A 44,042-nucleotide genomic window follows, 5' to 3' on the forward strand; every position below is an offset into this window, starting at 1 on the left:
GCGTCACCGGACGCGGAACGAACCGGCCGGCGACCGACGGCGGGGGCTGGAGGGCGGGCGGTGGAAGGGAGGACGGTTCGGCGATAGAAGCGATCCGCGTTCGCGGGAGCGCCGCCGGCGGGGACGCGTGAGCGCGTCCGGTTCGGGGACCGACTCAGGCGGGCTCGACGCGCCAGGTCGTCGCGCCCGTGTACGACCACTTCTCGACGGTGAGTTCGGTGGCCGACTCGCTGAGCTTCACCATCAGCGCGCCGATCTCCTTCGGCGAGAGGTCGACGTCGTCCGAGATGAACTTCCCTTTGAAGTACATCTCGCCGTCTTCGGCGCGTTCGAGCAGGTACCGCTTCAGCCGCTCCTCCTTGGAGAGGTCGTCGGTCGTGCTCGCGTTCGTGGAGGGGTTCGCAGTCGCGCTCATGGTACGTCCACTCCATGGCGACGGGGGATGTTATAAAGCGGAGACCGTTGGTCGGCATTCAGGGGGTTTCAGCTCCTTTCAGGCGTCAACCGAGCGGTAAAACGTCCTCGAAGTCGTTTCAGAACCGTTCGAAAGGCGCTTAGAAAGTTTACAAGCTTTTTAGATCCGCTCGATCCGATCGCGGTTGGATCGGCACCGAGGAGGGGCACGCGAACGCCGACCCCGACTTTTGGCGGACGCGTTTACCTAAATCACGACGAGCAGGCCGTCCGATCGCGGTCGAGCGCGGACCGCGTGCGGGGTCGCTCGGGGGCGGATCGATCCCGGATCGGTCCCGGATCGCCTCCGATCGCCCCGGTCGGCTCCGGACCGCGAGTCACGGCGACCCGCTCGGGAGCGCTCGACCGGGTGGTTCACGGCCGCTGGTGGAGCCAGAACTCCTCGGACTCGGTGGTCTCCTTCTTGAAGATCGGCACCTCGTCTTTGAGCCGGTCGATCCCGTCCTCGACCGCCCGGAACGCCTCCGCGCGGTGGCCCGCGAGGACGACCACGAAGACGATGTCCTCGCCGGCCTCGATCACGCCAGTCCGGTGGTGGAAGGCCACCTCGAAGACGCCCTCCCGGTCGGTCAGCTCCGCGGCTATCGCGTCCATGCGCTCGCGGGCGACGCCCGCGTACTTCTCGAAGGCGAGGTGGGTCGTCCGGTCGTCGTCGGGGGCGTCCCGCGCGCGGACCCGCCCGGTGAACGTCGCGATCGCGCCCGACCGCTCCGCGTCGGCCGACCGCTCGACGCGCTCGACGAGCAGCTCGCGGGTGATCCACGGCTCCGCCCGATCGAGCGCCGCGAGGAGGTCGTCGACGTCGACGTCCTCGGGGCGGTCGCCGCTCGCGATCACGTCTCCGGGCGTGCCGTCCGGGTCGGCGTCGGGGCCGAGAAGCACGGTCGCGACCCGGAGACGGTCGTAGCCGACCGCGACGAGGTAGTCGTGGTCGGGCGCGAGGTCGTCGAGGAGCGCGTCGAAGCCGTCGACGCTCCCCCGGCCGGTCCAGCTCCCGTCGGGAGCGAGCGCGAGGGTCGTGTCGCCGGCGGGGGTGCCGTCGACGGGTCCGGACGCCTCCGACCCGTCCGGGTCGCCGGCGTGCTCCTCCCGCCGAACGACCGCGACCCGGCCCGCCAGCCGCTCCGCGAGCGTCCCGGCGAGGTCCTCCGCGCCGGGACCGAGTATCGAGATCGGGTGCATGCCCGAACGCGGGCGGCGAGCGGCTTAGGCGTTTCCCGCTCGGCTCACTCGTAGACGTGGAACCCCTCTCCGGTCTTCTTGCCGAGGTCGCCGGCGGCGACCTTGCGCTTGAGGAGGTACGCTGGCTTGTATCGGTCGCCGAGCTCCTCGTGGAGGGTCTCGCTGGCGTCGAGGACCACGTCGAGCCCGATGTGGTCGGCGAGCTCGAGCGGACCCATGGGGACGTTCGTGCCGAGCCGCATGCCCCGGTCGACGTCCTCCCGCGTGGCCACGCCCTCGTCGTACGCCCGGATCCCCTCGTTTATCCACGGCATCAGGATCCGGTTGGTGACGAACCCCGGCTTGTCGTCGGACTCCCACGTCTCCTTGCCCACCTCCTCGGCGAACCCGTGGGCGAACTCGACGACCGCGGCGTCGGTGCGCTCGCCCACGACGACCTCGACGCCGTCCATCACCGGAACCGGGTTCATGAAGTGGAGGCCGACGACCCGCTCCGGCCGGCCGGTCGCGCTCGCGATCTCCGTGATCGACAGCGTCGACGTGTTGGTCGCGAGGACGGCGTCGCCGTCGACGATCCCGTCGAGGTCGGCGAAGACGTCCCGTTTCACCGCCAGGTCCTCGATCACCGCCTCGACGACGAGGTCGGCGTCAGCGAGGTCGGCGAGGTCGGTGGTGCCCGCGATCCGCGAGCGGATCGTCGCCGGCTCCTCGTCGAGCGCGCCCTTCGCCGCGAGCCGCTCGAGGCTCGAATCGATCCCCTCGAGGCCGCGGTCGACGTACTCGCGCTCGACGTCGCGCATGGTCACGTCGTAGCCGGCGGTCGCGGCGACCTGTGCGATGCCGTGGCCCATCGTTCCCGCCCCGACCACGCCCACCCTCTCCACGTCGGCTGGCTCGTCCATGGGATCGCTGCCGCGGGCGCGGGGCTAAGTATTGTGGTGGGAAAGCCCGCTCCGGCGGACGGGAACCGTCGTCGTGACGACCGTCCCCGTGGGGTCGTTCGACTCGAAGGTCACGGAGCCGTCGATCACCTCCGTCCCCCACTTCACGAGCCAGAGCCCGAGGCCGCTCGCGTGGCGGAGCGGGGTCTCGGTGCCCGAGTTCAGGACGTCGAGCTCGTAGTCGTCGATCCCCGGCCCGTTGTCGATGACCCGGATCCGGGCCTGCTCGTCGTCGACCGCGGCGGTCACGGTGACGCGTCTCTCCTCCCCGTCGTTGTGTATCGCGGCGTTCTCGATCAGGTTGTTCACCACGACGGAGAGCCCCTCGGAGACGGCGGCGTCCGCGGCGGGACGCTCGAGCACGAACTCGACCTCCGGATACGCGTCGCGGGCGGCATCCAGGCTCCGCTCGAGCAGGCCGACGAGCGACGTCCCCTCCCGGTCGTTCACCGTGTCCTCGAAGAGGTCGATCGCGTCGCGCCCCTTCTCGCTGATCTCGACGATGCGCGCCGTGCGGTTCGTGATCGTCTCGGCCGTCTCTCCGGAGGTGCGTTCGGCGTACCCCTGGATGATGTTGGTCTCGGTGCGGATGTTGTGTCGCAACACGCGGTTGAGCACCTTCAGTCGCTGCTGCTGTTGGAGGTATCGCGTGACGTCGTGGAGCGTGACCACGTATCCGAGCGTCTCGTCGTGTCGATCGGTGAGCTCGCTGACGGCCACGTCGTACGACCGTGACGTCGACCCGGTACCGACCGTCAGGAGCTCGCGCCCGCCGTCGGCTCGGAACGGCTCGTTCAGCGGGAGGACGTCGGTTCCCTGCGCCCCGAGCGCCCGACTCATGTCGATGTCGAGGGTCTCGGCGGCCGCCCGGTTCATCTCGACGATCGTGTCGTGTCCGTCGACGACGACGACGCCCTCGTGGATGTGGTCGAACAGGAACTGCTTCGCGCGCCACGCGGGGGCCGGATTGGCCCCGAACATCCGGAACCGGTCGATGGCACCCAGGTACGCGACGCCGGAGATCGCGAACGCGATCGGCGTCGGGTCGATGCCCACGTTCGGGAACGCCCCCAGGTTGTAGAGGACGTTCGTCGCCCACGGCGTGGCGACCCCGACGATCAGCGCCGCGCTCTGGCCCCGGAACGCGGTCGCCCCGCTCGAGAGGAGCCCCAGTATCGGGACGATCCCGAGCACGGCGAGCAGGTAGGTGTAGCCGGCGGTGACCACGTACCAGATCCCCCCCTGTTCGACGAGCACGGACCCCTGGGCGGTGACGCCGACCTCCCGCACGTACAGGAGGCCGTGGTAGCTCTCCGTCAACGCGAGAAGGACCGTGAGCGCCGGAACGACCGCCAACAGCGCGACGTTTCGACGGGTGAGGTACTCGTCGCGTCCCGTGTACTCCAGGGAGAACAGGATCCACGCGACGGGGACCGTCATGACGCCGACCCAGCCGACTTTCGTCCAGAACGTCGCCTCCGCCGCGGTTCCCGCGGAGAGACTGAAGACGATACACGTCGACCACCACGACTGCCCGACCAGCAGCCACACGAGCGGTTTCGCCCCCGGATTCGGGCGCGCCCGCCACGCGAGGATCGCCGCGCTGGCCCCGATGGCGACCGAGCCGAACAGGACGGGGACCGCGAGCGAGGTCGGAGAGAACACGTGAGGGCGTAACGACGCCCCGGCATATGAATTATCCGGGAGGTATCGGGAAAACAAGGGTGGCGGACGGCGGCCGGACGACGCGGACGGGGAACGAAAAAAACGGACGGGCCGCGGTCGCTCCGACCGCGATCAGAGCCCCGTCGTGAACACGAGGAGGAGCGCGAACACCACGAGGTGTTTCGCCTCGCCGGCGATGGCGAGACGGCCCGGCGCCGCGCTCCGGCCCACGAACCACGCGAGGACCAACGCGTAGCCGAGGCCGACGAGTATCGCCGCCGCGGCCGCGGTCGGCAGTATCCCGAGGGAGAGCGCGACCGCGACGAAGGCGACGAGCGCCAGGTCGAGCCCGTACAGGATATGTCTCGTTCGCCGGACCCCGAAGACGACCGGGAGCGTCGAGACGCCGACGGCCTCGTCGGCCTCGACATCCCGGACGTTCGGGATCTCCGTGTTGACGAACGTGTCGACGAGGAAGTAGACGAACACCACCGCCGCGAGCGGCGTCACGGACGCCTCGGCGAACGCGAGCGGGAGGCCGACGACCGCGATCGCCCACGCCGAGGCGACGATCGTCGAGTTCACGATCAGGATCCGCTTCAGCCGCTTGAAGTAGGAGCCGAGCGACGGCAGCCAGTCGGAGGCGTAGAGGATCCAGAAGCCGCCGGGGAGCAGCGTGATCGCGAGCGCGATCGGCCCGCCGGTCAACGCGAGGGCGATCGCGAGCCCGTACGTGACCGCCGTGAGGACCGACAGCAGGGTGCGGTGGCGCGTCACGAACGCGCTCCGCTCCGGACTCGACACCTCGTCGTCGGCCGCGTCCGCGATCCGGTCGCCGGCGTACACCGCGAAGGTGACCAACCCGACGACGATCGGGGCGGGATTGGGCGGTATCGACAACACGAGATGGACCGTCAGGACCTCGATCATCGCGATGAAGACGAGGTACGTCGAACTGTACGTCAGGACGTCTCTGATCCGGCATCCGACGTCGACGACCGACTCGGGCACGTCGACGTGCCACGGGACGGTCGTGTCCGTGGATACCGGTTCGTTCGTTTTGCTAGCCATGGGTTCGGCGGCGACCGGCCGACGGTCCGTCCGCCGGCGATCGCCCGGTCGATCCTCGGTCCGCCCGATCCTCAAAGCAGGGGTCGTGACGGCCGGAGAACTCGGCCATCGGTCCGGAGAGCGGCCCGATCTCTCCCGGCGGATCTCGTTTACTATATCGATAGTTAGTTATTCTCAACCTGTCGGCGTAGAGAGGACATACTCCGAGAACACGGCGGTTCCGGCGGAGCGCGGCCGCCGAACGACCATAGCCCTTTTTGGTAGCGTAACCGGAATTACGCACCGATGCTCCCACACGCCGCCGACGAGATCTCCAGGGACGGAAAGTCGCTCATTCTCGCGTACGACCACGGGCTCGAACACGGGCCGGTCGACTTCGAGCCGAACCCGTCGACGGCCGACCCCGAGCGGCTGTTCGATCTGGCGACCCACAGCGCGGTGACCGCGCTGGCCGTCCAGAAGGGGGTCGCCGAGGCGTACTATCCCGACTACGCCGACGAGGTGAACCTGCTGTTGAAGCTGAACGGGACCTCGAACCTGTGGCGGGGCGAGCCGGACAGCGCGGTCAACTGCTCGGCCGAGTACGCCGCCGAGCTGGGTGCCGACGCGATCGGCTTCACCGTCTACGGCGGCTCGAACCACGAGGTCGAGATGGCCGAGGAGTTCCGCGAGGCTCAGGAGGGGGCCCGCGAACACGACATGGGCGTCGTCATGTGGTCGTACCCGCGCGGACAGGGGCTGCGCAACGACGGGAGCCCCGAGGTGATCGCCTACGGGGCGCGGCTCGGGCTCGAGCTCGGCGCGGACCTGGTGAAGGTGAAGTATCCGGGCTCCGCCGAGGCGATGGGCGACGCCGTGGAGATGGCCGGCCCGACGCAGGTGGTGATGTCCGGCGGGACGATGCGCGACGACAAGGCGTTCCTCCGGAACGTCGCGGACGCCATCGACGCCGGCGCGACCGGGCTCGCCGTCGGCCGAAACGTCTTCCAGCGCGACGACCCCGAGCGCATCCTCGACGCGCTCGAGGCCGTGGTCTTCCAGGAGGTCGACCCGGCCGAGGCGCTGGCCATCGCCGAGAGCGACGACTGATGGCCGACCCCGACCCGGTCGTCGAGGCCGTCTTCGACGCGGTCGCGGCGACGGCCCCGACGATCCGCGACGCCCTCCCCGGCCGGCGCGTCGAGAGCGGGGCGGAGAACCCCTCCGGCGAGACGGTACTGGCGGGCGACGTGTACGCCGACGAGCTGCTCTTGGAGGCGCTCTCCGCGGTCGAGGGCGTCGGCTCCTTCGTCAGCGAGGAGCGCCCCGAGGCGATCGACGTGGGCGGCGCGGTCGGCGAGGACGGCGAGGGGGCGTACGCGGTCGCGATCGACCCCCTCGACGGCTCCTCGAACCTGCGGTCGAACAACGCGATGGGGACCGTCGTCGGGATATACGACGCGCCGCTTCCGGCCACCGGTCGGGATCTCGTCGCCGCCGGCTACGTCCTCTACGGGCCGATCACGACGATGGTCGTCGCCGACGGGTCGGGCGTTCGGGAAGAGGTCGTCGAGCGTGAGGACGGAAGTGAGGGCCTCGGCGACGGCGACGACGCCGGCGTCACCCGCTCCGTCGTCGCCGACGACCTCGCGCTGCCCGACGAGCCGACCGTCTACGGCTTCGGCGGCCGGGTGCCGGACTGGCCCGACGCGTTCCGCGAGTACGCCCGCGAGGTCGAGGACGAGCTCAAACTGCGGTACGGCGGCGCGATGGTCGGCGACGTGAACCAGGTGGTGACCTACGGCGGGGTGTTCGCGTACCCCGCGCTGGTCGACGCGCCCGACGGGAAGCTCCGGCTCTCCTTCGAGGCGAACCCGATCGCGCACGTCATCGAGTCGATGGGCGGAGCCTCCTCGAACGGCTCGGGATCGATCCTCGACGTCGAGCCCGAGGGGATCCACGACCGCGTCCCGCTGTACGTCGGCAACGAGGAACTGGTCGACCGGCTGGAAGCGGCACTCGACGAGGAGTAGGGAGAGGCCGTCCGTTTTCGTGTCCTAAGCGGTGGCGCGCCGGTGAGCGCCCGGAGGCCGCGAGGAGCCCGCGAGGGACGCTGCGAACGCAGTGAGCAGCGAGGCTGGGGAGGCGTGAGGTGCGGTGCGGCGCAGTCGGGTGGGGCTCAAAGGGGCAGTCGCGAGGACGAAGCTCGGCGACGCAAGCACCGCAGAAACGAGCGCAGCGAGTGACGAGGAGCGTGGTTCGAAACGGCAGAGCCGTTTCGTCATCACGAAAGGCGCTTTGCGCCTTTCGAACGACAGCGAGCCGCGCGAGTCCTCGCGACTGGGGCTTTGGCGGTGTTCACCACGGTTGTCGCTTCGTATCGAATCGAATCAGACCCTCATCACTACCACGGCGGCGACCGCGAGGACGCCGACGTGTGTCGCGTTGACCAGCCCGCTCGTTTCGGTCCGACCCGCGATCACCGGCAATACGTCCAGATACGGTGCCCACGACGGCGCTCCCGCGTGCGGCGCGAGGAAGTTCCACGCCGCCAGCAGCACCACTCCAACCGCGGCGTACCGGATGCCGTTTCGGACATGCCGAGCGGGTCCGACGCCGGTGCTCATGTGACCGCCGTCACGTTCGCCGGTGAAAAAAGTAATCCAGCCGAGACGTTCTCGGAGCTCACCCGTCCTGACGCGGACGCGTTCGTAACGGAACGGCAGTTTCACACGAGCGTCACCGAGAGAGTCGAAAATCGGCGTACGAACGCCCCTCTACACCGACCTACATCCACCTACTCCGGCGGTTCGGACATTCCATTCCCGGAATCCATCGGCTCGTATCCCACCCGCTCACGGGCGTGTTCGATGTCGAACCACGAGTTCGGGTTGTCGCTGATCCCGTAGAACACCTCGAAGGCCCCGCCGGCGAGGGTGTTCGGGTTCAGGTCGTCCACGCCCCGGCCGCCGTCCGCGCCGCTCCCGCCATCGCCGTCCGCATCGAGCCCGTCCCGCAGACACGCGTCCACCAGCCCCGCGCAGTCCCGTCGCGAGAGCCAGGTACACCGCATCCGCGCGACGGTCTCCCGATACTCGTCGTCGCCGCGCTCGCAGTCGCCGCGGGCGACCGCCCGCTCCGCGTCGCCGAACGGGTGGTCGTGGATCGGGTCGCGCACGGAGCCGATCCGGAGCGCGTAGCAGTCGATCCCCTCCCGTTCGGCGTACAGTCGGCACCACGCCTCGCCGGCCGCCTTCGACGCGCCGTAGTCCGAGTCGGGCCGCAGCGGGCTCTCGTGATCGACCGTCAGCTCGTAGTCGGGGTCGTACAGCGCCGGCGCGTGCTGCTCCTCGTACATGCCGACGGCGTGGTTCGAGGAGGCGAAGACGACCGTCCCGACGCCCGCCCGCGAGGCGGCCTCGAGGACGTTCCGCGTCCCCCGGACGTTGTTGCGCTCGACGCCCTCGTACGGGGTCGAGACCGCCGGCTCGCCCGCGAGGTGGACGACGGCGTCGATCCCGCGATCGTCCATGACCGCCGCGAGCGACGCGGGCGCGTCCGCCCCGCCGACGTCGAGGACGACCGTCTCGCGGTCGCGGTGCGGGTGCGGCGTGCCGTCGCCGAGCTCCGCCGGCGGCTCCGCCCGGTCGTGGAGGACGTAGCCGGCCGCCGAGTGCGCCGTCACCGCGGTGCCGACGGTGCCGTGTGCCCCCGTGAGAAGCACCGTGACGGTTTCGAGGGGATCGTCGCTCACGGGAGAGGCGTCGCCCGCGGACGAGCCGTCGCTCACGAGGAGGCCCCCTCGTCGTCGCCCGCCGTCCACCGGCGCGCGCCGGGGAGGATCCCGACCAGCTTCGTCACGTAGCCGAACCTGAACAGCCCGAGCTGCGAGAGCCCGCCGAGGACGAACACCGCGAGGAACGGGATCGCGGTGGGGTCGAAGAGCAGCGGCGCGACGGTCAGCTCCTCGGCGGCGGTCGCGAACGACGCCGGCGTCAGCGAGCGCGACGCGAGCGCCGCGCCGATGAACGCCGTCGAGACCACGAGCGTCGTGCGCGTGAGGACGAAGCCGAACAGCGCGCCGACGGCGACGCCCGCGAGCGTCGCGCCGACGAGCAGCGCGGTCCCCTCGATCCCGGCCGCGTCCGCCGCGTAGAACGGCCCGACCGCGAACCGTCCCGCGAAGCCGCCGACGACCCCGCCGATCGCGAGGACGGCGAACGAGAGCCCGGCGTACGCGAGGAAGCCGCCGATCGCGCCGCCGAGCAGGACGCCGGCGGCCGAGAGCACCAGCCCGTCGACGGCGATCAGTCCGGCGAGGTTCGGGACGGCGAGGTACCCCGCGCCCGCCCCGATCAGGAAGCCGGTCAGCGACACGGCGTAGACGGAGACCGCCGCGCCGACGAACGCGAGCAGGAGGCCCGCGACGACGACTCCCGCGTTGAGTGGCGTGAACATGGACGCACGTGTGCCGCCGTTCGTCTTAAAGGGTCGGCGTGTCGGGAGACCGCGGCCGGGTGCGCGGGTCGTCGTCCCCTCGATGTCGTCCCCCCCGATGCTCACCGCGCCCGACGCGTCGCCCGCCGGTCGAGGTGGCGCGTGTAGCCGCCGACGGCGAGGCCGAACCCGACGACGAGCAGCAGGAAGCCGACGAGCCGGGTGGTTCCGATCGTCATCAGCGCGAGGATCGCGCCGAAGACGAACGCGAAGACCCCGGCGACGACGATCCCGGCGTCGACGAGCGGCGAGGGTTGGACCGCCTCGCAGTGCGGACAGATCCGGGCGTCGCCGGGGACGGGCTCGCGACACTCGACGCAGCGGACGCGATCGCGGGACACGTCGGGCGTTCGGGCGGCGGCGGCATATATCTGGCCGGGGTCAGTCGTCCGCGGCCGTCCCGCTCGCGGCGTCGGCCGTCTCGAGCGTCTCCTCGACCTGCGTCACCACCAGCGCGAGCGCGACGAGCGCGAGGATCCCGCCGACGGCGAAGGGGACGACGAAGCCGAAGCCGACGAGCCAGCCGGACGCCAGCGGGCCGAGCGCGACGCCGAAGCCGAACCCCATGGTGAGCACCGACAGCGTCGTCCCCGACTCGCCCTCGCGCGCGAGGTCGCCGGCGAGCGCGAGCGACGGCGCGAAGACGAACGCGACGGCGACGCCCTGACCCAGCCGGACGAGCGTCATCACGACGGGCGAGAGGACGATCCCCTGTAACAGCGTCGTGGGCGCGAGCAGGAGGAACCCCGCCACGAGGAACGGTCGGCGGCCGACCCGGTCGCTCGCGCGTCCGACGGGGACCTGGAGGGCCACGTTCGCGATGGTGACCGCCGCGAACTGGACGCCGAACCAGACGGGCGGCTGGTCCAGCCGGAGGTTCACCTGGTTCTGGAGCGTCGCGTACAACGCGATACACAGCCCCATCGCGACCGTCGCGATCCCGAGCACGAAGACGGGGTCGAGCAGGCGGTCCTCGCCGCGGACCCGGATCGAGACGTCGTCGCCCGCGGCGGCCGCGTCGGCCGCGTCGTGAACGAGGAGGTAGACCAACGCGAAGCTGACGTACGCGCCGAGACAGGCGGCCGCGAACGCCGCGTCGAAGCCGTTCACGACCGGCAGCCCGACCGCGGTCAGGTCGTAGGGGCCGTTGTCGACGACGATCCCCGCGAGGACGGGGCCGAAGCCGAACCCGATCAGCCGGAAGGTGTTGAAGACCCCGAAGTTCCCGCCGCGCTGGTTCGCGCTGCCCGCGTACTCGTTGACGAGCGCGACCGTCGCCGGGATCGTCAGCGCCGCCCCGAACCCCTGGATCGCCCGGAGGACGACGAGGATCCAGTAGGCGTCCGCGAGCGTGTAGAGCGCGCTCGCGGTCCCCAGAAGCAGGATCCCGGCGAGCACGAACGGCCGTCGGGTGGCCAGTCGGTCGGAGAGCCGCCCGGTGAACGGCTGCGAGAAGCTGTTGAGGAAACCGAAAAGCGAGAGGACGAACCCGATGAGCAGCGGCTCGGTGAGCGTCACGCTCGCGGCGCCGACCCCGACGCTCGCGCCGACGAGCGCGTCGATGTCGATCAGGTCGCTCGCGACGTACAGCGGGAGGACGACGATGAGAAACGAGTTGCCGACCGCGCCGACCATCCGTGCGAGCGCGAGGACGATCACGCGGCGATCGGTCTCGAGTATCTCCGAGAGCGACCCCATTCGGTTCGGCTTGAATCCCGGTCGTCAAGGCCCTTGCGGACGGCGGGAGGCGATCCGGTTTCTCGCCGTTCGCGGCCACGGCCGTTCGCCGACCGTCTACCCGACGAGCGGCCGTACTCGGCGACCGCCTACTCGACGAGCGGTCGCACGGGTCGGTCGGTACCGCGGATCTCGAAGCGAGCGCCGTCCGACTCGGGCTCGACCGCCGCGATCTCCCACCCGTGTGCGGTGACGATCTCCTTGACGATGGCCAATCCGAACCCGGTGTTGCCCTCGGATCCGCTCTGGCCGGGCTCGAACAGGTCGTCGCGGATCCCCTCGGGGATTCCGGGGCCGTCGTCGGCGACGTAGAAGCCGTCCTCGAGGTCGCCGACGCGGATCGTGACGTCGTCGTCGACCGACCCGTGTTCGATCGAGTTCCTGAAGAGGTTCTCGAACAGGTTCCTGAGCCGGTCCGGGTCGGCGAGGACGCGCCCGTCGAGGTCGATCTCGAGGTCGGCTCCCTCGGTGTCGACGGTTCCCCAGCTGTCGTCGACCAGCTCCGCGAGGTCGACCGGCTCCGGGTCGCCGACGGTCTCGCCCTCGCGGGCCAGCGTCAGCGTGTGGTCGACGATCGACTCGATCCGGTCGAGCGCGTCGGCCGCGGCGGCGAGGTGTTCGTTCCCGGTCTCCTCGCGGGCCATCTCCACGCGGCCGAGCGCGACGTTGAGCGGGTTCCGGAGGTCGTGGCTGACGATCCCGGCGAACTCGTCGAGCCGCTCGTTCTGCCGGCGGAGCGCCGTCTCGCGGTCCTTGAACGCCGTGATGTCCTCCTGGAAGCCGACCCACCCCGTGACGCGGTCCTCGTCGTGTTCGCGGATCGGCGCGACGCTGACGCGGTTCCAGAACGGGGTGCCGTCCTTCCGGTAGTTCAACAGCTCGACGCTCGCGGGCTCCTCGGCGTCAATCGCGTCCCGGAGTTCGGCGACCGCCGCCTCGTCCGTGTCCGGGCCCTGGAGGAACCGACAGTTGATCCCGACCGCGTCCTCGCGGTCGTAGCCGGTCATCTCGACGAACTCGTCGTTGACGTACACCATCGGGTTGTCCGACAGGCTCGGGTCGGTGATGGTGATCCCGACTGGCGCCTCGTCGAGCGCCCGCCGTTTCGTCTCCAGCTCCTCCCGTCGGGCCGCCTCCACCGAGACGTCCCGGAGGATGCCGACGCTGCCGTCGAACCGCTCGCCCTCGTAGGGGAGGACGGCCATGTGGTCGCGACACGGGATCGGGTCGCCCTCCTTGGGGTCGATGTCGACGCGGAACCGCTGGACGTCCGGGCCGTCGCGCGAGAGGATCGTCCCGAGCCGGTCCTCGGCCTCCGCGACCGCCTCCGCGTCCTTGATCAGGTCGGGCGTGTTGCCGACGATCTCCTCGCGGTCGTACCCGGTCAGCTCGGCGAACGGCTCGTTGACGAAGGTGAACGTCCCCGTCTCGTCGACGACGTACACGGGGTAGCCGAGCGCGTCGATGACCGTCGAGTACCGGTCCGCGATCTCCCTCGTGCGGTGTTCCTCGACCGCCTGCTCGACCCGGTTCGCGAGCCGCTGGAGCTGTTCGGGGCCGCCCTTCTGGAAGTAGCCCGTGACGCCCGCGTTGAGCGCGCGGCTCGCGATCTCCTCGGATCCCTTCCCCGTGTACAACACGAACGGGACGTGCGGGTGGTCCACCCGCAGCGCCTCGAAGAACGCCAGCCCGTCCATCTCGGGCATGTCGTAGTCGCTGATCACGCAGTCGAACGACGCGGCCTCGAGCCGCTCGAGCCCGGTCTCCGGATCCGTCACGCTCGTCACCGACACCGCCGCCAGCTCGCGGTCGAGATACGCCTCGGCGAGGTCGAGCACCGAGGGGTCGTCGTCGACGTGTAACACGTCGATCCGTTCCGTCATGGACGATCAAACGGAGCCGGAGATAAACGCGTATCGCCTCGCGTCTCACGACCGGACCCGAACGGGGCGGACGCGGTCGCGAACGAGACGAACGCGGTCACGAACGGGATGAACCCGGTGGCCGTCCGGATCGGCGCGGTTCAGTTCCGCCGCGCGTGGCGGGCGCTTAAGTCGACGCGGAGCCGACCCAGGGACGATGGAGGGTGTCGACTCGCGGAGCGTCGCCTCGGGAGCGGTCGACGACGGTCCAGGGGAGGCCGACGCCGCCCGGCCGGCGACGGACGGCGGGACGCTCCCCGGATCCGACGTGGGTGACGACGCCGACGAGCCCGACCGCGTCGTCTGCCACGTCGACATGGACTGTTTCTACGCCTCCTGTGAGCGCCTGCGCGACCCCGACCTCCGCGGCGAGCCCGTCGTGGTGGGGATGGGGTACGAGCCGGGCGAGACGGTCGGGGCGGTCGCGACCGCGAGCTACGAGGCGCGCGCGTTCGGCGTCGAGAGCGCGACGCCGATCTCCGAGGCCCTCGACCGGCTGCCCCGGCGCGCCGACGCCGATCCCGCGGACCCGGACGCGCCCGACCCCGACGAGACCGGGCGGTACCTCCCCGTCGACATGGCGTTCTACGAGGAGGTCGCGGAGGAGGTGAAGGCGGTCCTTCGGGACTGCGCCGACGTGCTCCGGGAGGTGAGCGTCGACGAGGCCTACCTCGACGTCACCGACCGCACCGCCTGGGACGCCGTCGGCGGCGACGACCCGGAACCGAGCGCCGCCGCGGGGCCGAGCGAGGTCCGGACGCTCGCGGAGGGGTACGCGAGACACGTCAAGCAGCGCATCGAGCGGGAGGCGGGCGTGCCCGCGAGCGTCGGCGTCGCGCCGAACATGTCGGCGGCGAAGGTCGCGAGCGACGCGGACAAGCCGGACGGGCTCGTCGTCGTGCCGCCCGGCTCCGTCGCGACGTTCCTCGCGCCGCTGCCGACGGCCGCGCTCCACGGCGTCGGCCCCGTGACCGAGCGCGCCCTCGCGGAACGCGGGATCGAGACCGCGGGCGACGTGGCCGACGCCGACCCGGAGACGCTGGCCGAGGCGTTCGGCGACCGCGGCCGGGCGCTGGTCCGGCGCGCCCGCGGGAAGGACGACCGCGAGGTGACTCCGCGGGGGCTGCCGAAGAGCCTCTCGCGGGAGTCGTCGCTGCCGCGGACGACCGACGAGGAGCGCAAACGCGAGACCGTCGCCGCGCTCGCGGCCGACGTGGCCCGGCGCGCCCGCGAACGGGGCTGTCTGTACCGCACGATCGGGATCAAGGCGGTCCTGCCGCCGTTCGACGTCAACACCCGCGCCCGGAGCCTCCCAGGTCCCGTCGACGACCCCGACCTGGTCGAGGAGGTGGCGCTGGAGCTGCTCTCCGAGTTCGCCGACGACGAGGTCCGCAAGCTCGGCGTGCGCGTGTCGAACCTTGACTTCTCGGAGGGCGACCAGGCGACGCTCGGCGGGTTCGAGGGGACCGGCCGCGACCGCGGGGACGACCTCGACCGCGGGGGACCCGCCGGCCGAGACGGTCGCGAAGGAACCGGCGCGACGATCACCGACTGGATCGGCGGGGGATCGGCCGACGACGGCGAGACCGGCCACGGGGACTCCGACGAGTCCGACACGGTCTCGGAGGGCGAGGCGGTCTCCGGGACCGACGACGCGCCCGAGCGGCGGACCGACGACGGGCAGGCGTCGCTCGGGGACTGGTCGTGAGGCGGGACGGGCAGGGGCGGTGGAGTAGATTTAGGGGCACGGCCGCGAGGGAACACGGGTATGGCCTCGCTCCTCGACGTGGCCCCGTCCCTCCGCGCGGTCCTCCTCGGCTCGGATCGGGGGGATCGGGGCCGATCGGTCCGACTCGCCGCTCCGCTGCTCTGCTTCCTCGGCGTCCTCGCCGGCTACGCGGTCGGGGTCTTCGAGGTCGGCGGCGTCGTGTTCCTCCCGCGGGACGCGGCGGTCGCGGGCGTCCTCGTCGCGGGCGTCCTCGCGTGTCGCGGCGAGGGGCTGGCGGTCGCGTGGGTCACCGTGTACGCGGCCCTGTTCGGCTACGGCGCCGACCACTACCTGCTCGGACTCCCCGGACGGCCGGTCCTCGACCGGATGGCCGCCCTGCTCGGCGTCGACGGGCTCGTCTTCCTCGGCGTCCAGGCGTTCGTGTTGGGGACGCTCGCGTGGATCGGCGGGACGGTCGCCGCGCGCGTGGTCGCGGCGGTCCGGGACCGGCGATCGACGGCGGACAGCGAGTGAGGGCGGCGCCCGCCCGCGTGAGCCGCCGCCCCGATGCCGAGGCTTTACCTCGCGGAGCGCCGAGTCGGTGGTATGAGCGACCTCGCGTGGGAGACGACCGACACCGAGATCGACTACCGCTGTCCGGGGTTCGACGTGCGCCGGGACGAGGTGCGGTTCCCCGACGACGGCGAGGGGGAGTACCACTACGTCGACGAGCCGCCGGCGGTGGTCGTGTTGCCGCTGACGTCCGACGGCGACGTCGTCGTCATCGATGAGTGGCGGCAGGCCGTCGGCCGGACCAACCGGGGGATCCCGGCCGGCACGGTCGAGCCCGAGGACCGCGACGACCTGGAGCGGGCGGCCGCCCGCGAGCTCGCCGAGGAGACCGGCCACGAGGCCGCGGCCTTCGAGCACCTCACGACCGTCGAGCCGGCGAACGGCGTGACGAACGCGGTCCACCACCACTTCCTCGCGACCGGCTGTGAGCCGACCGCCGACCGCGACCTCGACCGCGACGAGTCGATCACGGTGGAGACGGTGCCGTACGACGACCTGCTCGCGAGCGTCGTCGACGACGACCTCCGCGACGGCCGGGCCGTGACCGCCGTGACGTGGTACGAGCTGTTGTACCGGTGACGGCGGTCCGTTCGCCGCCCGGTCGGGGACGGCTCGCGACCGACGGACAAGTCCTTTGCCCGGCGGGCACCAACGGGAGACGATGACGGATCCCTCCGACGACCCGGTCGATCCCGCGACGACCGCGGACCCGGCCGGCGGCGACGACCCCGTGACGGCCGACGATCCCGCGGCGGCTACCGACTCCGCGTCGATCGACGATCCCGCGACGGCCGACGATCCCGTGACGGCCGACGACCCCGCCCCGAGGGACGGATCCCGCCGCGACTCGATCCCGACGGCGATCGCGGCCGCGGTCGGGCTCGGGGTGCTCGGCCCGGTGTTGGCCGTCCTCGGCGGGCAGGGGATCTTCCTCGTCGACGCCGCGGTCGGCGGGCTGCCGCTCGCGGTCTCCGTAATACTCACGCTGATCGTCGGCCAGTACGTCGCGTTCGGCGGGCTCGCGGTCGGCTACCTCGCGTGGCGGGGGTTCGACCGGACGGGGATCGTCTCGTACCTCGGGGTACGGCGGCCGAGTCTGACGGAGGTCGGGCTCGTCGTCGGCGGCTGGGTCGTGATCGTGATCACGCTGCTCGTCGTCTCCTCGGTCGTCCAGCTGCTCGGCGCGGAGACGGCGTCGAACCAGAGCGCCGAGGTCGCGATGGCGAACCCGACGATCATCCCGCTGTTCGTCGTCGCCATGTTCCTCGTCGTCGGTCCCTGCGAGGAGATCCTCTACCGCGGGGTCGTCCAGGGACGGCTCCGGGAGTCGCTGCCGGCCGCGCCCGCCATCGCGATCGCCTCCGGGATCTTCGCGTTCATCCACGTGATGGCGCTGACCGGCGGGGTGTCGGGCCGGCTCACCACCGTCGCGATCCTCTTCTTCCCGAGCCTGGTCTTCGGCGCGGTGTACGAGTACACGGGGAACCTGGTCGTTCCGGCGCTGCTCCACTCCCTCCACAACGCGGTGATCTTCACCCTGTTGTACGTCACCGTCACGTACGGCGACGAGCTCGAGGGAATGGCGGAGGGCGGATCGACCCTCGCCGAGACGGGGGCGGCCCTGCTCCCGCTGCTTCCGGCGTGATCGCGGACCCGCCCGGCGGATCGGACCCGCCTCAGTCGGCCGCGTCGCCGGCCCGACCCGCCGGGGTCGCGGCGTCCGGCGCGATCTCCTCCTCGCGGAGGTAACACTGCGGATCGGGCGCGAAGAGGTCGCCCGTCGTTCGCAGCGCCCGGAGCCGCGAGCCGCCGCGACAGATCGAACGGTACCGGCACTCCGCACATCGCCCGCCGAGCCGCCCGTCGCGGTCGCGCAGGGCCGACAACAGGGGATCCGCCTCGTCCTCCCAGATCGCGGCGAAGGGGCGGTCGCGGACGTTGCCGAGCGCGTGGCCCTGCCAGAACTGCGTGAGGTGGACGTTGCCGACGGGGTCGACGTCGGCGACGCGCTCGCCGGCCGGGTCGCCGCCGTTGCGCTCGAGGTACGCCCGGATGCGCTCGGCGTGATCCGCCCCCAGCTCCCGGCGGGCGTACTCGACGAGGTAGCCGGCGTCGGCGTAGTTGCCCACGAGCAGCGTCTCGATCTCCTCGCCGCGGGCGTGGTACTCGCGGGTCAGGTCACAGAGCGTCCGGACCGCCTCGCGTTTCCGCTCCGGCGGGAGGTCGGCGTCGGCGATGTCGGCCCCGCGGCCCCCGTAATCCAGGTGGTAGAAGCAGAACCGGTCGACGCCGACGTCGGCCAGCAGGTCGACCACGCCCTCCAGGTCGGGCGCGTTCGCCTCGGTGATCGTGTACCGGAGCCCGGTCTTCAACCCGACGTCGAGACACGCCTCGATGCCGCGGACCGCCGCGTCGAACGCGCCCTCCCGGCCCCGAAAGGCGTCGTTGCGCTCGGCGAGCCCGTCGACCGAGACGCCGGCGTACTTCAGGCCGGCCGCCTTCAGCTCGGCGGCGGCCTCCCGCGTCAGGAGCGTCCCGTTCGTCGAGAGCACCGGGCGGATCCCGCGATCCGCCGCGTACGCGACGAGCTCCGGAAGGTCCTCACGGAGCAGCGGCTCGCCGCCCGAGAAGAGCACGACCGGGACGCCGTAGTCGGCGAGCCCGTCGAGGAGCCCCTTCGCCTCCGCGGTGGTGAGCTCGCCGGGCGCGCAGTCGGCGTCCGAGCCGGCGTAGCAGTGGTCACAGTGGAGGTTACACCGCTTCGTCGCGTTCCAGACGACGACCGGCCGGCGCTGCTTCCGCTCCGTGATCTGCGGCTCGGCCGAGCGGTCCGCGGCGTCGTACCGGAGCCCGTCGCTCTCGGCGTCGAGCCCGCAGAGCAGCTTGCTTATCGAGATCATCGATCCCCTCCGTCCCGGCCGTTCGGGACGTCTCTCCCGGCGTCCGCGGACGCCGCCCCGTCGGCCGACTCCGCGAGCGAGTACGTCGAGAACCGCCGCGTCTCGTCGGCCGGACAGAGCCAGACGTCGCGGGCGGCCCGCGCGAACAGCCGGCTCGCCTCCTCGTGGGCGATCTCGGCGGAGGGGGCGGCGACGGTCCCGACCCGCCGCATCGGATCCGATTCGGACTCGCGAACGAACACCTCCCACCGTCGCTCCTGGGTACGACGGGGCGTCTCGTCGAGGTTGCGCTGCGCGTTCTCGACCATACGGGCCATACCGGCGTGAGTGACATATCGGTCCGAGCGCGCTCCCGGACCCTGGGAACGCCCGCGAACACGTTCGCTGGATCGCTGAACGGGGCGGAACCCGTACCTCCGGAGGAGACATGTTCGACGACTTCGACGCCGATCGACGCCCGCTCGTGCTCGTCTGGGAGGTCACGCAGGCGTGCGAGCTCGCCTGTCGGCACTGTCGAGCGGACGCGAAGCCGGCCCGTCACCCGGACGAACTCACCACGGAGGAGGGGAAGCGACTGCTCCGGGAGGCCGCCGAGTTCGGCGACGGCCAGCTGGTCGTGCTCTCCGGCGGCGACCCGCTCGCCCGCGAGGACCTCCCGGAGCTGGTCCGGTACGGGACCGACCTCGGCAACCGGATGACGGTCACGCCGAGCGGCACCCGGTCGCTCGCGCCCGACCGGGTCCGCGAGCTGGCGGACGCCGGGATGTGCCGGATGGCGCTCAGCCTCGACGGCGCGAGCGCCGAGAGCCACGACGCGTTCCGCGGCGAGGCGAGCTTCGCGGACACCCTCGCGGCCGCGGAGGCGGCCCGCGAGGCCGGCGTCCCCCTCCAGATCAACACGACGGTCTGTGCCGAGACGGTGGAGGAGCTCCCGGCGATCCGCGACCGCGTCCGCGAGCTGGAGGCCGTACTCTGGTCCGTCTTCTTCCTCGTTCCCGTCGGGCGCGGGCGGGTCCTCGACCCCGTCTCCCCGGCGCGCGCGGAGGCCGTGATGGAGTGGCTCCACGACGTCGACGCGGCGGAGCCGTTCGGCGTGAAGACCACCGAGGCACCGTTCTACCGGCGGGTCGGGATCCAGCGCGACCGGGCGGACCCGGCGCGCCGCGGCGGGATCACGGCCGGCCGGGGGTTCGCGTTCGTGAGCCACGTCGGCGAGGTGTACCCCTCCGGCTTTCTCCCGGAGTCGGCGGGGAACGTCCGCGAGTCGTCCGTGGTCGACGTCTACCGGAACGCCGACCTCTTCGAGCGGCTCCGCGAGCCGGAGGACCTGACGGGGAAGTGCGGGGCCTGCGGGTTCAAACGCGTCTGCGGCGGGAGCCGGTCGCGGGCGTACGCGCACACCGGCGACCCGCTCGCGAGCGACCCGCTCTGTCCGCACGTCCCCGAGGGGTACGACGGGCCGCTCCCGGAGGGCGTCGACCGCTCGGGCCGGGCGTGATCGGAGCGAGCGCCGTCCCGACCGAACCGCTTATTCCTCGCGCCGGGGTACCTCCGGTCGGACAGAGGGAGCCCGACTCCCGTGCCTCCGGCATGAGGAAAGTCCCCCCACCGGCCGGACGGGCGACCGGGCACACGCCCGGAGTCGGAGACGGCTGGCTCTGGAACAGCAACGACACCCCCCGCCCCGACCCGTGATTCGCGCGAACCGACCCGTAAGGGAAGGGAGTTAACCCGAGGAGGGCCGACGGGCGGGAACGGATGGAACGGCGAATCCTCGCCGGTGCAAGTCCGTGCCACCAGGTAGTCCGGCCACGGCACGGACGCTCAGCCGAATGTCGGGACGAACCGAAGGGGGCTTACTCCCCTCAGTCCGCTCGCACGCCGAGCGGCGCGACCGGCAGTAAAGAAATCACGCTTCGCGAGACGGCGAACCGGATTCTTCGGCGTTTTCGGGGCTCTATACGGCCGATCTCGGTCGATCACGAACGTTCACCATCAAGGGAAGCGTTCAAGTCGTCAGCACCGCTACCACTGTGTATGTCCGAGGCACAGACCGTTCGGCTGTCGTACGACGACGGGGCACGAGCGGTCGAACTCGCACGCGAGGCGGTCGAGTCGTTCGTCCGACACGGACAACGCGAACAGCCCGGAAGCATGCGCGAGGCGTTCTACGCGCGGACCGGGGCGTTCGTTCGACTGGAGTCGACCCGCGGGCGCGGCCGGCTGCGTGGGTGTGCCGGCGCGTGGGACGGGTCGGACCAGCTCGGCCACGCCATCGTCGAGGCCGCGATCAAGGCCGCCTCCGGCGACTCCTGCGGCTCGGAGGTCGAGCCGAAGGAGCTCGAGAACATCACCGTCTCGGTCTGTGTCGTCTCGAACACCGTCCTCACGAACGACCCGCTCGAGGACCTGGAGATCGGCACCCACGGCGTCGCCGTCGACGGCGGCAACGCCCACGGCTGGCTCTACCCGACCGTCCCCGTCGAGAACGGCTGGTCCGGCGCCGAGTTCCTCTCGCGGGCCTGCCGCAAGGCGAAGCTCTCGCCGACCGCTTGGCAGGACGACGACACCATGGTGACGCTCATCGAGGGCCAGGTGTTCCGCGAGCGCCCCGACGGCGGCGCGGTCGAGGAGCTGTAACCCCGAGCACCCGACGAACGTACCACCCCCACCGGAGCCGACCGCCGCGTTCCCCTTACTCCGACCCGTAGCCGACGCGCTCCGCGTCGGCGAGCGCCCGCTCCGTCGCCGCCTCGAGGTCGACCGCGTCGCCGGCGACGACCTCCCCGTCGCGGATCACGGGCTCCATGAGCGACTCCGCGTCCGCCGGTCCCTCCCGCCCTGCGAGCCCGACCGCGTGGTCGCCCGCCGCGGTGCGGTAGACGGCCTTCGCGCCCGAGAGCTTCCCGCGTTTGGCGGCGGGCTCGCCCGCCACCGCGACGAGGTCGAGCGCGAAGTCGACGGGGTCGGCGTTGGAGACGTAGCCGCCGACACCGAAGCCGTCGACGACGTCGCGGAGCCGCCGGAGGTCCGCCGGCCCGAGCCCGCCCGAGACGTAGACGTCGACGTCGCTGTGGCCGCGGGCGTCGAGCTCCCAGTTCACCTCCCGTACGATGTGTCTGAAGTCGCCCCGACGGGAGCCGGTGGTGTCGAGGCGGACCCCGTCGAGGCGGTCGCCGAGCGCGTCGACCGCTCGCAGGACCTCGTCGACCTCGTCGGAGTAGGTGTCACAGAGCGCGATCCGCGGGACCGACTCGTCGACCGCGTCGTCGAAGGCGCGCCAGGCCGCCTCCTGCTCGCCGCGGCCGAAACAGATCGACAGCGCGTGCGGCATCGTCCCCGACGCCTCCCGGCCGATCAGGTCACCGGCGGCGACGTGCGAGAAGCCGTCGAGCCCCCCGACCAGCGCCGAGCGCTCGACCGCGGCCGTCATCGCGGGGTGGACGTGGCGCGCGCCGAAGGAGAGCACCGACGCGTCCGGCGCGGCGACGCGGCAGTCGAGCGCGGCGGTCGCGATCGCGGAGGCGTGCGAGAGGAAGCCTAAAAGCGACGTCTCCAGCCGCGCGAACGTCAGGTACTCGCCCTCGATCCGCATCACCGGGCCGCCGTCGAACAGCCGCCCCTCCGGGATCGCGTGGACGTCGACGTCGCGACCGGACAGCAGCGCGACCGCGTCCTTCAGCCCGGCGAACAGCTCGAACTCGCCCGTCGGGAACTGGTCCGCGGTCACCTCGGCGACGACGCGGGGGTTCCGCCCCGCGCCCTCAAGGGCGGTCGCCGTGCGGTCGAAGTAGGCGTCGGTGGCCCGGCCGCTCCGAACCGCCTCGGCGTCGACGATGTCGAACTCCGTCATGGTCGGACGTTCGACCGGCGGGGACGAAAAGTCATCCGTGTCGCCGCCGCGGGCGTTCCGGCGTCGCGGGCGACCGCTCCCCGCGGCCACGGACCGGCCGGCTACCGCCGCGACCGACGTCGGAGGGCCACGACCGCCGACGACAGGGCGACGAGCGCGGCGACGACGCCGAGACCGGGCACCCGCTCCTCCGTGGTCCCGTCGTCGCCGGAGGCGGAGCCGTCGGTCGGGCCGCCGTCCCGTGTGTCGTCGTCGGTCGAGCCGTCCGCCGGCTCCGCTCCGTCGTTTCGCGTGCCGTCGTCGGTCGCGCCGCCGTCCGTCGTCCCGTCGCCCGGCGGGTCGCCGTCCGCGTCGGCCGCGCCGTCCGCCGGATCCGATCCGCCGTCGATCGCCCCATCGTCGGTCGATCCCGGCCGGGAATCGGCGAGGTCGATGCCGGGGCGGAGTTCGAGGACGTCCGCCGGCTCGGGCCCGTGGACGATCGTCACCCTCGTGCCGTCGCGCTCGACCCCGTAGGCTCCGCGGAAGTCGCCGGACGGGATCTCGCGGACGCCGTCGTCGAGGCGCTCCGCGCCGTGTTCCGCCAGCATCGTGCGGTAGGCGGCGTGGAACTCCGCGGCGTCCGTCGGCGTCCGCCACTCCGTCACCCAGACGTAGCCGTCGCGCTCGGCGTCGCCGGCGTCGTTCCGGTAGGGGTACAGCTCGTCGTCGACCCACCCCGTCGTCGCGGGGTCCGCGTAGTTGTACGCCGACCGCGTGTCGAGTCGCTCGTCCGTGACGGTGTGGATCCGGACGTTGGCCGACACGTCCCGCGTCGGCTCGAGGACGGGGTGGTCGTACTCCCAGCTCTGGTACCAGAACATCACGAACATCGACGCCTCGCCGGCGGTCTCGGAGCCGTTGGCGCCCTGGTCGGCGTACGTCTCCCAGCCGCCCTCCGCGGCGTCCTCGAACTCGATCTCGCGGGTCTCGTAGCCCGACTCGCGGTGGATGACCGCCGCCGTCGCGTTCGGCGGGTCGTTCATCGTCTCGTTGACGGCGCTCCAGCCGCCCTCGTCGATCAGCGCCTCGACGTAGAACGGCCCGTCCGAGTACGGCTGGAGGACCGTCTGGAGGATCCCGACGTTGTAGTCGGCCGTCGACCCGCCGCCGGACCCGCTCGAGTCGGGGGCCGCGAGACAGCTCCAGTTCGCCTCACAGCGGTCGGCGTACCGCTCCTCGACGTAGACCGCCTCGCCCTCGACGATCCCGTCGACGGCGAGGTCGGCGTCCTGGGTCGCGCCGACGAACCGCGGCGCGGCGAGGTCGTGGTACTGGTCCTGCATCGCGTGGGTGAGCTCGTGGACGAGCGTCGACTCGCTGACCTGGAGCGCCTCGCCCTCCGCGACCACGAGGACGATCCGGTCGTCGGCCGGCGAGTAGAACCCCGAGACGGAGCCGCCGAACACCGTGTCGATCGCCGCCGCGCTCGACTCGTCCGTGCCGACGACGAACAGCGCCTCCCACACCTGGTCGTTCCAGCGGTCGAACTCGGTTTCGCCCGCCGCGTCCGTCCCGTTGCCGTCCGTCCCGTTCGCCCGGAACTCCTCGCGGGTGACCGTCTCGACGGGGACGCTCGTCTCGAACGGGCGCTCCCGGAGGTACTCGACGCGGGCCATGCTCCGGTGGGTCAGGGTCTCCAGCTGGGCGGTCGTCAGCCCGTCCTCCTGGTCGAAGTCGAGCTCCGCCGCGTGGTACGTCCCGTTCCAGCAGCCGACCAGATCGTTGTCGGCGGCGCTCTGACAGTCGGCGGCGGTCTCCGCGACCGCCGCGTCCGCCGCGGCGACGCCGCCGGTGCCCGCGACGAGGAGGACGAGAACGGCGACCGCCGCGAGGGGGAGAACCCGTCGCATACGGTCGATTACGGGGGACCGGGTAAGTAGTTTGTCCGTTCGATCCCGATTCCGGGACCGCTTCACGCGACCGCGGCCCGCGAGTCCGATCTTTTGTATCCGGACGCGCAAGGGAGGACCATGCCGTACGATCCGGCCGACACCGCGGTGGTCGTCGTCGACATGCAAAACGGGTTCTGTCACCCCGACGGGAGCCTCTACGCCGAGCCGAGCGAGGCGGCGATCGAGCCCGTGACCGACCTCGTCGCGCGCGCCAGGGCGGCCGGCGCGCGCGTCGTCTACACCCGCGACGTCCATCCCCCGGAGCAGTTCGACGAGACTCACTACTACGACGAGTTCGACCGGTGGGGCGAGCACGTCGTCGAGGGGTCGTGGGACGCCGAACTCGTCGCCGACCTCGACGTCCGCGAGGCCGACCACGTCGTCGAGAAGCACACCTACGACGCCTTCTACCGCACGGACCTCGAGGGATACCTCGACGCCCGCGGCGTCGACGACCTGCTGATCTGCGGGACGCTCGCGAACGTCTGCGTCCTCCACACCGCCGGCAGCGCCGGGCTCCGGGACTACCGCCCCGTCGTCGTCGAGGACGCCCTCGGCTACATCACCGCCGACCACCGCGAGTACGCCGTCGACCACGCCGACTGGCTGTTCGGCGAGACGACGACCTCGGAGGCGGTCGCGTTCGCGTCGGACTGAGGGCGCGCCGCGCCGCCGAGCGCGGCGATTATCAGCCGCGTCAATCGGCGTGTAACCCTTTTGACCCCCGACGCGGACGGTCGCGTATGGAACTCTCTCGACGCGGCGTGCTGGGCGGACTCGGAGCCGCGTGTGCGGTCGGGGCGGTCGGCTTCGCCGGCGCCGCTTCGGTGGGCGACGACGGGGCCGGCGGCTCGGGCGGGGACGGCCCGGAGACCGACGGCGGCTCGGACGGGGGCGGCTCCGCAACCGGCGGATCCGACGGTGACTCGACGCGGTCGGCCGCGACCTCGGTCGCCGTCGACCCGGAGGCGCCGTTCGAGGCCCGCCTCCGCCGGGAGGACGGACCGAACGACGGCGGCCCCGGCGACCGCCTCTTCGACGCCGCGGATCTCGACTACGTCCAGGGCGTCACCGAGAACGAGGGCGAACACCTCGTCGGGCTCTCGCTCTCGGCGGACGGCGAGACGTCGTTCCGCGAGCGGCTCGAGGCGTCCGGCGCGGTCGACGATCCGGAGCCGTTCGTGGTGTCGATGACGCTCGACGGCGCGGAGGTCCGCCGCGTCGACCTCGACGGGCCGACCGTGACGGCGCTGACCGACGCGGAGTGGAACGGCGTGTTGACGCTCCCGTTCGAGTCGGCGGAGACCGCGGAGTCGGTGTACGCATCGCTGGCCGCGGCGTGACCGGCGGAGGGCTCGGTCGGGGCGCGACCGGCGGAAGGAGGGACGGAGCCGGCGTGGGGAGGGGCGTTTATGCCCCCGCGACCCGTCGGTGCGGGCGTGAGCGAACCGACCGAACGGGCCGACGCCGATCGCGACGGCGACACGGACCGCGGGGACGTCCCCGGAAGCGACCCCGGCGGACGCGGAGGCGACCACGGCGGGCGACCGTGTCCCCGCTGTGGGGAGCCGCTGGTCCACCGGCACTGTAAGTACGTCTGTCCCGTCCACGGGGTCGTCTACGACTGTAGCGACACGTTCTACTAGGACGGCGACACGTTCCGGCGGGCTCGTCGCCGATCCGCGGCCCGGCGACCGGGGCGGCCGCGGGGGTGAAATACTCGCGAGACTTCGGGAGAAAATAACCGGGGCGCGAGGGGCGATATTCGTGGGAACTGTTATGGTTCTGCGGGCCGACCCGTTGTACATGATGGGCGACCCGCTCCCGATCCTCCCCGTGGCGTCTCAGGGGTCACCATGGTAGAGCAACGCCAGGTTGCCAGGGGAAAGCGGATCCAGCGCCGCACCGGGAAGACGTTCCACGTCGCCACCCGCCTGCTGCCCGAGGAGATCCGCCATCCCACGTACGTGTTGTACGGGTTCTTCCGCGTCGCCGACGAGATCGTCGACGCCGAGGAGACCGCGCCGCCGGCCGAACAGCGGGCCGAACTCGAGCGGCTTCGACGGGCCGCCCTCGGCGAGGAGCCGACCGACGACCCGGTGCTCGACGCGTTCTCGTCGGTGCGCGAGGAGCGGGACATCGCGGACGCGGACGTGAACGCCTTCATCGACGCGATGGAGAGCGACATCGACACCGACCGGTACGAGACGTACGCGGACCTCGAGGCGTACATGGACGGGTCGGCGTCCGCGGTCGGGCGGATGATGACCGCGATCATGGACCTCGATCCGGCGGCCGAGGAGACGGCGCTGCCGCACGCGACCCGCCTCGGCGAGGCGTTCCAGATGACGAACTTCCTCCGGGACGTCCGCGAGGACGTCGTCGAGCGCGACCGGATCTACCTCCCGCTCGAGACGCTTCGGCGACACGGGGTGAGCGAGGAGCGGATCCTGAACCTGGAGTTCGACGACGACGTGGCCGCCGCGATCCGCGAGGAGCTCGTCCGGACCGAGCGGCTCTACGAGGAGGGCGTCGCCGGGATCAAGTACCTCCCCGAGGACTGCCAGCTCGCGGTGTTGCTGGCGGCGGTGCTGTACGCCGACCACCACCGGCTGATCAGGAACCTCGGCTACGACACCGTCTCGACGACGCCGGAGCTCTCGCTCGTCCGGAAGCTCTCGCTTCTCGTCCGGACCCGCTGGAAGTGGCAGTGGAACCCCGACCCGGAGGCCGTCTTCTACGAGATGAGCCACGGGTTCGACCGCGACCACGGCCGTCACGGCCACGGGCGACACGACCACACGGCCGTCCGGACCGACTGAGCCGATGAACCGGGCGCGGTTCGTGCGGCTGGCGCTGTTCGCGTTCGGGCTCGGGATCGCGGCCTTCGTCGTCCGCGGGACGACCCGGCTTCTCGCCCCCTACGGGGTCGCCGTCGCGCTCTCCGCGCCCCTGCTTTTCGCCGCCGCCGCGCTCCTCGCGGGACTGGTGGTGGTGGCGACCCTGGACGTGACGGGGATCCGGCCGCTGGAGTGAGGACGCGGCGGCGATCCGTCCCGATGAGCGCCCGTCGGAGAGAGTCCCCTGAGATCCTCGAAACGCCGGGGAACCCTGACGGGTCGTTACGCGACCTCGATCATCCGCCGATCACCGAACGGAGCTTCCCGTTCGGGGCCTCTCTGTTCCTGATCGGGGCGCTCGGCGAGCCGGCCGTCCGCGCGACGGGAGCGCGGGTTTCCGGCTGAGAGGAGACCCTCCTGCTCGCGCTCCTCGGGACCGCGATCGCGCTCCTCTCGCCGTCGGTCTTCGGGCTCCTCCTCCCGCTCACCGAGTAGGTCGAGCCCGCCGGCTCGTCCTCGGCCGTCGCGAGCCGGAACGCCCTTCTCCCGTCGTCCCGGATCGCGGGTATGAACGTACGAGCCGTCGCCGACCTCTCGCCCGCGGAGCGGCACGCCCTCTTCGAGCGCGACGCGGGGATCGAGGCGGTCCGCGGGGACGTCGAGGGGATCGTCGACCGGGTGCGCGAGGAGGGGGACGTGGCGGTCCGCGAGTTCGCCGAGGAGTTCGACGGGGTGGCGGTCGGCAACCTCGACATCACCGACGAGGCCGCTCGCGCGCACGCCGAACTCGAGGACGCGAACGATCCCGTCCTCGACGCGGTCCGCGAGGCCGCCGACAACGTCCGGGCGTTCCACGAGCGACAGCGCCCCGAGGACTGGCGCGAGGAGTTCGAGGGACGCGAGCTGGGCCGGCGCTTCCGACCGATCGACCGGGCGGGCGTCTACGTCCCAGGCGGCGCGGCGGCGTACCCCTCCAGCGCGCTGATGGGCGTGGTTCCGGCGGTCGTGGCGGGCGTCGACCACGTCGCCGTCGCGACCCCGCCCGCGGACGACCCGAACCCCGTCACGCTCGCGGCGATCCACGAGGCGGGCGCGGACGCGGTGTACCAGGTCGGCGGCGCACAGGCGATCGCCGCGCTCGCGTACGGGACGGAGACGGTGACGACCGTCGGGAAGATCGTCGGCCCCGGCAACAAGTGGGTGACCGCCGCCAAGTCGGTCGTCCAGGGCGACGTCGGGATCGACTTCCTCGCGGGGCCGAGCGAGGTGCTGGTCCTCGCGGACGCCACGGCCGATCCCGAGTTCGTCGGCGCCGAACTGCTCGCACAGGCCGAACACGACCCGAACGCCTCCGTCGTCGCGGTGACCGACGACGCCGACCTCGCGGCCGCGGTCGCGGAGGCGGTCGAGGCGGGCGTCGACGAGCGCGAGCGCGCGGAGACGATCCGGGCTGCACTCGAGAACGATGCGTCCGGCGTGCTCCACGCGCGGTCGATGTCGGAGGCGGTGCTGTTCGCCGAGGAGTACGCGGCCGAGCACCTCTCGATCATGGCCGACGACGAGGAGGCGCTGCTCGACCGGATCTCGAACGCGGGCTCCGTCTTCCTCGGTCCCCACTCGCCGGTCGCCGCCGGCGACTACGCCGCCGGGCCGAACCACGTGCTGCCGACGAACGGCGGCGCGAAGCGGTACGGCGGGCTCTCCGTGGACACGTTCCTGCGGTCGTCGACCGTCCAGCGGCTCGACCGCGAGTCGCTCTCGGACGTCGCCGACGTCGTGACGACGCTCGCGGAGGCGGAGGGGCTGGAGGCGCACGCCGAGAGCGTCCGGAAGCGGTTCGAGTAGGGCGGGCGGAGCGTCCGGGACCGGAGACGCGGTCGCGCCGGACGGCCCACGCGGGCTCGGACGGACTACGCGGGCTCGAACGTGTACAGCCGCACCTCGCAGGCGGGACAGACGAGCGTCTCGGCCGGCTCCTCGCCCGGTCCGCTGTAGCCGCCACAACAGGGCATGTCGACGCCCTGTTCGAGTTCCGTCTCGCAGTCCGGGCAGCGGTCGAGGAACATCCGGTTCGTCCGGGCGGCCGCGAGGCGGACCGCGTCGTCGTCGAGAAACGGCTCGGCCGCGCGGTAGCCGGCGATCTCGGCGATCGCGGTCGGCCGGTCGATCCACGTCTCCTCCATGACGGTCGCGTCCGGCGCCCCGAGCGCGATCCACTCGCGGTCCTCACGGATCACGCGCGAGGTGGTCGCGGGGGAGATCTCCACGGCGATCTCGGCCAGCGTCTCGGTGTCGCGGTCGCGAAGCCGGTCCATCTCCGCGCCCCAGCGCTCGTCGTACGCCGCGGCCGGGGCTACCGTGTCGCCGTCGACCGCGAGGACGTCAGCCTCGACGAGGCGATCGAGGAGGGCCGCGGGATCGACGGCCGTCGCTCGGAGGGACCCCGTCCCGCCGTCGGGGGGTCCTCCCGCCCCGTCGGTCGCGTCCGGTCCGCCGGCCGCCTTCGCCCCGCCGGTCGCCTCCGCTCCGCCCGCCACGTTCGATCCGCCGTCGGCGTCGATCCCGTGGAACACGGCCTCGCTGCCGGGGATCGGGGCGACCAGTCGCGGCGCGAACCGCGGCGTCCCCGGCACGACGTAGCCGCGGAGCCAGACGAGCGCGAGACCGGCGAGGGCGACGCCCCCGGCGACCGCCGGCGATCCGAGGACTGCGGCCGCCACGGCGACGACCGCGACGATAGCCACGTTGACCGTCGTACACGGCCAACAGCGGTTCTCGCCGGTGTGGGCGGGTCGTCTGAGGTCGCTCGCTGTAGGGAGACGCATCCACACGGGATACCGGACGCCGCGGCATCAAGCTTGCCGTGTACGAGCGGGGGTCGATCCGTGCTCCCGGCAGAAACGGTTATGCTCCGGAGCGACCTCTCGGAGGCATGACATCGTCGCTGACCGGCGTGCTCGAGGGACTCTCCGCGGTCGAGGCGACGGTCGCGGTCCTCCTGATCTCCGTCGTCGCCGCCGTGGGCATGGAGTTCGTCGTCCTCCGCCTCGCCCGTCGATACGTCGCGACCACGGACGGCGAGTACGACGACATCGTCATCGCCTCGCTGCGTGCGCCGCTCGTCGTCACCGCCGCGCTCGCGGGGGTGTACGTGCTCACGCAGGCGCCCGCGGTCCGGGCGTCGGTCGTCGTCGACCCGCAGCTGCTCGACGACCTCTTCGGCCGGCCGTCGCTGTCGGTCGTGATACTCGTGTGGGCGTACGCCGCCAACGCGGTCGTCAACCGGCTCGTCGCCGCGGTCAACGCCGAGGGGAATCGGTTCGACTTCGCGCCCGTCTTCTCGAACGTCTGGACGCTCGCGGTGCTCGTCGGGAGCGCCGGCTCGCTGCTGTGGCTGTGGGGCATCGAGATCACGCCCCTGCTCGGCGCGGCCGGGGTCGCCGGCATCGCCGTCGGGTTCGCCGCGAAGGACACCGTCGCGAACTTCTTCGGCGGGATCGCGCTGTACTTCGACGACACCTACAAGATCGGCGACTACATCGTCCTCGACGACGGCACCGCGGGCACCGTGATCAAGGTCGGCGTGCGGTCGACGACGCTTCTCACCCGCGACGAGGTGATGGTGACCGTCCCCAACGCCGCGCTCAACGCGGCCAAGGTGACGAACGAGTCCGCCCCGCAGCGCCGCCGTCGCATCCGGGTTCCGATCGGGGTCGCCTACGGCACCGACGTCGACGCGTTCGAGGCGCTCGCGATCGACGTCGCGCTGGCGGAGCCGCTGGTCCGAGACTCGCCGCGGCCGCGGGCGCGGCTCCGCTCGTTCGGCGACTCCGCGCTCCAGTACGAGCTGCTGTGTTGGGTCAACGGCCCGACCCGACGCCGGCGCGCCCAACACGAGCTCAACCGCGCGCTGTACACGGCGCTCGCCGAGGCCGACATCGAGATCCCGTACCCGAAACGCGACGTGACGATCGCCGGCGGTCGCGGCTCGGACGGGCCCGCCGCCGACGCGGCGCCGGACGACATAGTAGCGCCGGACGACATCGCGGCGGCGGACGACGGCGGAGCGGCCCCTCCCGCCGACGACGCGGTCTGACGTCGCCGGCGGCGAGCTGACTATATATCGCTATTGAGCGGTACGGTTCCGTATGAGGTCACGGGAGCGCTCAATCGAGCCACGGACCGGCACGTATCCCACATAGCAGGGTACATGATCGTCGGTTCGATACCGCACGACATGGTACCCGCACTCGACCGGAGGCGAGGGCTGCGTGGATCGACGGACGCGAGCGAACCGGCTCGGAATGACTGACCGAACCGACCCGTACGAACGGAAGGTCCAGCTCACGGGCGGAACGACGTACACGGTCTCGCTCCCGAAGGGGTGGGCGAACGACCGCTCGCTCGACACCGGCGACACGCTCCACCTCCACCCGAGGGGCGGCCGGCTGCTCCTCGCCCCGCCGGAGACGGAGGGCGGCGATCGGACCGTGTCGCTGTCGGCGGCACGACACGACCCGACCGGGATCGGCCGGCTGGTCGCCGCCGCCTACGTCGCCGGCGCGGACGTCGTCCGCGTCGACGGCTCCCCGGATCGGGCGGACCGGGCGGCCGTCCGCGACGCGGTCGGCGGTCTCGTCGGGATCGAGATCGCGGAGGAGACGGCGGAGACGATGGTCGCGCGGACGATGCTCGACGTCGCGGACCTCCCGCCCACGCGGACGCTCGAACGCATGGCCGACCGGACGCTGAGCCTCCACGCGGAGGCCGTCGCGGCCGCGCTCGCGGGCGACGGCGAGGCCGGCCGGAAGATACGCGGACAGGACGACGACGTCGACCGACTGTTCGGCCTCCTCTCCCGCGAGTTCCAGCGCTCCCTCGTGGAGGTTCCGGCACACGGGGACGGCGGGCTCACGCCCTTCGACCACTACGCGATCGCCAGGCAGCTGGAGCGGGTCGCGGACCACGCGGAGAAGATCGCCGAGGCCGCAGAGGCGATCGCGGAGCCGCCCTCGGACCCGGTCGCGGCGGACCTCGACCGGCTCGCGACCGACGCGCGTGCGGCCGTCGAACGGGCGTTCTCGGAGGCGATCGGCGAGTGTGACCCGCGGGCGCTCGGCGCGATGGTCGCCGACGCCGAGGAGCTCCTCGAGGAGACGCGTCGACTCGACCGGGAGCTCTACCGGCGGGAGCTTGCGGACGGGTACGTGCTCGCGACGGTCCTCGACAGCATCACGCGCACCGTCGAGTACGGCATCAACGTCGCCGAGGTCGGGCTCCGTGCGGCCCTCCGGAACGCCCCGGACCGATCGACCGCCGAGCCGACGTGAACCGCCCGGCCTTTCCCGAACACCGTCGACGAACCGGCGCGCGTCGTCGGAGGGCGTGCCGACGGTCGTGTGACAGGCGTTCTCACCGTCAGGGTTTTCATCCTGCGACGGGTATCGTGTCCCATGAGCACCGAATCGGTTCAGGGAGGCGGCGAGGACCCGGCGATCGAGGTGACGCCGGACGCCGCCGCGGAGGCGCTCTCGCTCCTGGAGGGCGAAGAGCTCGACACCGACGAGGCGGGGCTCCGGCTGTTCGTCCAGCAGGGCGGCTGTGCGGGGCTCTCCTACGGGATGCGCTTCGACACCGAGCCGGAACCGGACGACCTCGTCGTCGAGCATCACGGGCTGCGGGTGTTCGTCGACCCCGCCAGCCGGAACTACATCGGCGGGAGCAAGCTCGACTACGAGAGCGGCCTCCAAGCGGCCGGCTTCCACGTCGAGAACCCGAACGTCGTCTCCGAGTGCGGCTGCGGAGAGTCGTTCCGGACCTAGCGTCGCGTCGGCCGCTCCTTGCCCCACGTCTCGCCGCTTAAGTCCCTCGACCGAGTACCGGACGGCATGGAACTCGACGCGTCGACGACCGCGGAGGGCGAGCGGGTGTACATCGACCGGGCGCGCGCCGAACGCGGGGCCGAAGGACCCTTCTACCTCGTCTACGCGGACCCGAACGCCGCCGACCGGTGGGGCTTCGCGTGCGGGAACTGCGGCTCGTTCGACACCGCGATGGACACGATGGGCCGGATCCAGTGTACCGACTGCGGCAACCTCCGCAAGCCCGACGAGTGGGACGCCGCCCACGAGTGAGTCGTACGGAGCCGGCGCGCACGGCTCGAACGCGGCGATGTACGATCCCGAGATCCGTGAGAAAGTTTATCACGGATCCCGACCAACGGTCGACCAGATGGCCACTGCGAGCATCCCACCGACGACGGAGGCCAGAGACGTCTTTCGTGAGCTCGGATACACCGTCTCCGAGGGCGGACGCGAGTTCGTCGCGGAGCGGAAGTGGCGACGCGTCCTCGTCACCGCGCTGTGTATGGACGACGACGACCTGGACCCGTATCTCACGGACGGTGGGGAGACGCCGCGACTCCGTTGTTTCGTCACGTGGCGGTCGAATGCCGACGACCTCCAGGAGCGGCTCACGTCGCTGAAGCCCCCCTACGACTGGGCGGTGATCGGCGTCGACCCCGGCGGCGACGACTTCTCCGTGATGGAGGGCGCGCCCGGGAGCCCCTGAAAACGGGCCCGGTCGTCGCGCGGCCGGCCCGCGGGCCGCGGGCGGTTTTATAATCACGTGTGACCAACCGGTACGCATGGTGTTCAAGAAGATCACGCTGATCGGAACGAGCGAGGAGAGCTTCGACGCCGCCGCCGACGAGGCGATCGATCGAGCCGAGGACACGCTCGAGAACGTCTACTGGGCGGAGGTGAAGGAGTTCGGCGTGGAGATAAAGAACGCGCCGGAGCGGGAGTACCAGGCCGAGGTCGAGGTCGCCTTCGAGCTCGAGGACTGAACCGACGGCTCCGGCTCCCGTCGAGCCGCCCTTTTTACGCCGCCGGGTCGGGGCCGCTTCACGTCGAGCGCCGCCCCCGCCTTCGTGCCGAGCGCCGCCCCCGCCTTCACGCCGAGAACTCGTACAGCTCGTCGCCGACGTGGTGGATCGAGGAGACGACCTTTCCGCTCTCGCCGACCATCTCGTCGCCGTCGACCATCGCGCGACCGACGGCGAGCACCTTCCCGTGGGTCTCCTCCGCGATCACGACGAGGTCGCCCTCGCGGATCGCGGCGTCCGCCTCGACGATGCCCGGCCGCATCACGTCCGCGCCGTCGGACACGAACGAGATCGCGCCCGCGTCGACGGTGACGACGCCGGTCTCGGGCTCGTAGTCGTTCGCGCCCCGCACGGTGAGGAACGGCTCGTCGTCGTCGACGTAGAAGACCGCCGGGTCGCCGTCGACCAGCACTACCTCGTAGTTCGCGTCGACGAACTCCACGAGTTCGAACGTCTCTCCGTCGACGTCGACGCCGAGGTGGTCGGCGACCGCGTCGCGTATCGCCGCGATCTCGTCGCTCCGGAGGTGGTGGCGGGATTTCACCTGCATGGCCGCCCGATCGATCGGCGCGCCGATAAAGGGTCCGTTCCGCGTTCCGGATCCGCGTCGTGGGCCCCGAACGACGCCGGTTCGTGGGATGAATTCCCGGAGCGTTGGCCCGATCAAAACGGTATTAAACCACCTCTCCATAGTCGTCGGTATGCTTGACCCACTGCCGATCGCGCTCGCAGCGATCGCGACGCTGACGGTCGTTCTCGTCAGTACGCTGAAGGGAACGGGGTGGGAGCCCACCGAGGACATCTCCGACGAGATCGTCGAACGGCGCGCCAACTCCCTCCCCGACACCGGCTTCCCCGAGCCCGGCAACCGCGCGATCGGCGCTGGTGGCGGCGGCGGCGGCGCGATCCCGGCGGGCGGCGAGGGCGGCGAGGGCGAACTCGAGGAGGGCGGCTCGGCGAGCGCCGGCCCCGGCGACATCCCCGAGGACGAGGTCGAGTACTTCGAGGTCGAGTTCGCGAAGCAGGGCGAGACGGTCGAACTGGCGAACAACGAGCCGATCCTCGACCAGGGCGAGGAGCAGGGATGGGACCTCCCGTACGCCTGCCGACAGGGCCAGTGCGTCTCGTGTGCCGGCCACATCACGGACGGCCCCTCCGAGGACTTCGTCGAACACGACAACCAGCAGATGCTCGACGAGGACGAGCTCGGGGACGGCTACACGCTCACCTGCGTCGCGTACCCCCGCGACTCCTTCACCATCGAGACCGGCGAGGCCCCCTGACCCTCCGGCCGCGACCCCCGACTCCCTTCGGCGACGGCGCGCTCGCGACACCCTTTTTCCCGTCTCTCCCGTACGAACGCCATGTCACTGGCAGCCGCCGCCGCGGCCGGGCTCCTCCTCGTGCTCGCGGCCGCGCTCGTCCACCGCGACGCGACGCGGATCGGCGTCGAGTCCGGATCGCCGGCGTTGTGGGCCGGTCTCGTTCTGGGTACCGGCGGGGCGGGAGCGACCACGGCGCTCGTCGTCCCCGACGCGCCGCTTCCGGGCGTTCTCGTGGTGGTCGCGTTGGGACCGCTGTTGTACCTCCTCGAGCGCGACGACTCGCTTCACGGCGACGACGACCCGGACCCGACGCAGCTCCCGAGCGCGACGGCGGACGGATCGGGTGCGACGGCGGACGGGTCCGCGTCGATCGACGAGGCGGACGCGCGGCCGACCGCAGGCGAGGACCCGGCCGACGGGCCGTCCGCCTCGCCGACGAGCAGGGACGAGTGACGCCCGAGGGGACCCCGGCGATCCTCGGTCATCGACGATGACGTAGTTCGTTTCGCCGATGTGATCGACTCCCAAACCGCAACCTTCCAAAGGTTCGGGCGCGAAGGGAGCACAATGAGCGACGAGAGCCTCGCGGAGCGGATCGAGACGTGGATGGTCGGCCAGATGCCGATCATCCAGATGCACGGCGGGACGAGCGTCGTGCGCGAGGCCGACCCGGAGACCGGCGAGGTCGTCGTCGAACTCGGCGGCGGCTGTGCGGGCTGTGGCGTCTCGAACGTCACCGCGGAGAACATCCGGCGGGACCTCATCACCGACTTCGAGGCGGTCACCGACGTCACGGTGCGCGTTCCCTCCTCCGGCGACCAGGGCGCCTCGACGGTCGAGGGCGGCCGCGGCGGGGAGCTCCGCCACGAGACGGACGCCTCGAACCACTTCTGAGCGGGACTCGTCTCGAGACCCCCGGCTACAGCGCCCCCTCCAGCGCCGCCGCCACGCTCCGCGCCTTCTCGGCGAGCGCCGGGGGGACGTGGCCGGCCGCGACGGACCGGTCGAGGGCGTCGTCGTCGACGCGCTCGACCGTCCCGTCGGGGTGTTTGATCACGTCGACGTGGAGGTCGACGTAGCGGGCGGCGTCCGGGAGGATCTCGACGGGAGTACAGACGTTGACGTAGGTCCCCTTCACCGTCCCGTCGGAGCCTCGGTAGGTGGTCGGGTACCACCACCGACCCTCCTTGAGGCTCGTCGTCGCCACGTCGCCGGCCTCCCGGCGGGTGCCGAGCCCGTCGTAGTCCCCGCCGGGCGTCATCTCCCGCTCGACGCCGACCGAGCCGTCGTCGTCGACCGCGGTCACCGTTCCCTCGCCGAGGGTGATCAGCCGGCCGTCGGGCTTGCCGTGTTCGAGCCGGAGCCGGTCGCCCTCCGTCGGGCCGAAGGCGTCGCGCACGGCGGAAACGGGGAAGTCGGCGTCGGGGTCCGGGTCGCAGATCGCCTCGGCGAAGTCGACGCCGGCGGACGCCGACTCGGAGCCGGCCTTGATCCGGTGGTGGCCCGGCATCGTCGCGGTCACCTCCCGACGCACCGCGTCGAGCGCGAAGCGCGACGCGCGGCCGAACCGGATCCACGCCCCGGCGTTCGGCCGGGCGAGCGGCTCGGGTCGCGTCTCGGCGGCGTCCCCGAGGAGGCCGAGGCCGTCGGTCTCGGGGTCGGTCCCGTCGCCGACCGCCTCCGCGAGCCGCTCGGCCTCGCTCACGGCGCGTTCGAGCCCCGCCTCGAGGTCGTCCACGTCGGCGTCGAGCGCGGCCGGCCCCCAGACCGCGCGCCACCCCGTCGGCGGCTCGATCCCGAGGAGCTCGGTCATCCCAGCCAGCTCGCGGGCCGCCTCGTCGTCGCGAACGTCGACGCGCGTTCCGGAGCCCGGCTCCAGGGTGACGAGGCCGGTTCCGACCCGGAGCGCCGCGTCCAGTTCCGGCCGACGCGACTCCCAGGGCGCGGCCGACGACCGCACCTGGACCCGGACCCGATCGCCGGTTTCGACCCGCGCGTCGACGTTTCCGTAGGGGAGGTATCCCTCCGTGGGGGCGTTCGGGACGGGAGCGTCGCCCCCGGCCGTCTCGTCGTCAGCGCCGTCGCCGTCACCGGAGCCGGCGGCCAGATCGAGGACCGCCCCGCCGCCGAGCGTCTCCGCCACCTCCCCGTCGAGGACGGTCCCGACGGGTGTCGGGTCGGCCCACGCCAGCGCATCGATCCCGACGTCGACGAGCAGCTCCCGCAGCGTCGCGACCGCGTCCGGATCGCCCGCGACGCCGACTCCCTGGCGGTCCTCGGTCGTGGTGACGGTCGCGTCCGGCGGGGCGGCGGGGAAGTCGGCGTCGAAGCGTCTGCGGATCGGCGCTGAGGCGTCGACGACGGCGTGGTCGGCCTCGAGCAGGAGTCGCGTCAGCGCCGTGGCGTAGATCCCGCGGATCCGCACGTTCACGCCCGCACACCCCGGTTCGATCGCGTCCCGCTCGCGTTTCCGCGTCGTTCGTCGGCATCCATGTCCGGGGGTTTCGACCCCGACCGCTTGAACCTCCGGTGTTCGACCGACCGGACGGCGGGGGGACGAGCGGAATCGACTACGGGGGGGTGAGAGGAGGTCGGCGCGCCCGCCGCGACAACACTGACCGCCACGGCGACCCATTAAGTCGGGGCGAGCCGAACCGCGACCCATGGACTCACGGTCGGATCCCGTCGAACGGGAGGACGACGACGACCGCGACCTCTACGACGTCGCCACGTGGGAGGAACGCACCTCCCTCGACGGGCTCGCGGTCGCGCTGTACTGGCTTCTCACGCGCTCGGCGAAGGCGCTCGTCGTCCTGTTGGCCGGGGTGATCCTCCTCAGCATCTTCGCGTCGTTCGGCGTGGGGCTGCTGTTCGATCCCGCCATCGCCCTGTTGCTGGCGCTGTCGACCGTCCCCGCGTTCGGGCTCGCGGCGTACGTGTACGTCTCCGACGTCACGACCGGCGAGCCCCTCTCGCTTCTGGTCGCGACGTTCCTGTTGTCCGTACTGACCGCGACGTTCGCGGCGGTGCTCAACGGCGCGGCCCGTCCGCTCTTCGACCCGCTCGGGTTCCTCGGAACCGTCCTCTTCTTCTTCGTCATCGTCGGTCCGATAGAGGAGACGGTGAAGCTGCTCGCGGTGCGGCTGTACGCGTACACCGACGAGCGGTTCGACGCCGTGATCGACGGCGCGGTGTACGGCGCGATCGCCGGGCTCGGCTTCGCCGTCATCGAGAACCTGCTGTACATCGCGCGGAGCGTCGACGTCGCGGAGCTCTCGCTCGGGCTCGCGACGCTCGGCGCGGGCGACGGGATCGCCGCGCTGCGCGCGCTCGCCGGCCCCGGCCACGTCGTCTACTCCGCGTTCGCGGGCTACTACCTCGGACTCGCGAAGTTCAACCCCGAGAACCGCGGGCCCATCGTGATCAAGGGCCTCGTGATCGCGGCGACGATCCACGCGCTGTACAACACCCTCGTGGGACCGGCCACGGTGGTCCTCTCCTCCCTCTCCGGGCTGCCCCAGGTGCCCGCGCTGTTCGTCTTCGTCGTGCTCTTTCAGGGCTTCTTCGGCTACCTGCTGGTGCGGAAGCTCCGCCGGTACCGGGACGTGTTCCTCGCGACCCGCGGCGAGGGGGGAAGCGACGCGACCGCCGCGGGAACCGACGGGACGGCCGAGCGCGATCGGAGCGACGGAGCGGTCGAGCGCGATCGGAGCGAGGAGGCGGGCGACGCGCCGGGCGCCGGGACCGATCGGGAGGCGACTCCCGAGCGGGACGAGTTCGAGGGGTGAGTCGGTCGAACGGCGACCCGGCTACGGCGGCGACTCGACCCGCGAGCGGTCGCCGGTCCCGCCGGTGAGCGCGCTCGCGAGCGCGCCCTTGACGACGACCTCGTCGCCGAGGTCGGTGAGCCGGATCTCCGGGACGTTAATGAACACCATCTCCGCGAGCTTCTCGCGGACCGGGTCGAGGACGCGCTCGGGGTTGTTGAGCGCGACCGCGCCGCCGACGCTCACGACGAGCGGCGCGTACGCGTGGATCACGTTCGCGATCCCCATGGCGTTCCAGTGGGCGAGCTGGTCTATCACGTGGTCGGCGAAGGTGTCCGAGCCGGCCGCCTCGAAGACGTCGACCGCGGAGAAGTCGGGGTCCTCGATCGGGAGCGCGGTGTCGATGGGGTCCTCCTCGTGGAGCTCGCGGGCGTACTTCGGGATGTTGTTGCCGGAGCAGTACCCCTCCCAGTGGCCGTCGAGGCCGCACCCGCAGGTCATGAACCCGTGCGGGTCGACGGTCATGTGGCCGACCTCGCCGGCGTTGCCGTCCCAGCCGGAGAGCACGTTGCCGTCGACGGCGACGCCCGCGCCGATCCCCGAGGAGACGGTGAGATACACCATGTCGTCGGGGTTGCGTTCGGAGTGGAACCGCTCGCCGATCACGCCCGCGTTGGTGTCGTTGTGGAGGTGGACCTCCTCGGTGTCGAGCAGCCGCGAGACCGGGCCGACGAGCGGGATCCGCTCGACGGTGTCCGGGAGGTTCGCCGGGTTCAACACGACGCCGGCCGCGAGGTCGAGGGGACCGATGGAGCCGATCCCGGCGGCGGCGACGGCGTTCGGCTCGACGCCGGCCTCCGCGCACGCGTTTCGGACGACGCTCAACACCGCCTCCGTGACGGCGATGCCGGTCGGGCCGCGGGGAGTCCCGCGCGCGTCGGAGCCGAGCACGGTCGCCGTCCCGTCGCCGACGACCGCACGGACGTTCGTCGCGCCGAGGTCGACGCCCACGTAGTAAGCCATCGGCGGAAAGAGTGCCCCGTTACCACTTAATCGGGACGGTTCCGTCGGGTGTCGCGTCGGTCACGGATGCACCGCGGGACGCGAGGCGAAACGGGAGTCTCCGACCGGGTCTCAGGGCGCGACGCGGCGTTTCGCCTCGACCGGCTCCTCGCGAACGAACGTCACGGGACACGGCGCCGAGAGGATCACCTCCTGGGCGACGCTGCCGAAGACCGCCTTGCCGGTCGGCGAGCGGTGTCGGCCGCCGACGACGACCCGGTCCGCGTCGATCGCCTCGGCCAGCGCGACGATCTCGCCGGCGTGGTCGCCGACCGCCCCGCGGACCGAGTGGTCGACGCCCGCCGCCGAGAGCGCCTTCGAGATCGCTCGGGTCGTCGTGTGTCGCTCCGCCACGGCGTCGGGGGTCGATCCCTCGCTCCCGGCGTCGACGCCGAGGTTCGACCGGACCTCGTCGAACTCGTCGTCGTCGAACACGTGCGCGAGGACGACCGTGGCCCCGGTGGGCTTCGCGACGCTCGTCGCCTCCGCGGCGAGCCGCTCGGTTCGCTTCTCGTCCTCGCTTCCGACCGCCAACAGGATCGTTTCGATGCTCATACCTCCCGTTGGCGCCGCGAGCGCTTAAACTTGCTGATTTTTAACTCAATACTGAATTAATATTCGTGACACGGGCGGGACGATGCGGCGGCCGTGATGACGGACCGGGAACACCGGGTCGGGACCACGACCGTGTGGCGGCCGCATCGCTGGAGAACGGACGACCGACGGCACGAACGAGAAGGGAGGGCGGCAGTCGACCTCGTCAGTAGTCGGGGGCGTCGTCCTCGACCTCGCGTTTCAGCGAGTCGCGCCGGGACTTGGCGTCACGGCCGGTGGCCTCGAGCAGGAAGGCGTTCTTCGCGTCGACCGCGTCGGCGGCGGCGTCGGCGTTCCCCTCGGCGATGACCTCCTCGGCCGGCCGCTCCTCGAAGTGGACCGCGAGCTTGTCCTTCTTGCCGCTGTACTCGGCCGCGCCGGCGACGATCCGCTCGAAGACGGGGTTGTCGGGGTTCTCGACCACGTAGAGCTCGTGGCCGTCGTACTCCTCGGTGCCCGTGACCTCGCCGAAGTACTCCTCGATGGAGCCTTCGAGGTCCGGCATGCGCTCGTCGAGATGCTCGCCGCGGCGCATCTTGTACTGCTTCATGCTGCGACCGTTCGACAGGGTCGCGTAAACCAGTTTCGTCACGGAGGATCGGCCCCGAACGGCGGGTACGAGGTCCGAGACGGCCCGGACGACGAGCGCGAACCCGGAGCGCGTTCGGCCGGTCGGCTACCGCGACCGCTCCGCGACGTAGCCGCGTTTACACTCGGGACAGATGTCGCCCGCCCGCATCGAACTCCCGGCCGACTCGACGGTCATCCCACACTCGGGACAGTAGTACTCGGTCGGGACGCCGCCCGCGTCCGCGGTCTCCAGCTCGGGGCTCTCCTCGCGCGTGATCCCGGAGCCGGGAGCACCCTCCTCCGCGTCGGCGGTCGCGCCGGCGTGTCCGTCGCCGCCCGCCGCGCCCCCCGCGGACGCCGACGATCGGTTCGTCGGCTCGACGTACTCCGTGTCCGCGGACGTCGCGGTCGAATCGGCGGCCTCGGGCGTCAGGCCGCCGAACTCGACTCCACTGTCGCCGTCCCCGCCGACCTCGGCGTCGAAGCCCTCGTCCTCGCCCCGCTGTTCGGGCCAGGGCGTCGCCTCGAACGTTCCGTCGTCGTCGTCCGGCTCGACCTCCGGCCACTCGCCGCGGTCGCGGTCGCCCGCGGCGCCCCCGGCGTCCGCGCCGCCCGCGTCGAGGATCACGCCGTCGTCGTCCGCGCCGTCGCCGGTGCCGTCGGAACCGGAGGCGTCGGCCGCGTCGGCGGCCCCGTCGTCACCGTCCGTACCCGAGCGAGCGGCCGGATCCGGCCGCGTCGGATCGCCGTCGGACCCGACGGCGTCCGGCGCGTCGTCGACCGCGTCGCCGGCCGGCCCGTCGTCGATCAGCTCCGCTCCCTCGTCGTCGGCCGCGACCGCGGGGTCGCCGGCGGAGGCGTCGTCCGACCCGAGGTCTCCCGGCTCGTCGTCGACCGTCGGCCCGTCCTCGACGGGACCGGCCTCGAGGATCTCCGCGTCGTCGCCGGCGGGGTCCGCCGCGCCGACGTCGGCGGCCCCGCGGTCGCGCTCGACGTCGTCGCTCCGGACCGCTCCGGCAGCGCCGGGGGACGGGTCCGCGGCCGCGTCGGATCCGTCGGGCTCGTCCGCCGCCCCGGTCGATCGGGGGGTCTCCGTCGCTCCGGCCGGTTCGGTGCCCCCGGTCGCCGATCCCTCGGCGGTCGCCGCCTGGTCGGCGAGCTGTTCCATCGTCGTGACCTCGGTGTTCTCGCTGACGACCTGCGTCTCGCCGCAGCGAGCGCAGGTCTTCACCTCCCTGACGGTCGTGACGACTTCCTCGCCGTCCTCCTCGCGCTCGCGCTCTAGTTCGGGCTCCGAGAAGTCGTGCCCGAGCAGACACCTGAGTCCCATTACTCCACCCTGCGGCGTCGAGGGTAAAAAACGCCCCGTCGGCGTCGGACGCCCGGCACACGCGGACATGCGGGAGGAGGCGGCCCGGCCGGCGCGGGATCCGAGGGCACACCAGACTCTTTGAGGCCTCGACGCGTACGGGTCCACGCACCATGCCGACCGTGTACTACCAGGGCGAGGAGATCGAGTGTGAGGAGGGCGCCGTCTTGCGCGACGTGTTGAAGGAGGCGGGTCTGTCGGTGTACAACGGCAGATCGGCGCAGTTCAACTGTCGTGGAGCCGGCTCGTGTGGAACCTGCGCGGTCAAGGTCGACGGCGAGGTCAGCGAGCCGGACCGCAAGGAGAAGGCCCGGCTCTGGTTACCCCCCCACCACCCCAACCACGACGTCCGGCTCGCGTGCCAGACCCGCGTCGAGGGCGACGTGGAGGTGACGAAGGGCCGCGGGCTCTGGGGCCAACACGTCTAGCGACGACGAGCGGTTCCGTCGCCGCCGCTACGCGGTCGATAACAGCCCGCGACGGACGTGAGTCCGCACCGCGGGAACAAAACTCGTTTTCGCGTGTCGGAGCCGTGTTCGGCGTCAGCCGGACGACCCGCCTCGGTAGCCGGTTTACTGCCGAACGACGTTCGTCGCGCGGGGACCCTTGGGGGAGGACTCGATGTCGAACTCGAGCTCCTGACCCTCCTCGAGGTCCGGACCGCCAACGTCCTCCATGTGGAAGAACACGTCGTCGTCCTCGTCCTCAGTCGAAATGAAACCGTAGCCGCCAGTGTCGTTGAAGAAATCAACCTTTCCTGTCGCCATTGCGTTTGAACACACGCCGGTCGAGGGCATAAGACTTGTGAGTGTACAGTTAACACGACTGTCACTCGACGATCGTTGTCGGGGATCGGCAGAAAATCGACAGCCGATGACCGTCCGTGCGGTTTCGTCGGATCGAACCGACTGACCCGTCGGTTCCGGCCGGGCGCCGGTCCGACGGGGACGTTTATGTCCGGGCGCGATCGATCCGGCGACGTGTTCGACGTCCTTCGCGAGAACGGCCCGGCGTTCCTCGTCCCGGCCGCCTGGATCGTCGTCGCGGGTACGGTCCTCGGGGCGATCGCCGAGCACGCGCTGTTCGTCGCCCACGTCGTCATGAGCGTCCTGCTCGTCGCGTTCCTCGTCGGTTCGTGGACCGAGATGGGATCGGGCAGCCTCCGCGTCTGGCGGCTCGTCATCCTCGCGGGC

Annotated in this window: 48 protein-coding genes, 1 other RNA gene and 2 pseudogenes; 28 read left to right on the forward strand and 23 right to left on the reverse strand. The window is 71.5% G+C overall.

Annotated features, from left to right (window positions below):
- Positions 1 to 154 precede the first annotated feature (154 nt).
- The 5 genes from DJ70_RS15835 to DJ70_RS15855 all read right to left on the reverse strand — a co-directional run bounded on the left by DJ70_RS15835 (position 155) and on the right by DJ70_RS15855 (position 5,333).
- A complete protein-coding gene (locus DJ70_RS15835; protein WP_094534690.1) occupies positions 155 to 415 on the reverse strand; it encodes a DUF7123 family protein in 261 nt (86 codons plus the stop codon).
- A gap of 413 nt (positions 416 to 828) precedes the next feature.
- On the reverse strand, positions 829 to 1,656 hold the full coding sequence (locus DJ70_RS15840) for a molybdopterin synthase (RefSeq protein WP_094534692.1): 828 nt from the start codon (positions 1,654 to 1,656) through the stop codon (positions 829 to 831).
- Positions 1,657 to 1,700: 44 nt separating this feature from the next.
- On the reverse strand, positions 1,701 to 2,558 hold the full coding sequence (locus DJ70_RS15845) for a 3-hydroxyacyl-CoA dehydrogenase family protein (RefSeq protein WP_094534694.1): 858 nt from the start codon (positions 2,556 to 2,558) through the stop codon (positions 1,701 to 1,703).
- Between the two features lie 24 nt (positions 2,559 to 2,582).
- Entirely contained in the window at positions 2,583 to 4,262 is a 1,680-nt protein-coding gene (locus DJ70_RS15850) for a histidine kinase N-terminal 7TM domain-containing protein (RefSeq protein ID WP_094534696.1), read from the reverse strand.
- 132 nt (positions 4,263 to 4,394) lie between these two features.
- On the reverse strand, positions 4,395 to 5,333 hold the full coding sequence (locus DJ70_RS15855) for a UbiA family prenyltransferase (protein ID WP_094534772.1): 939 nt from the start codon (positions 5,331 to 5,333) through the stop codon (positions 4,395 to 4,397).
- A 285-nt stretch (positions 5,334 to 5,618) separates the two neighbouring features.
- Between DJ70_RS15855 and DJ70_RS15860 the strand changes: the two genes are divergently transcribed.
- Both DJ70_RS15860 and DJ70_RS15865 read left to right on the forward strand, forming a co-directional pair.
- Entirely contained in the window at positions 5,619 to 6,422 is an 804-nt protein-coding gene (locus tag DJ70_RS15860) for a class I fructose-bisphosphate aldolase (RefSeq protein WP_094534698.1), read from the forward strand.
- Entirely contained in the window at positions 6,422 to 7,345 is a 924-nt protein-coding gene (locus DJ70_RS15865; protein ID WP_094534700.1) for a class 1 fructose-bisphosphatase, read from the forward strand. The genes DJ70_RS15860 and DJ70_RS15865 overlap by 1 nt, the downstream gene beginning before the upstream one ends.
- A 357-nt stretch (positions 7,346 to 7,702) precedes the next feature.
- Here the strand turns inward: DJ70_RS15865 and DJ70_RS15870 are convergent, their stop codons facing one another.
- The 6 genes from DJ70_RS15870 to DJ70_RS15895 form a co-directional block, all read right to left on the reverse strand.
- Positions 7,703 to 8,044: a hypothetical protein gene (locus tag DJ70_RS15870; protein ID WP_143421060.1), complete on the reverse strand. Its 342-nt coding sequence runs from the start codon at positions 8,042 to 8,044 to the stop codon at positions 7,703 to 7,705.
- Positions 8,045 to 8,109: 65 nt separating this feature from the next.
- Entirely contained in the window at positions 8,110 to 9,102 is a 993-nt protein-coding gene (locus DJ70_RS15875) for an NAD-dependent epimerase/dehydratase family protein (protein WP_245810877.1), read from the reverse strand.
- Positions 9,099 to 9,770, reverse strand: a complete 672-nt coding sequence (locus DJ70_RS15880) for a phosphate ABC transporter permease (RefSeq protein ID WP_094534704.1) — start codon at positions 9,768 to 9,770, stop codon at positions 9,099 to 9,101. Before DJ70_RS15880 ends, DJ70_RS15875 begins: the two co-directional genes overlap by 4 nt.
- A gap of 101 nt (positions 9,771 to 9,871) precedes the next feature.
- Complete coding sequence (locus tag DJ70_RS15885) at positions 9,872 to 10,150, reverse strand: zinc ribbon domain-containing protein (protein ID WP_094534706.1); 279 nt, start codon at positions 10,148 to 10,150, stop codon at positions 9,872 to 9,874.
- 40 nt (positions 10,151 to 10,190) lie between these two features.
- Entirely contained in the window at positions 10,191 to 11,507 is a 1,317-nt protein-coding gene (locus tag DJ70_RS15890; protein ID WP_094534708.1) for an MFS transporter, read from the reverse strand.
- A gap of 128 nt (positions 11,508 to 11,635) precedes the next feature.
- The gene (locus DJ70_RS15895; protein WP_094534710.1) at positions 11,636 to 13,429 is read right to left on the reverse strand and encodes a hybrid sensor histidine kinase/response regulator; all 1,794 of its coding nucleotides are present in this window, start codon (positions 13,427 to 13,429) and stop codon (positions 11,636 to 11,638) included.
- 196 nt (positions 13,430 to 13,625) lie between these two features.
- Between DJ70_RS15895 and DJ70_RS15900 the strand changes: the two genes are divergently transcribed.
- The 4 genes from DJ70_RS15900 (at position 13,626) to DJ70_RS15915 (ending at position 17,394) form a co-directional block, all read left to right on the forward strand.
- Complete coding sequence (locus DJ70_RS15900) at positions 13,626 to 15,176, forward strand: DNA polymerase Y family protein (RefSeq protein ID WP_094534712.1); 1,551 nt, start codon at positions 13,626 to 13,628, stop codon at positions 15,174 to 15,176.
- A 60-nt stretch (positions 15,177 to 15,236) separates the two neighbouring features.
- Positions 15,237 to 15,710, forward strand: coding sequence for a hypothetical protein (locus tag DJ70_RS15905; protein ID WP_094534714.1), 474 nt, complete (start codon positions 15,237 to 15,239; stop codon positions 15,708 to 15,710).
- A gap of 72 nt (positions 15,711 to 15,782) precedes the next feature.
- Positions 15,783 to 16,328, forward strand: a complete 546-nt coding sequence (locus DJ70_RS15910; RefSeq protein ID WP_094534716.1) for an NUDIX hydrolase — start codon at positions 15,783 to 15,785, stop codon at positions 16,326 to 16,328.
- Positions 16,329 to 16,410: 82 nt separating this feature from the next.
- On the forward strand, positions 16,411 to 17,394 hold the full coding sequence (locus DJ70_RS15915) for a CPBP family intramembrane glutamic endopeptidase (protein WP_218827821.1): 984 nt from the start codon (positions 16,411 to 16,413) through the stop codon (positions 17,392 to 17,394).
- A 31-nt stretch (positions 17,395 to 17,425) separates the two neighbouring features.
- Here DJ70_RS15915 and DJ70_RS15920 read toward each other — a convergent pair whose 3' ends face one another.
- Together DJ70_RS15920 and DJ70_RS15925 are read right to left on the reverse strand one after the other, a co-directional pair.
- A complete protein-coding gene (locus DJ70_RS15920; RefSeq protein WP_094534718.1) occupies positions 17,426 to 18,649 on the reverse strand; it encodes a TIGR04347 family pseudo-SAM/SPASM protein in 1,224 nt (407 codons plus the stop codon).
- A complete protein-coding gene (locus DJ70_RS15925) occupies positions 18,646 to 18,957 on the reverse strand; it encodes an Htur_1727 family rSAM-partnered candidate RiPP (RefSeq protein ID WP_094534719.1) in 312 nt (103 codons plus the stop codon). Before DJ70_RS15925 ends, DJ70_RS15920 begins: the two co-directional genes overlap by 4 nt.
- A 119-nt stretch (positions 18,958 to 19,076) precedes the next feature.
- Here DJ70_RS15925 and DJ70_RS15930 point away from each other — a divergent pair, with 119 nt between their 5' ends.
- From DJ70_RS15930 to DJ70_RS15940, 3 genes are all read left to right on the forward strand, one after another.
- Positions 19,077 to 20,147 carry a radical SAM protein gene (locus DJ70_RS15930; protein WP_094534721.1) on the forward strand — a complete coding sequence of 357 codons (1,071 nt, stop codon included), beginning with the start codon at positions 19,077 to 19,079 and terminating at the stop codon, positions 20,145 to 20,147.
- Between the two features lie 60 nt (positions 20,148 to 20,207).
- Positions 20,208 to 20,520: RNase P RNA component (rnpB, locus tag DJ70_RS15935), an RNA gene on the forward strand.
- Positions 20,521 to 20,686: 166 nt separating this feature from the next.
- Complete coding sequence (locus DJ70_RS15940; protein ID WP_094534723.1) at positions 20,687 to 21,289, forward strand: TIGR00296 family protein; 603 nt, start codon at positions 20,687 to 20,689, stop codon at positions 21,287 to 21,289.
- A 55-nt stretch (positions 21,290 to 21,344) separates the two neighbouring features.
- Here DJ70_RS15940 and DJ70_RS15945 read toward each other — a convergent pair whose 3' ends face one another.
- Together DJ70_RS15945 and DJ70_RS15950 are read right to left on the reverse strand one after the other, a co-directional pair.
- Positions 21,345 to 22,502, reverse strand: coding sequence for a nicotinate phosphoribosyltransferase (locus DJ70_RS15945; protein ID WP_094534725.1), 1,158 nt, complete (start codon positions 22,500 to 22,502; stop codon positions 21,345 to 21,347).
- A gap of 101 nt (positions 22,503 to 22,603) precedes the next feature.
- Positions 22,604 to 24,394 carry an Hvo_1808 family surface protein gene (locus DJ70_RS15950; RefSeq protein ID WP_094534727.1) on the reverse strand — a complete coding sequence of 597 codons (1,791 nt, stop codon included), beginning with the start codon at positions 24,392 to 24,394 and terminating at the stop codon, positions 22,604 to 22,606.
- 120 nt (positions 24,395 to 24,514) lie between these two features.
- Between DJ70_RS15950 and DJ70_RS15955 the strand changes: the two genes are divergently transcribed.
- The 7 genes and pseudogenes from DJ70_RS15955 to hisD all read left to right on the forward strand — a co-directional run bounded on the left by DJ70_RS15955 (position 24,515) and on the right by hisD (position 29,121).
- On the forward strand, positions 24,515 to 25,093 hold the full coding sequence (locus tag DJ70_RS15955) for a cysteine hydrolase family protein (protein WP_094534728.1): 579 nt from the start codon (positions 24,515 to 24,517) through the stop codon (positions 25,091 to 25,093).
- 86 nt (positions 25,094 to 25,179) lie between these two features.
- Positions 25,180 to 25,779, forward strand: coding sequence for a hypothetical protein (locus DJ70_RS15960; RefSeq protein WP_094534730.1), 600 nt, complete (start codon positions 25,180 to 25,182; stop codon positions 25,777 to 25,779).
- A 186-nt stretch (positions 25,780 to 25,965) separates the two neighbouring features.
- Positions 25,966 to 26,082: pseudogene (locus DJ70_RS18085) on the forward strand (HVO_2523 family zinc finger protein); the annotation flags it as partial.
- A 210-nt stretch (positions 26,083 to 26,292) separates the two neighbouring features.
- On the forward strand, positions 26,293 to 27,258 hold the full coding sequence (locus DJ70_RS15970; RefSeq protein WP_094534734.1) for a phytoene/squalene synthase family protein: 966 nt from the start codon (positions 26,293 to 26,295) through the stop codon (positions 27,256 to 27,258).
- Positions 27,259 to 27,262: 4 nt separating this feature from the next.
- Complete coding sequence (locus DJ70_RS15975) at positions 27,263 to 27,472, forward strand: hypothetical protein (protein WP_094534736.1); 210 nt, start codon at positions 27,263 to 27,265, stop codon at positions 27,470 to 27,472.
- Positions 27,473 to 27,693: 221 nt separating this feature from the next.
- Positions 27,694 to 27,771, forward strand: coding sequence for a DUF7860 family protein (locus DJ70_RS18125; protein WP_449272201.1), 78 nt, complete (start codon positions 27,694 to 27,696; stop codon positions 27,769 to 27,771).
- A gap of 72 nt (positions 27,772 to 27,843) precedes the next feature.
- Complete coding sequence (gene hisD / locus DJ70_RS15985) at positions 27,844 to 29,121, forward strand: histidinol dehydrogenase (RefSeq protein ID WP_094534738.1); 1,278 nt, start codon at positions 27,844 to 27,846, stop codon at positions 29,119 to 29,121.
- 65 nt (positions 29,122 to 29,186) lie between these two features.
- On the opposite strand, the gene DJ70_RS15990 is transcribed toward hisD, so the two are convergent.
- Complete coding sequence (locus DJ70_RS15990) at positions 29,187 to 30,101, reverse strand: hypothetical protein (RefSeq protein WP_094534740.1); 915 nt, start codon at positions 30,099 to 30,101, stop codon at positions 29,187 to 29,189.
- 107 nt (positions 30,102 to 30,208) lie between these two features.
- Here DJ70_RS15990 and DJ70_RS15995 point away from each other — a divergent pair, with 107 nt between their 5' ends.
- The 6 genes from DJ70_RS15995 to DJ70_RS16020 all read left to right on the forward strand — a co-directional run bounded on the left by DJ70_RS15995 (position 30,209) and on the right by DJ70_RS16020 (position 34,123).
- Complete coding sequence (locus DJ70_RS15995) at positions 30,209 to 31,372, forward strand: mechanosensitive ion channel family protein (RefSeq protein ID WP_094534742.1); 1,164 nt, start codon at positions 30,209 to 30,211, stop codon at positions 31,370 to 31,372.
- A 208-nt stretch (positions 31,373 to 31,580) separates the two neighbouring features.
- Positions 31,581 to 32,606, forward strand: coding sequence for a phosphate signaling complex PhoU family protein (locus tag DJ70_RS16000; RefSeq protein WP_094534744.1), 1,026 nt, complete (start codon positions 31,581 to 31,583; stop codon positions 32,604 to 32,606).
- Positions 32,607 to 32,729: 123 nt separating this feature from the next.
- Positions 32,730 to 33,098, forward strand: coding sequence for a HesB/IscA family protein (locus DJ70_RS16005; RefSeq protein WP_094534746.1), 369 nt, complete (start codon positions 32,730 to 32,732; stop codon positions 33,096 to 33,098).
- A gap of 66 nt (positions 33,099 to 33,164) precedes the next feature.
- Entirely contained in the window at positions 33,165 to 33,410 is a 246-nt protein-coding gene (locus DJ70_RS16010) for a DUF5816 domain-containing protein (protein ID WP_094534748.1), read from the forward strand.
- A gap of 97 nt (positions 33,411 to 33,507) precedes the next feature.
- Entirely contained in the window at positions 33,508 to 33,846 is a 339-nt protein-coding gene (locus tag DJ70_RS16015; RefSeq protein ID WP_094534750.1) for a DUF7116 family protein, read from the forward strand.
- 76 nt (positions 33,847 to 33,922) lie between these two features.
- Complete coding sequence (locus tag DJ70_RS16020) at positions 33,923 to 34,123, forward strand: dodecin (RefSeq protein WP_094534752.1); 201 nt, start codon at positions 33,923 to 33,925, stop codon at positions 34,121 to 34,123.
- 106 nt (positions 34,124 to 34,229) lie between these two features.
- Here DJ70_RS16020 and DJ70_RS16025 read toward each other — a convergent pair whose 3' ends face one another.
- On the reverse strand, positions 34,230 to 34,712 hold the full coding sequence (locus DJ70_RS16025) for an RNA-binding protein (RefSeq protein ID WP_094534754.1): 483 nt from the start codon (positions 34,710 to 34,712) through the stop codon (positions 34,230 to 34,232).
- Between the two features lie 151 nt (positions 34,713 to 34,863).
- Here DJ70_RS16025 and DJ70_RS17885 point away from each other — a divergent pair, with 151 nt between their 5' ends.
- The 3 genes from DJ70_RS17885 (at position 34,864) to DJ70_RS16040 (ending at position 36,381) form a co-directional block, all read left to right on the forward strand.
- Positions 34,864 to 35,445 carry a 2Fe-2S iron-sulfur cluster-binding protein gene (locus DJ70_RS17885; RefSeq protein WP_245810878.1) on the forward strand — a complete coding sequence of 194 codons (582 nt, stop codon included), beginning with the start codon at positions 34,864 to 34,866 and terminating at the stop codon, positions 35,443 to 35,445.
- A gap of 81 nt (positions 35,446 to 35,526) precedes the next feature.
- Positions 35,527 to 35,940, forward strand: a complete 414-nt coding sequence (locus DJ70_RS16035; RefSeq protein ID WP_245810879.1) for a hypothetical protein — start codon at positions 35,527 to 35,529, stop codon at positions 35,938 to 35,940.
- A 114-nt stretch (positions 35,941 to 36,054) separates the two neighbouring features.
- Positions 36,055 to 36,381: a NifU family protein gene (locus tag DJ70_RS16040; RefSeq protein ID WP_094534756.1), complete on the forward strand. Its 327-nt coding sequence runs from the start codon at positions 36,055 to 36,057 to the stop codon at positions 36,379 to 36,381.
- Between the two features lie 25 nt (positions 36,382 to 36,406).
- On the opposite strand, the gene DJ70_RS16045 is transcribed toward DJ70_RS16040, so the two are convergent.
- Complete coding sequence (locus DJ70_RS16045; protein WP_245810880.1) at positions 36,407 to 37,918, reverse strand: DUF402 domain-containing protein; 1,512 nt, start codon at positions 37,916 to 37,918, stop codon at positions 36,407 to 36,409.
- Between the two features lie 232 nt (positions 37,919 to 38,150).
- Between DJ70_RS16045 and DJ70_RS16050 the strand changes: the two genes are divergently transcribed.
- Positions 38,151 to 39,275, forward strand: a complete 1,125-nt coding sequence (locus DJ70_RS16050) for a PrsW family intramembrane metalloprotease (protein WP_094534759.1) — start codon at positions 38,151 to 38,153, stop codon at positions 39,273 to 39,275.
- 21 nt (positions 39,276 to 39,296) lie between these two features.
- Here DJ70_RS16050 and DJ70_RS16055 read toward each other — a convergent pair whose 3' ends face one another.
- The 4 genes from DJ70_RS16055 to DJ70_RS16070 form a co-directional block, all read right to left on the reverse strand.
- Complete coding sequence (locus tag DJ70_RS16055; RefSeq protein ID WP_094534761.1) at positions 39,297 to 40,277, reverse strand: ROK family protein; 981 nt, start codon at positions 40,275 to 40,277, stop codon at positions 39,297 to 39,299.
- Between the two features lie 111 nt (positions 40,278 to 40,388).
- Positions 40,389 to 40,871 (reverse strand): universal stress protein, encoded by a 483-nt coding sequence (locus DJ70_RS16060; RefSeq protein WP_094534763.1) that lies wholly within the window; start codon positions 40,869 to 40,871, stop codon positions 40,389 to 40,391.
- Between the two features lie 205 nt (positions 40,872 to 41,076).
- On the reverse strand, positions 41,077 to 41,460 hold the full coding sequence (locus DJ70_RS16065; RefSeq protein WP_094534765.1) for a DUF5611 family protein: 384 nt from the start codon (positions 41,458 to 41,460) through the stop codon (positions 41,077 to 41,079).
- A gap of 126 nt (positions 41,461 to 41,586) precedes the next feature.
- Positions 41,587 to 42,810 (reverse strand): DUF7093 family protein, encoded by a 1,224-nt coding sequence (locus DJ70_RS16070; protein ID WP_094534767.1) that lies wholly within the window; start codon positions 42,808 to 42,810, stop codon positions 41,587 to 41,589.
- A gap of 152 nt (positions 42,811 to 42,962) precedes the next feature.
- On the opposite strand from DJ70_RS16070, the gene DJ70_RS16075 reads away from it, so the two are divergent.
- Entirely contained in the window at positions 42,963 to 43,277 is a 315-nt protein-coding gene (locus DJ70_RS16075; RefSeq protein ID WP_094534769.1) for a 2Fe-2S iron-sulfur cluster-binding protein, read from the forward strand.
- Between the two features lie 144 nt (positions 43,278 to 43,421).
- Here the strand turns inward: DJ70_RS16075 and DJ70_RS16080 are convergent, their stop codons facing one another.
- Positions 43,422 to 43,616, reverse strand: a complete 195-nt coding sequence (locus DJ70_RS16080) for a cold-shock protein (RefSeq protein WP_023499165.1) — start codon at positions 43,614 to 43,616, stop codon at positions 43,422 to 43,424.
- 186 nt (positions 43,617 to 43,802) lie between these two features.
- Between DJ70_RS16080 and DJ70_RS16085 the strand changes: the two are divergent.
- A pseudogene (locus DJ70_RS16085) lies at positions 43,803 to 44,042 on the forward strand (hypothetical protein); the annotation flags it as partial.

It is taken from the genome of Halorubrum halodurans, assembly GCF_002252985.1.
In the GTDB taxonomy this organism is placed as follows: Archaea; Halobacteriota; Halobacteria; order Halobacteriales; family Haloferacaceae; genus Halorubrum; species Halorubrum halodurans.

Excerpts from the sequence above, each read along its gene's own strand:
- DJ70_RS15945 (WP_094534725.1), bottom strand. The coding sequence starts at position 22,502 with ATGACGGAGTTCGACATCGTCGACGCCGAGGCGGTTCGGAGCGGCCGG.
- DJ70_RS16060 (WP_094534763.1), bottom strand. The coding sequence starts at position 40,871 with ATGAGCATCGAAACGATCCTGTTGGCGGTCGGAAGCGAGGACGAGAAG.
- DJ70_RS16020 (WP_094534752.1), top strand. The coding sequence starts at position 33,923 with ATGGTGTTCAAGAAGATCACGCTGATCGGAACGAGCGAGGAGAGCTTC.
- DJ70_RS16080 (WP_023499165.1), bottom strand. The coding sequence starts at position 43,616 with ATGGCGACAGGAAAGGTTGATTTCTTCAACGACACTGGCGGCTACGGT.
- DJ70_RS15915 (WP_218827821.1), top strand. The coding sequence starts at position 16,411 with ATGACGGATCCCTCCGACGACCCGGTCGATCCCGCGACGACCGCGGAC.
- DJ70_RS15920 (WP_094534718.1), bottom strand. The coding sequence starts at position 18,649 with ATGATCTCGATAAGCAAGCTGCTCTGCGGGCTCGACGCCGAGAGCGAC.
- DJ70_RS15865 (WP_094534700.1), top strand. The coding sequence starts at position 6,422 with ATGGCCGACCCCGACCCGGTCGTCGAGGCCGTCTTCGACGCGGTCGCG.
- DJ70_RS15910 (WP_094534716.1), top strand. The coding sequence starts at position 15,783 with ATGAGCGACCTCGCGTGGGAGACGACCGACACCGAGATCGACTACCGC.
- DJ70_RS15880 (WP_094534704.1), bottom strand. The coding sequence starts at position 9,770 with ATGTTCACGCCACTCAACGCGGGAGTCGTCGTCGCGGGCCTCCTGCTC.
- DJ70_RS15895 (WP_094534710.1), bottom strand. The coding sequence starts at position 13,429 with ATGACGGAACGGATCGACGTGTTACACGTCGACGACGACCCCTCGGTG.
- DJ70_RS16000 (WP_094534744.1), top strand. The coding sequence starts at position 31,581 with ATGACTGACCGAACCGACCCGTACGAACGGAAGGTCCAGCTCACGGGC.
- DJ70_RS16050 (WP_094534759.1), top strand. The coding sequence starts at position 38,151 with ATGGACTCACGGTCGGATCCCGTCGAACGGGAGGACGACGACGACCGC.
- DJ70_RS16055 (WP_094534761.1), bottom strand. The coding sequence starts at position 40,277 with ATGGCTTACTACGTGGGCGTCGACCTCGGCGCGACGAACGTCCGTGCG.
- DJ70_RS15855 (WP_094534772.1), bottom strand. The coding sequence starts at position 5,333 with ATGGCTAGCAAAACGAACGAACCGGTATCCACGGACACGACCGTCCCG.
- DJ70_RS17885 (WP_245810878.1), top strand. The coding sequence starts at position 34,864 with ATGCTTGACCCACTGCCGATCGCGCTCGCAGCGATCGCGACGCTGACG.
- DJ70_RS15925 (WP_094534719.1), bottom strand. The coding sequence starts at position 18,957 with ATGGTCGAGAACGCGCAGCGCAACCTCGACGAGACGCCCCGTCGTACC.
- DJ70_RS16070 (WP_094534767.1), bottom strand. The coding sequence starts at position 42,810 with ATGGGACTCAGGTGTCTGCTCGGGCACGACTTCTCGGAGCCCGAACTA.
- DJ70_RS15990 (WP_094534740.1), bottom strand. The coding sequence starts at position 30,101 with ATGCGTCTCCCTACAGCGAGCGACCTCAGACGACCCGCCCACACCGGC.
- DJ70_RS15860 (WP_094534698.1), top strand. The coding sequence starts at position 5,619 with ATGCTCCCACACGCCGCCGACGAGATCTCCAGGGACGGAAAGTCGCTC.
- DJ70_RS15955 (WP_094534728.1), top strand. The coding sequence starts at position 24,515 with ATGCCGTACGATCCGGCCGACACCGCGGTGGTCGTCGTCGACATGCAA.
- DJ70_RS15905 (WP_094534714.1), top strand. The coding sequence starts at position 15,237 with ATGGCCTCGCTCCTCGACGTGGCCCCGTCCCTCCGCGCGGTCCTCCTC.
- DJ70_RS15950 (WP_094534727.1), bottom strand. The coding sequence starts at position 24,394 with ATGCGACGGGTTCTCCCCCTCGCGGCGGTCGCCGTTCTCGTCCTCCTC.
- DJ70_RS15960 (WP_094534730.1), top strand. The coding sequence starts at position 25,180 with ATGGAACTCTCTCGACGCGGCGTGCTGGGCGGACTCGGAGCCGCGTGT.
- DJ70_RS15840 (WP_094534692.1), bottom strand. The coding sequence starts at position 1,656 with ATGCACCCGATCTCGATACTCGGTCCCGGCGCGGAGGACCTCGCCGGG.
- DJ70_RS15930 (WP_094534721.1), top strand. The coding sequence starts at position 19,077 with ATGTTCGACGACTTCGACGCCGATCGACGCCCGCTCGTGCTCGTCTGG.
- DJ70_RS15975 (WP_094534736.1), top strand. The coding sequence starts at position 27,263 with ATGAACCGGGCGCGGTTCGTGCGGCTGGCGCTGTTCGCGTTCGGGCTC.
- DJ70_RS15995 (WP_094534742.1), top strand. The coding sequence starts at position 30,209 with ATGACATCGTCGCTGACCGGCGTGCTCGAGGGACTCTCCGCGGTCGAG.
- DJ70_RS16015 (WP_094534750.1), top strand. The coding sequence starts at position 33,508 with ATGGCCACTGCGAGCATCCCACCGACGACGGAGGCCAGAGACGTCTTT.
- DJ70_RS16025 (WP_094534754.1), bottom strand. The coding sequence starts at position 34,712 with ATGCAGGTGAAATCCCGCCACCACCTCCGGAGCGACGAGATCGCGGCG.
- DJ70_RS15940 (WP_094534723.1), top strand. The coding sequence starts at position 20,687 with ATGTCCGAGGCACAGACCGTTCGGCTGTCGTACGACGACGGGGCACGA.
- DJ70_RS15970 (WP_094534734.1), top strand. The coding sequence starts at position 26,293 with ATGGTAGAGCAACGCCAGGTTGCCAGGGGAAAGCGGATCCAGCGCCGC.
- DJ70_RS16075 (WP_094534769.1), top strand. The coding sequence starts at position 42,963 with ATGCCGACCGTGTACTACCAGGGCGAGGAGATCGAGTGTGAGGAGGGC.
- hisD (WP_094534738.1), top strand. The coding sequence starts at position 27,844 with ATGAACGTACGAGCCGTCGCCGACCTCTCGCCCGCGGAGCGGCACGCC.
- DJ70_RS16065 (WP_094534765.1), bottom strand. The coding sequence starts at position 41,460 with ATGAAGCAGTACAAGATGCGCCGCGGCGAGCATCTCGACGAGCGCATG.
- DJ70_RS16010 (WP_094534748.1), top strand. The coding sequence starts at position 33,165 with ATGGAACTCGACGCGTCGACGACCGCGGAGGGCGAGCGGGTGTACATC.
- DJ70_RS16040 (WP_094534756.1), top strand. The coding sequence starts at position 36,055 with ATGAGCGACGAGAGCCTCGCGGAGCGGATCGAGACGTGGATGGTCGGC.
- DJ70_RS16005 (WP_094534746.1), top strand. The coding sequence starts at position 32,730 with ATGAGCACCGAATCGGTTCAGGGAGGCGGCGAGGACCCGGCGATCGAG.
- DJ70_RS16035 (WP_245810879.1), top strand. The coding sequence starts at position 35,527 with ATGTCACTGGCAGCCGCCGCCGCGGCCGGGCTCCTCCTCGTGCTCGCG.
- DJ70_RS15845 (WP_094534694.1), bottom strand. The coding sequence starts at position 2,558 with ATGGACGAGCCAGCCGACGTGGAGAGGGTGGGCGTGGTCGGGGCGGGA.
- DJ70_RS15890 (WP_094534708.1), bottom strand. The coding sequence starts at position 11,507 with ATGGGGTCGCTCTCGGAGATACTCGAGACCGATCGCCGCGTGATCGTC.
- DJ70_RS15835 (WP_094534690.1), bottom strand. The coding sequence starts at position 415 with ATGAGCGCGACTGCGAACCCCTCCACGAACGCGAGCACGACCGACGAC.
- DJ70_RS15900 (WP_094534712.1), top strand. The coding sequence starts at position 13,626 with ATGGAGGGTGTCGACTCGCGGAGCGTCGCCTCGGGAGCGGTCGACGAC.